Source organism: Streptomyces sp. NPDC045955 (genome assembly GCF_056430805.1).
Genome location: NZ_JBWKKY010000021.1, coordinates 55947 through 111398, shown reverse-complemented (window position 1 = coordinate 111398; position 55452 = coordinate 55947). Strand labels below are relative to the sequence as shown.

53 protein-coding genes, 1 tRNA gene and 1 pseudogene (2 of these 55 running past the window's edge) are annotated in these 55452 nt (G+C 72.0%); 24 read left to right on the top strand and 31 right to left on the bottom strand.

The annotated features are described in order from the left end of the window. The 3 genes from AC07F0_RS32735 to AC07F0_RS32725 form a co-directional block, all read right to left on the bottom strand. A protein-coding gene (locus tag AC07F0_RS32735; protein ID WP_478983594.1) for an SCO1664 family protein crosses the window boundary here: on the bottom strand, positions 1–774 show its 5' portion. 54 nt of this gene lie to the left of the window's left edge; the window shows 774 of its 828 coding nt (coding positions 1–774); the start codon lies at positions 772–774; its stop codon lies beyond the left edge, outside the window. After that, positions 738–1328, bottom strand: a complete 591-nt coding sequence (locus tag AC07F0_RS32730; RefSeq protein WP_086600096.1) for a DUF3090 domain-containing protein — start codon at positions 1326–1328, stop codon at positions 738–740. The genes AC07F0_RS32735 and AC07F0_RS32730 overlap by 37 nt, the downstream gene beginning before the upstream one ends. Before the next feature lie 78 nt (positions 1329–1406). Then, complete coding sequence (locus tag AC07F0_RS32725) at positions 1407–2093, bottom strand: histidine phosphatase family protein (protein WP_436727337.1); 687 nt, start codon at positions 2091–2093, stop codon at positions 1407–1409. Positions 2094–2154: 61 nt separating this feature from the next. On the opposite strand from AC07F0_RS32725, the gene corA reads away from it, so the two are divergent. Then, complete coding sequence (gene corA, locus AC07F0_RS32720) at positions 2155–3150, top strand: magnesium/cobalt transporter CorA (RefSeq protein ID WP_478983593.1); 996 nt, start codon at positions 2155–2157, stop codon at positions 3148–3150. Between the two features lie 32 nt (positions 3151–3182). Here the strand turns inward: corA and AC07F0_RS32715 are convergent, their stop codons facing one another. Further along, positions 3183–3971, bottom strand: a complete 789-nt coding sequence (locus tag AC07F0_RS32715; protein ID WP_478983592.1) for a ferritin-like domain-containing protein — start codon at positions 3969–3971, stop codon at positions 3183–3185. Positions 3972–4255: 284 nt separating this feature from the next. Next, positions 4256–5311 (bottom strand): LLM class F420-dependent oxidoreductase, encoded by a 1056-nt coding sequence (locus AC07F0_RS32710; protein WP_478983591.1) that lies wholly within the window; start codon positions 5309–5311, stop codon positions 4256–4258. A gap of 182 nt (positions 5312–5493) precedes the next feature. On the opposite strand from AC07F0_RS32710, the gene AC07F0_RS32705 reads away from it, so the two are divergent. Further along, the gene (locus AC07F0_RS32705) at positions 5494–6480 is read left to right on the top strand and encodes an aldo/keto reductase (protein WP_399412335.1); all 987 of its coding nucleotides are present in this window, start codon (positions 5494–5496) and stop codon (positions 6478–6480) included. Further along, positions 6477–8741, top strand: a complete 2265-nt coding sequence (locus AC07F0_RS32700) for a helix-hairpin-helix domain-containing protein (RefSeq protein ID WP_478983590.1) — start codon at positions 6477–6479, stop codon at positions 8739–8741. The genes AC07F0_RS32705 and AC07F0_RS32700 overlap by 4 nt, the downstream gene beginning before the upstream one ends. A gap of 63 nt (positions 8742–8804) precedes the next feature. Here the strand turns inward: AC07F0_RS32700 and AC07F0_RS32695 are convergent, their stop codons facing one another. Continuing rightward, a complete protein-coding gene (locus AC07F0_RS32695) occupies positions 8805–9512 on the bottom strand; it encodes a hypothetical protein (protein WP_478983589.1) in 708 nt (235 codons plus the stop codon). Between the two features lie 47 nt (positions 9513–9559). Here AC07F0_RS32695 and AC07F0_RS32690 point away from each other — a divergent pair, with 47 nt between their 5' ends. After that, positions 9560–9748 carry a DUF5703 family protein gene (locus tag AC07F0_RS32690; protein WP_010045410.1) on the top strand — a complete coding sequence of 63 codons (189 nt, stop codon included), beginning with the start codon at positions 9560–9562 and terminating at the stop codon, positions 9746–9748. A 100-nt stretch (positions 9749–9848) separates the two neighbouring features. Here the strand turns inward: AC07F0_RS32690 and AC07F0_RS32685 are convergent, their stop codons facing one another. The 3 genes from AC07F0_RS32685 to AC07F0_RS32675 form a co-directional block, all read right to left on the bottom strand. Further along, positions 9849–10712, bottom strand: coding sequence for a chaplin (locus AC07F0_RS32685; protein WP_478983588.1), 864 nt, complete (start codon positions 10710–10712; stop codon positions 9849–9851). 130 nt (positions 10713–10842) lie between these two features. Then, a complete protein-coding gene (gene chpH, locus AC07F0_RS32680; protein ID WP_356925520.1) occupies positions 10843–11076 on the bottom strand; it encodes a chaplin ChpH in 234 nt (77 codons plus the stop codon). 150 nt (positions 11077–11226) lie between these two features. Then, positions 11227–12552 (bottom strand): M20/M25/M40 family metallo-hydrolase, encoded by a 1326-nt coding sequence (locus tag AC07F0_RS32675; protein ID WP_478983587.1) that lies wholly within the window; start codon positions 12550–12552, stop codon positions 11227–11229. Positions 12553–12746: 194 nt separating this feature from the next. On the opposite strand from AC07F0_RS32675, the gene AC07F0_RS32670 reads away from it, so the two are divergent. Both AC07F0_RS32670 and AC07F0_RS32665 read left to right on the top strand, forming a co-directional pair. After that, positions 12747–12831, top strand: a tRNA-Leu gene (locus AC07F0_RS32670). Between the two features lie 63 nt (positions 12832–12894). Further along, positions 12895–13269 carry a YchJ family protein gene (locus AC07F0_RS32665; RefSeq protein ID WP_478983586.1) on the top strand — a complete coding sequence of 125 codons (375 nt, stop codon included), beginning with the start codon at positions 12895–12897 and terminating at the stop codon, positions 13267–13269. Positions 13270–13275: 6 nt separating this feature from the next. Here the strand turns inward: AC07F0_RS32665 and AC07F0_RS32660 are convergent, their stop codons facing one another. Next, positions 13276–13977, bottom strand: coding sequence for a FadR/GntR family transcriptional regulator (locus tag AC07F0_RS32660; protein ID WP_436727330.1), 702 nt, complete (start codon positions 13975–13977; stop codon positions 13276–13278). A gap of 137 nt (positions 13978–14114) precedes the next feature. Between AC07F0_RS32660 and AC07F0_RS32655 the strand changes: the two genes are divergently transcribed. The 4 genes from AC07F0_RS32655 to AC07F0_RS32640 are packed head-to-tail and all read left to right on the top strand — an operon-like array spanning position 14115 to position 17913. Next, positions 14115–14633 (top strand): gluconokinase, encoded by a 519-nt coding sequence (locus AC07F0_RS32655; protein ID WP_397620417.1) that lies wholly within the window; start codon positions 14115–14117, stop codon positions 14631–14633. Positions 14634–14685: 52 nt separating this feature from the next. Then, positions 14686–16083 carry a GntP family permease gene (locus AC07F0_RS32650; protein ID WP_478983585.1) on the top strand — a complete coding sequence of 466 codons (1398 nt, stop codon included), beginning with the start codon at positions 14686–14688 and terminating at the stop codon, positions 16081–16083. 13 nt (positions 16084–16096) lie between these two features. After that, positions 16097–16861, top strand: coding sequence for an SDR family oxidoreductase (locus AC07F0_RS32645; RefSeq protein WP_478983584.1), 765 nt, complete (start codon positions 16097–16099; stop codon positions 16859–16861). Between the two features lie 20 nt (positions 16862–16881). Continuing rightward, entirely contained in the window at positions 16882–17913 is a 1032-nt protein-coding gene (locus tag AC07F0_RS32640) for an L-idonate 5-dehydrogenase (protein ID WP_478983583.1), read from the top strand. A 149-nt stretch (positions 17914–18062) separates the two neighbouring features. On the opposite strand, the gene AC07F0_RS32635 is transcribed toward AC07F0_RS32640, so the two are convergent. From AC07F0_RS32635 to AC07F0_RS32620, 4 genes are all read right to left on the bottom strand, one after another. Continuing rightward, positions 18063–18677 (bottom strand): cytochrome b/b6 domain-containing protein, encoded by a 615-nt coding sequence (locus tag AC07F0_RS32635; protein ID WP_399412359.1) that lies wholly within the window; start codon positions 18675–18677, stop codon positions 18063–18065. Beyond that, positions 18661–19386, bottom strand: a complete 726-nt coding sequence (locus AC07F0_RS32630) for a molybdopterin-dependent oxidoreductase (RefSeq protein WP_478983607.1) — start codon at positions 19384–19386, stop codon at positions 18661–18663. The genes AC07F0_RS32635 and AC07F0_RS32630 overlap by 17 nt, the downstream gene beginning before the upstream one ends. 111 nt (positions 19387–19497) lie before the next feature. Beyond that, entirely contained in the window at positions 19498–21033 is a 1536-nt protein-coding gene (locus tag AC07F0_RS32625) for an APC family permease (protein ID WP_478983582.1), read from the bottom strand. A 36-nt stretch (positions 21034–21069) separates the two neighbouring features. Beyond that, positions 21070–22020, bottom strand: coding sequence for a hypothetical protein (locus AC07F0_RS32620; RefSeq protein WP_478983581.1), 951 nt, complete (start codon positions 22018–22020; stop codon positions 21070–21072). Positions 22021–22385: 365 nt separating this feature from the next. Between AC07F0_RS32620 and AC07F0_RS32615 the strand changes: the two genes are divergently transcribed. From AC07F0_RS32615 to AC07F0_RS32600, 4 genes are all read left to right on the top strand, one after another. After that, the gene (locus AC07F0_RS32615) at positions 22386–23291 is read left to right on the top strand and encodes a DMT family transporter (protein ID WP_478983580.1); all 906 of its coding nucleotides are present in this window, start codon (positions 22386–22388) and stop codon (positions 23289–23291) included. Positions 23292–23339: 48 nt separating this feature from the next. Next, entirely contained in the window at positions 23340–23855 is a 516-nt protein-coding gene (locus AC07F0_RS32610; protein ID WP_478983606.1) for an NUDIX hydrolase, read from the top strand. A gap of 76 nt (positions 23856–23931) precedes the next feature. After that, positions 23932–24324 carry a YidH family protein gene (locus AC07F0_RS32605; protein ID WP_306968393.1) on the top strand — a complete coding sequence of 131 codons (393 nt, stop codon included), beginning with the start codon at positions 23932–23934 and terminating at the stop codon, positions 24322–24324. Then, complete coding sequence (locus AC07F0_RS32600; RefSeq protein WP_478983579.1) at positions 24321–24656, top strand: DUF202 domain-containing protein; 336 nt, start codon at positions 24321–24323, stop codon at positions 24654–24656. The genes AC07F0_RS32605 and AC07F0_RS32600 overlap by 4 nt, the downstream gene beginning before the upstream one ends. 921 nt (positions 24657–25577) lie before the next feature. Here the strand turns inward: AC07F0_RS32600 and AC07F0_RS32595 are convergent. Then, a complete protein-coding gene (locus tag AC07F0_RS32595) occupies positions 25578–26522 on the bottom strand; it encodes an NADP-dependent oxidoreductase (protein WP_478983578.1) in 945 nt (314 codons plus the stop codon). 198 nt (positions 26523–26720) lie between these two features. Between AC07F0_RS32595 and AC07F0_RS32590 the strand changes: the two genes are divergently transcribed. Both AC07F0_RS32590 and AC07F0_RS32585 read left to right on the top strand, forming a co-directional pair. Further along, on the top strand, positions 26721–27743 hold the full coding sequence (locus AC07F0_RS32590) for a phosphotransferase family protein (protein ID WP_478983577.1): 1023 nt from the start codon (positions 26721–26723) through the stop codon (positions 27741–27743). 5 nt (positions 27744–27748) lie between these two features. Then, a complete protein-coding gene (locus AC07F0_RS32585; RefSeq protein ID WP_478983576.1) occupies positions 27749–28963 on the top strand; it encodes an acyl-CoA dehydrogenase in 1215 nt (404 codons plus the stop codon). 325 nt (positions 28964–29288) lie between these two features. Here the strand turns inward: AC07F0_RS32585 and AC07F0_RS32580 are convergent, their stop codons facing one another. From AC07F0_RS32580 to AC07F0_RS32570, 3 genes are read right to left on the bottom strand one after another with little or no spacing between them, the layout of a single operon-like run. Next, entirely contained in the window at positions 29289–29882 is a 594-nt protein-coding gene (locus AC07F0_RS32580) for a TetR/AcrR family transcriptional regulator (protein WP_478983575.1), read from the bottom strand. Positions 29883–29910: 28 nt separating this feature from the next. Beyond that, the gene (locus AC07F0_RS32575) at positions 29911–31575 is read right to left on the bottom strand and encodes a class I adenylate-forming enzyme family protein (RefSeq protein WP_478983574.1); all 1665 of its coding nucleotides are present in this window, start codon (positions 31573–31575) and stop codon (positions 29911–29913) included. Continuing rightward, a complete protein-coding gene (locus tag AC07F0_RS32570; protein WP_478983573.1) occupies positions 31572–32345 on the bottom strand; it encodes an SDR family oxidoreductase in 774 nt (257 codons plus the stop codon). Before AC07F0_RS32570 ends, AC07F0_RS32575 begins: the two co-directional genes overlap by 4 nt. A 173-nt stretch (positions 32346–32518) precedes the next feature. Between AC07F0_RS32570 and AC07F0_RS32565 the strand changes: the two genes are divergently transcribed. After that, a complete protein-coding gene (locus AC07F0_RS32565; RefSeq protein WP_478983572.1) occupies positions 32519–33754 on the top strand; it encodes an exo-beta-N-acetylmuramidase NamZ family protein in 1236 nt (411 codons plus the stop codon). A 106-nt stretch (positions 33755–33860) separates the two neighbouring features. Next, positions 33861–35177: a serine-threonine protein kinase gene (locus AC07F0_RS32560; RefSeq protein ID WP_478983571.1), complete on the top strand. Its 1317-nt coding sequence runs from the start codon at positions 33861–33863 to the stop codon at positions 35175–35177. A gap of 19 nt (positions 35178–35196) precedes the next feature. Here AC07F0_RS32560 and AC07F0_RS32555 read toward each other — a convergent pair whose 3' ends face one another. Then, a complete protein-coding gene (locus AC07F0_RS32555; protein WP_478983570.1) occupies positions 35197–37995 on the bottom strand; it encodes a penicillin acylase family protein in 2799 nt (932 codons plus the stop codon). Positions 37996–38258: 263 nt separating this feature from the next. Here AC07F0_RS32555 and AC07F0_RS32550 point away from each other — a divergent pair, with 263 nt between their 5' ends. Both AC07F0_RS32550 and AC07F0_RS32545 read left to right on the top strand, forming a co-directional pair. Next, positions 38259–38861 (top strand): hypothetical protein, encoded by a 603-nt coding sequence (locus tag AC07F0_RS32550; protein ID WP_478983569.1) that lies wholly within the window; start codon positions 38259–38261, stop codon positions 38859–38861. A 75-nt stretch (positions 38862–38936) separates the two neighbouring features. Next, positions 38937–39677, top strand: coding sequence for a 3-keto-5-aminohexanoate cleavage protein (locus AC07F0_RS32545; RefSeq protein WP_478983568.1), 741 nt, complete (start codon positions 38937–38939; stop codon positions 39675–39677). Positions 39678–39820: 143 nt separating this feature from the next. Here AC07F0_RS32545 and soxR read toward each other — a convergent pair whose 3' ends face one another. Beyond that, on the bottom strand, positions 39821–40285 hold the full coding sequence (soxR, locus tag AC07F0_RS32540; protein ID WP_478983567.1) for a redox-sensitive transcriptional activator SoxR: 465 nt from the start codon (positions 40283–40285) through the stop codon (positions 39821–39823). Between the two features lie 109 nt (positions 40286–40394). Between soxR and AC07F0_RS32535 the strand changes: the two genes are divergently transcribed. Next, a complete protein-coding gene (locus AC07F0_RS32535; protein WP_436730501.1) occupies positions 40395–40856 on the top strand; it encodes a MaoC family dehydratase in 462 nt (153 codons plus the stop codon). Here the strand turns inward: AC07F0_RS32535 and AC07F0_RS32530 are convergent. The 3 genes from AC07F0_RS32530 to AC07F0_RS32520 all read right to left on the bottom strand — a co-directional run bounded on the left by AC07F0_RS32530 (position 40847) and on the right by AC07F0_RS32520 (position 43056). Continuing rightward, positions 40847–41497: a TetR/AcrR family transcriptional regulator gene (locus AC07F0_RS32530; protein WP_478983566.1), complete on the bottom strand. Its 651-nt coding sequence runs from the start codon at positions 41495–41497 to the stop codon at positions 40847–40849. The genes AC07F0_RS32535 and AC07F0_RS32530 overlap by 10 nt on opposite strands. Positions 41498–41580: 83 nt before the next feature. Then, positions 41581–41844 carry a YiaA/YiaB family inner membrane protein gene (locus tag AC07F0_RS32525; RefSeq protein WP_478983565.1) on the bottom strand — a complete coding sequence of 88 codons (264 nt, stop codon included), beginning with the start codon at positions 41842–41844 and terminating at the stop codon, positions 41581–41583. A gap of 60 nt (positions 41845–41904) precedes the next feature. Further along, positions 41905–43056: an acyl-CoA dehydrogenase family protein gene (locus AC07F0_RS32520; protein WP_478983605.1), complete on the bottom strand. Its 1152-nt coding sequence runs from the start codon at positions 43054–43056 to the stop codon at positions 41905–41907. A gap of 77 nt (positions 43057–43133) precedes the next feature. Here AC07F0_RS32520 and AC07F0_RS32515 point away from each other — a divergent pair, with 77 nt between their 5' ends. From AC07F0_RS32515 to AC07F0_RS32505, 3 genes are all read left to right on the top strand, one after another. After that, on the top strand, positions 43134–43775 hold the full coding sequence (locus AC07F0_RS32515; protein WP_478983564.1) for a TetR/AcrR family transcriptional regulator: 642 nt from the start codon (positions 43134–43136) through the stop codon (positions 43773–43775). Positions 43776–43833: 58 nt separating this feature from the next. Continuing rightward, on the top strand, positions 43834–44544 hold the full coding sequence (locus tag AC07F0_RS32510; protein ID WP_478983563.1) for an ArsR/SmtB family transcription factor: 711 nt from the start codon (positions 43834–43836) through the stop codon (positions 44542–44544). A 100-nt stretch (positions 44545–44644) separates the two neighbouring features. Continuing rightward, positions 44645–45613 (top strand): DMT family transporter, encoded by a 969-nt coding sequence (locus tag AC07F0_RS32505; protein ID WP_478983562.1) that lies wholly within the window; start codon positions 44645–44647, stop codon positions 45611–45613. Here AC07F0_RS32505 and AC07F0_RS32500 read toward each other — a convergent pair. From AC07F0_RS32500 to AC07F0_RS32465, 8 genes and pseudogenes are all read right to left on the bottom strand, one after another. Continuing rightward, on the bottom strand, positions 45602–46987 hold the full coding sequence (locus AC07F0_RS32500; protein WP_478983561.1) for an MFS transporter: 1386 nt from the start codon (positions 46985–46987) through the stop codon (positions 45602–45604). The two genes, AC07F0_RS32505 and AC07F0_RS32500, sit on opposite strands and share 12 nt — an antisense overlap. Positions 46988–47180: 193 nt before the next feature. Beyond that, a complete protein-coding gene (locus tag AC07F0_RS32495) occupies positions 47181–48263 on the bottom strand; it encodes a Zn-dependent alcohol dehydrogenase (RefSeq protein ID WP_478983560.1) in 1083 nt (360 codons plus the stop codon). 22 nt (positions 48264–48285) lie between these two features. Beyond that, positions 48286–49674, bottom strand: coding sequence for an aldehyde dehydrogenase family protein (locus tag AC07F0_RS32490; RefSeq protein WP_478983559.1), 1389 nt, complete (start codon positions 49672–49674; stop codon positions 48286–48288). A 189-nt stretch (positions 49675–49863) separates the two neighbouring features. Then, positions 49864–51204: an ABC transporter ATP-binding protein gene (locus AC07F0_RS32485; protein WP_478983558.1), complete on the bottom strand. Its 1341-nt coding sequence runs from the start codon at positions 51202–51204 to the stop codon at positions 49864–49866. 350 nt (positions 51205–51554) lie between these two features. Further along, positions 51555–51713: pseudogene (locus tag AC07F0_RS32480) on the bottom strand (oxidoreductase, molybdopterin-binding protein); the annotation flags it as partial. Positions 51714–51746: 33 nt separating this feature from the next. After that, positions 51747–53060: an MFS transporter gene (locus AC07F0_RS32475; RefSeq protein WP_478983557.1), complete on the bottom strand. Its 1314-nt coding sequence runs from the start codon at positions 53058–53060 to the stop codon at positions 51747–51749. Positions 53061–53082: 22 nt separating this feature from the next. Further along, complete coding sequence (locus AC07F0_RS32470) at positions 53083–54501, bottom strand: CitMHS family transporter (RefSeq protein WP_478983556.1); 1419 nt, start codon at positions 54499–54501, stop codon at positions 53083–53085. Between the two features lie 135 nt (positions 54502–54636). Beyond that, positions 54637–55452 carry the end of a molybdopterin oxidoreductase family protein gene (locus AC07F0_RS32465; RefSeq protein ID WP_478983555.1) on the bottom strand. It continues 1452 nt past the right edge of the window, so only the last 816 of its 2268 coding nucleotides appear in the window; its start codon lies beyond the right edge, outside the window; it ends in the stop codon at positions 54637–54639.

The window sequence follows — 55452 nt, the reverse complement described above, 5'->3', positions numbered from 1 at the left end:
CCCCGAGGCGAGCAGCGCGGCGACCCGCGCGCGGGTGGCGTCGATCTCCGAGCCGGTGATCAGCGGCTGGAGCCGGGCCGTGAGGGGACCGCCGTCCGCCAGGTCCTTCCTGAGGCCTTCGAGGACGTCGACGGCCTCCTGTGTGAGGGGCTCCCCCGCCCACCCCCACAACAGGGTCCGCAGCTTGTTCTCGACGTTGAAGGTGACCCCGTGGTCGATCCCGTACAGCCGCCCCTCGCCGGTCGGCAGCAGGTGCCCGCCCTTGCGGTCGGCGTTGTTGAGCACGGCGTCCAGCACGGCGAGCCGCCGCAGCCGCTCGTCGTCCGCGTGCACGAGGAGCGCGGTGCGGCCCTCGCCGACCTCGGCGAAGCCGACGGCCTTCCAGCCCGGCTCCGGTTCCTCCCCGTCGACCAGCGCGAGCAGCTCCGCCTCCGGCGCCGCCTCGACCCACAGCTGGCACATGCCCTCGCCGTAGGGGCCGTCCCGCAGCACGGTGGGCGGGACCAGGCCCCAGCCGGTCGCCTCGGAGACCTCGTACGCGGCGACCTCGCGCTGGGCGAGCGTCCCGTCGGGGAAGTCCCACAGGGGCCGCTCGCCGGCGACCGGCTTGTAGATGCAGGCCGCGTCCCGGCCGTCGAGGGAGACCGTGCAGTACAGGGCCGCGTTGGACGCCTCACGGATGCGTCCGCGCACGGCGAGTTCGCCCCGGGCGAGCAGTTCGGCGGCCTGAGGAGGTGTCACGCTCCGCGGCGGTATCCGTTCTGGCGCGGACATACGTGTCCTTCCGGGTCGAGCGGGAGGCTGCACAGCGGGCACGGCGGCCGCCCGGCGTTGACGATGTCGAGGGCGCGCTTGGCGAAGGCCCTCGCCTGCGCGCCGGTGAGCCTGACCCGCAGCATCGGGGGCCCGTTCTCCTCGTCCTGGAGCAGCCGCTCCTCGGCCTCGGCGAGGTCCTCCTCGGTGTCGGCGTCGAGTTCGACGAGCGCCTGCGCCTCGACGATCATCAGCTGCTCCTCGCCGTCCCAGGCGAGCGCCATCGTGCCGACCCGGAACTCCTCCTCGATGGGGGTGTCCAGCGGGGCGGTGTCGGTGATCTCCGACGGTGCGACGGCGGGGACGGCGGCGCTGCCTCCGCTACGGCGTACGACCTCGTCGAGCAGTTCGTCCATGCGTTCGGCGAGCGCGGCGACCTGGGTCTTCTCCAGGGCCACGCTGGTCACCCGGGAGCCGGCGGAGGCCTGGAGGAAGAACGAACGGCGCCCGGGCAGTCCGACCGTGCCGGCCACGAAACGCTCCGGATGGTCGTAGAGGAACACCTGACGGGACACGTCCTGTCTCCATTGGAATCGTGGGAACCGTGTGACCACGGCACTGCTGCGACCGCTTCACCCTACTGCGGCCGACGATCACGGTGCGCCCGCACCACCCCCGACGGGGGCCTCGTCGCCCGGCGGTTCCTCGCGCGGCACCAGGGACGTGAAGTCGCCGGTGTCGCCGAGGCGGACGAGAAATGGCCGCAGCCGGGTGTAGCGGATCGCGGTGATGGAACACGGTTCAACGGAAATCCGCTGGAAGAGGTCCAGATGAAGTCCGAGTGCGTCCGCGACGAGCGACTTGATGATGTCGCCGTGCGAGCACATGAGGTAGACGGCGTCGGCGCCGTGGTCGCGCTCCACGCGCGCGTTCCACTCGCGCACGGCCTCGGCGGCGCGTGTCTGCATGGCCCGCATCGACTCCCCACCGGGGAACGCCGCGGCGGACGGGTGGGCCTGCACGACCTCCATCAGGGGCTCGTCCTTGAGCTCGTCGAGCTTGCGCCCCGACCAGTCGCCGTAGTGGCACTCGCCGATGCGCTCGTCGGTGTGCGGGCTGAGGTCCGGCCGGGCCTGGAGCAGGGGCCGGATCGTCTCCTGGCAGCGCTGGAGCGGGCTGGTGACGATCTCGGCGAGGGGCAGTTCGGCGAGCCGCCCGGGCAGCGCGGCGGCCTGCGCGGTGCCTCGTTCGTCGAGGGCGACACCGGGCGTCCAGCCGGCGAGCAGTCCCTCGGTGTTGGCGGTGGAACGTCCGTGCCGGACCAGGATCAACGTGGGCATGCGGTCCAGCGTAGGCGCACGCGCGCGTACGGTGTCGTTCGAGTGACGGGAGACTCTCTTAGTGATCGTCGACTGTGCCATCTACCGCGAGGGACACCGGTCGGAAGGGCCGGAGGACTTCTCCGACGCCCTGGGTGAGGCCCGCAGGGCGGGCGGTTTCGTGTGGATCGGGCTGCACGAGCCGACGGAGCGCGAATTCGACCAAGTGACGCAGGAGTTCGGACTGCATCCCCTGGCCGTCGAGGACGCCCTCAAGGCCCACCAGCGGCCCAAGCTGGAGGTCTATGACGACTCGCTCTTCGTGGTGCTCAAGCCCGTGGCGTACGAGCCGCAGAGCGACACCGTCTCCACCGGCGAGATCATGATCTTCCTGGGCGACGCGTTCGTCGTCACCGTCCGGCACGGCGAGGGCGCCCCGCTCAAGGCCGTACGGCGCCGGCTGGAGCAGGAGCCGGACCTCCTGGGCACCGGCCCCACCGCCGTCCTCTACGCCGTCGCCGACGCCGCCGTCGACCACTACCTGGAGGTCGCGACCGAGCTGCAGGCCGACCTGGAGGGACTGGAGGCGGAGGTCTTCTCACCGGACGACGGGGGCTCGCGGCACACCGCGTCGCGGATCTACAACTTCAAGCGGCAGGTCCTGGAGTTCCGCCGGGCGACCGGGCCGCTGGCCCTGCCGATGAGCCGGCTGGCGGGCACGGCACCCGCCGGCGCGGCCGTGCCGTTCGTGGACGACCGGGCGCGGCCGTTCTTCCGCGACGTCAGCGATCACCTCACGCGTGTGAACGAGTCCGTGGAGAACCTGGACCGGCTGGTGTCGGACATCCTGAACGCGCATCTGGCGCAGATGAGCGTCCGGCAGAACGACGACATGCGGAAGATCTCGGCGTGGGCGGCCATGGCCGCGATCCCCACGATGATCGCGGGGATCTACGGCATGAACTTCGAGCACATGCCCGAGCTGCGCTGGGAGTGGTCCTATCCGGCGCTGATCGCGGTGATGGCCGTGCTCGAGGTGCTGGTGTTCCGGCTCTTCAAGCGCCGGGGCTGGCTGTAGGGCGGGCCGGGGCCGGCTGCGGGCGGGCCGGCTCAGGCGAACTCGGGGGCCGTGGACGCGGGTCCGCCGAGGGCGTCGCGGCGCTCGGGCATCTTCAGGGACACCATCCGGCGCCAGCCGCCCAGCCGTTCGTAGGCGTACCTGGCGTGGATGCCCGCCGCGAGCACCGCCGACTTGGCCCTGGACCAGCCGAGGATGCGGCCCATGTGCGCCATGACGGCGAGGCTGACGTCCCGGTAGATCCGGATCTCGGCGAGCGCGCACGCGCGCAGGGTCCGCTGGATGGCCCGGCCGTGGCCCGCGTAGGCGAAGCGCAGCAGTTCCTCGTGGCAGTAGGCGAGGTGGTTGTCCTCGTCGCTGGAGATCTGCTTGACGGCGCGGCCGATGTCGGGGTCGTCGGCGAAGTGCCTGCGGAGCAGTCGCATCTGCTCGGAGGCGCGCTGTTCGGTGACCCTGCTGTGCGAGAGGTACGTGACGATGTCCTGGACCGTGAGCCGCTCGTCGCGGCCCAGCTGCTCGTGCGCGAGGCCGATGCCGTTCTTCTCCAGGAGCATCGTGTAGTCGGTCTCCGGCGGGACCGGGACGGGGTCGAGGCCGCGCTTCTTCATCAGAGCGTTGAAGATCCGGCCGTGCTTGTCCTCGTCGGCGCCGTGCCGGGTGATCTTGGGGGCGAGTTCCCGCTCGCTGTCGGGGACGAGCGCGGCGATACGGGCGTTCTCCCAGCCGCCCTGGGACTCGCCGCTCGCGGCGATGGAGCAGAACAGGGCGAAGGCCTTGTCGTCGGCGAGGATCTCCTGGAACACACTCTTGGCCGAAAGCATCGTGAGCACCTCTCCCGCGCACGTGCGCGTGCTGCGTGGTTCCGCAGGTTTCCGCAAAGAACGAGTCAAGTGCGGGACGGCAGACGCTGCAACAGGTGCGACGGGCGACTGGGCCGAACGGAGGACAGGCGGGGCCGGCACTGTCGCGGGGGTCTCTGCCGCCGGGCGGGGAGATCCCGCGTAACCGCGGGAGGCGCGGGGCGTTGTTCTGCGTGACGGCCGTGGCGGGGAAGACCTCCGAGCCCCCACCACGGCCGCAGACACCTCCGCCGGGTGCCGTCGTGTCAGGCGAGCCCGGCGCGCTCCAGGGCCTCGGTGCCGGCGCGGAGGGACGCGAGCCGCTCGTCGAGGGTGAAGCCGGCCGGGGCGAGGCTCAGGGTGGTGACGCCGGCCTCCGCGTAGGCCTTCATCCGGTCCGCGATCCGGTCGACGGACCCCAGCAGCGTGGTCTTGTCGATCAGCTCGTGCGGGACGGCGGCCGCGGCGCCCTGTTTGTCGCCGGACAGGTACTTGCCCTGGATCTCGGCGGCCTCCTTCTCGTAGCCCATGCGCTGGGCGAGCTGGTTGTAGAAGTTCTGCTTGGGGCTGCCCATGCCGCCGACGTACAGCGCGGTGTAGGGGCGGAAGGTGTCGGCGAGCGCGGTGACGTCCTTGTCGTCGCCGACGGCGAGCGGGACGGTCGGGCAGACGTCGAAGCCGTCGAGGGTCTTGCCGGCCTTCTCGCGCCCGGCGCGCAGGTACTTGATCGTCGTCTCCTCCAGGTGGTCGGCGGAGGGGAAGATCAGCAGGGCGCCGTCGGCGATCTCGCCGGTCTGCTCCAGGTTCTTCGGGCCGATCGCGGCGATGTACAGCGGGATGTGCTCGCGCTGCGGATGCACGGTCAGCTTGATGGGCTTGCCGGGGCCGCCGGGCAGGGGCAGCGTCCAGTGCTGCCCCTCGTAGGACAGGCGCTCGCGCGTCATGGCCTTGCGGACGATCTCGACGTACTCACGCGTGCGTGCCAGGGGCTTGTCGAACTTGACGCCGTACCAGCCTTCGGAGACCTGCGGGCCGGAGACGCCGAGGCCGAGGCGGAAGCGGCCGCCGGAGAGGGAGTCGAGGGTGGCCGCCGTCATGGCGGTCATCGCGGGCTGGCGGGCCGGGATCTGGAAGATGGCGGAGCCGACGTCGATGCGTTCGGTCTGGGCGGCGACCCAGGTCAGTACGGTGGCGGCGTCGGAGCCGTAGGCCTCGGCGGCCCAGCAGACGGCGTATCCGAGCCGGTCGGCCTCCTGGGCGACGGCCAGGTTGTCCGCGTCCATTCCGGCACCCCAGTAGCCGAGGTTGATACCGAGCTGCATGCCGAATCCCCTTACCGATCAGTAACGTGCACGTGCGCAGACCTTAGCGTGCGGCTCGGCGGGGGACCTAGGGCCAGGACCCGGCCGCGGACAGCCGGGCCGGGCAACTCGCGGACGGGTCCGGGAAATCGGCTGTCCACAGCCCACCACAGGGAAGGCTCTGGCCAGTAATCTCGGCGTTCATGGAGCAGAGGCATCTCGGCCGCACCGGCCTGCGTGTGTCCCGGATCGGGCTCGGCACCCTGACCTGGGGACGGGACACCGACGAGCACGACGCCGCGGACCTGATGAAGACGTTCTGGGAAGCGGGCGGGACCCTCGTCGACACCGCGGACGTGTACGGCGACGGAGAGGCCGAGTACCTGCTCGGCAGGCTCATGGACGGCCTGGTGGCCCGCCGGGACCTGGTCATCTCGACCAAAGCCGGCAGCGTGCCCGACCCCGACCGCCGCTTCGACACCTCCCGCGGCCATCTGCTCTCCGCGCTGGACGCCTCGCTCTCCCGGCTCGGCACCGACTACGTCGACCTGTGGCACGTGCACGCCTTCGACCCGGACACCCCGCTGGAGGAGACCCTCCAGGCCCTCGACCTCGCGGTCGCCAGCGGCCGGGCACGCTACGCCGCCGTCTCCAACTTCTGCGGCTGGCAGCTCGCCAAGGCCGCGACCTGGCAGCTGGCGGCGCCCGGCACGCGGACCCGGCTGGCGGCCACACAGCTGGAGTACTCGCTGCTCCAGCGGGGCGTCGAGCGCGAAGTGCTGCCGGCCGCGCTGGACCTGGGCATCGGGCTGCTGCCGTCCTCGCCGCTGGGGCGCGGGGTGCTGACGGGCAAGTACCGGGGCGACACGACGCCGCCGGACTCGCGCGGTGCCTCGGAGCATCTCGCGCCGTTCGTCGCGCCGTACCTGGACGACACGGCCAGGCGCATCGTGGACGCCGTGACCACCGCGGCCGACGGTCTCGCGGTGACACCGCTCCAGGTGGCGTTGGCCTGGGTCCGCGACCGGCCGGGGGTGGCCGCGCCCATCGTCGGCGCGCGCAACGCGCAGCAGCTCACGGCGGCGTTGTCAGTGGAGACCCTTAGTCTTCCTGACGAGATCTGCCGGGCGCTCGACGACGTGTCGGCGCCTGTGCACCGCTATCCCGATCACGACTGGAGCACGCTGTGAGCACGGAGCCGGAGACCACGGAGGACGCCGAGCCGGGGACACCGACCGGTAGTGCGCAGACCGAGGGAGCCGAGGGGACCGGGGCGGATGCGGCCGGTTCCGGTGACGTGTCCGGGGCCGAGGCGACCGAAGGGGACGCAGCCGATGCCGGTGACGTGTCCGAGGCCGAGGCCGAGCTGCGGGCCCAGCGCCTGGAGCGGGAGCGCATCGAGCAGCGCAAGGCCGGGAAGAAGGCGCCCATCGAGGCCGGCACCAAGCTGAGCGGCAAGGCCGCCGATCTGCTCGCGGCCGTACGAGCCGTGGAGAGCGGCGAGAAACCGGTCGCCGCGGTGTTCGCGGAGCCCGAGCCCGCCCCCCGCCGTTCCGCCCCGGAGCCGGTACGTCGGCCACAGCCGGTCGCGGCCGGGGCCGCCGCCGCGTCGACGGCCCCCGCGCCGGCCGCGGTGCAGGCCGTACGGCAGGTGCTCGGCGAGGGCGGTGCCCCCGAGGTGCTCGCACCGCAGGTGGCCGCCGCCCTCGGCGAGGGCGCGGACGAACGGCTGCGGGCCGATCCCTGGCAGCTGCTGCGGGTCGCCGGCGTGCGTCCCGAGCAGGCCGACGGGTTCGCCCGGGCCCTGCTCGGCGCCGAGTGCGGCCCGGACGACGAGCGGCGGGGCCGGGCCGTCACCGTCTGGCTCCTGGAGCAGGCCGCGCTGGCCGGGCACACCGCCCTGGAGATGCCGGCGCTCCTCGTGGCCCTGACCCAGCGGGGGGTGCCGGACCCCGACGGCGCCGTGCAGGACGCGATCGCGGAGGGCGAGGCGCTGGTCTTCCAGGACGCGCTGGAGGAGACCGGTGGCGCGTCGGCCCGGACGGAGGAGGGCGCGGAGGAGGACGAGGAGCGTCCGGTCCGCGTCCTGGTCGGCCTGGAGCGGTACGCGCTCGCGGAGGAGAGCCTGGCCGACGGTCTGGCCCGGCTGGTGAACTCGGTGCCCAAGCAGGACGGTTCGGCCGAGGACTGGGAGCGGGTCGTCGCCGCGGCCCGGGGTTCGACGGCTGAGCTGCTCCGCGCGGTCGCCGCACACGGCCTGGTCCTGCACACCGGCGGCGAGGCCTCCCTGTCCGAGCCCGCGGCACTTCTGACCGCCGCGCACACCCTCGGCCTGCGCGCCTGGGCCGCCACCCACGGCCCGATCGGCCGTGCCCGCTTCGCGGCTCTGCTGCGCCGGTCCGGCCACCCGGCGGGCCCGGCCGCGGATCAGGCGGCGGGCCTCCCCGGGCAGGCCATCCTCGAACAGGCCGAGACCACCGCCGCCGCGCCCGGTGCCCCCTCCCCCGTCGCCACCGTCGCCGGGCTGCTCTCCGGAGCCGAGGGACCTGGCCGGGACGCGGACGGGGCGCTGGATCTCGATCTGCTCGTCGTGCTCGACGCGCCGCAGCTCGATGTCGAGACGGCCGCGCTGCTGACGGAGTCGCTGCCGGACGGGGCGCGGCTGGTGCTGGCCGGGGATCCGGCGGTGCTGTGGTCCGTGGGGCCGGGACGGGTGTTCGCGGATCTCCTCGCCGCGCGGATCTGCCCGCAGATCGCCTCGCGGCAGCCGGATCCCGGGCCGCTGGGCGAGCTGCTCTCCGGTATCGGCGTCGGCGAGCTGAACCAGGTCGAGGCGCCCGGCAAGGAGGTCGTGATCGTGCCGGTGCGGGACCCGGGCGAGGCCGTGCACCGGACGGTGCAGCTCGTCGCGGACTCGGTGCCGCGGGCGATCGGCGTACCGGCCGAGCAGACGCAGGTGATCACGCCGGGGCACGGCGGCGCCGTGGGCACGCGTGCGCTCAACGCGGCGTTGAAGGAGCGGCTCAATCCGGGCCCGGGCCGCTTCGGCGGCTTCGACCCCGGCGACCGGATCGTCTACTCCCCCGTGCCGGGCCGTGCGCTGCCGGGCCGCGTGGTGAAGGCGGACGGCGAGGGACTGCATCTGGCGTGCGAGGGCGAGGACGTCGTCGTACCGAAGGAGCGGGTGGAGCAGTTCGTGCGGCACGGCTGGGCACTCACCGCGCACCAGGCGGTGGGGAGCCGGTGGCCCGCGGTGGTCGTGGTGCTGCCCGGCGATGCCGCGCAGGCCCTCAGCCGGCCGTGGGTGTACACGGCGTTCGGGCGGGCCGACCGCCATCTGTCCGTCGTGCACGGCGTGGAACAGGCGCTGGCCAGGGCCGTGGCCCAGGTTCCGGCGAAGCCCCGGACGACCCGGCTTCCGGTGCTGCTCGCCCCGCAGATCAGCGGCTGACGACGACGGCGGTGGTCACGGGGCGGCCCGTGACCACCGCCGTCGGGTGGCTGAGGTGTGCGCTCAGCGGCGGTCCGCGTCGAGCGGCTCCAGGTCCTCGTCCTCGTCCAGGCCGGTGTCGAGGTCGTCCTCCACCTCGTCCACCACCTCGTCGTCATCGTCATCGTCATCGACGTCGTCGAACACGGCGCTGACGTCGAAGCGGCAGACCACACTCTGCGGATCGACCTGCTCGAACGGCGCCTCCAGCCACTCGCCGGGATCGGCCGGTTCCTCCGCCGCCGTCACCCAGAGCGTGGAGTCGCCCTCCTCCAGCCCGAACTCCTTGTGCCGGGAGGCGATCTCGTCGGGTTCGAACTCGCCGAAGAGGAGGCCGAGCGCACCGTGGATCGTCCCGGAGGCGGCCGGGCCGTCCTCGCCCTCCGCGGCCTCGATCCGCTGGGCATGGGCGAGCAGCCGCTGTGGCTCCCCCACCGCGTAGTCGCGGCGGATCAGTACGCTCAGCGCGCTCGGTTCCTCGGGCCCCGTGTACGGGGGCAGTGCGTCCTCCGTACCGGGGATCTCGAAGGGTGTGACCTCGTCGTATCGGTCGTAGAGCAGTTCGTCGTACACCTCTGCGGCCGCGGCCAGCTGGTTGAACGCCTCGTAGACGGCCGGGTCGTCCTCCCCCGACCTGCGTTCGACCGCGGCCAGGTGGCGGTCGAGCGCGGTCTTGACCGCCTCGGCGGCGGCGCGTACCTCGGCAGCGGTGGGCTGCGCAGCATCAGACATAGTGCAGACGCTATCCGTACCAGGCCCCAGCCCGCACAATAGATGCGATGCCGGAATACGAATTTGTCGACGTGTACGTGCCGCGCGGGGTCTCCCGCAAGGAGACGGCACGTCTGCTGACCGACCATGCCGAGTACGGACACTGGGAGTTGCACCGTCTGAGCCTGCTGCGCGACGGCAGCCGCAAGGTGCGGTTGCGCCGGCGGATCATCCGTCAGGTGCGGGCCACGTGGTGAGCTGAGACGGGGCACTGGGAGAAGGCATACACGGGAGCGGGCCCCGCATCGGCGGGGCCCGCTCCGTTTCCGCAGTGTCAGGCCTTTCCGGGGCGGCCCGTCAGGCCGAGGCGCGCGCCTTGCGGTAGAGGATCGAGCCCGCGAGCAGCGCGCCCGCGCCGGCCGGCAGGGCGAGGCCGAGCGGCAGGTCGCTGCCGGTGCTGGCGAGCTGGGCGTCGCCCTTGGGCTGGGTGACGAACTGGCCGCCCGGCTCGTTGCCGTCCGACGAACCGCCCGGCTTCCCGCCGTCCGCACCGGGCGGGGTGCCGGGGTCGCCCGGGTTTCCGGGACCGTCCGGACGACCGGGGTCGCCCGGGTTTCCGGGCTTGCCGGGGTCGCCCGGGTGTCCGGGACCGTCCGGACCACCGGGGTTGCCCGGGTTCCCCGGGTTGCCCGGGTTTCCGGGGTTGCCCGGGTTTCCGGGGTTGCCCGGGTTCTCGTGGCCGCCGCCGGGCGGGTCGGTGTGGTGCCCGCCGGAGCCGCCGTTCGCGCAGTCGTTGCCCGTGCTGGAGTTGCCGGCGCCGATGACGTCGACGCTGTTGCCGCAGACGTTCACGGGCGCGTATACCGGCGCCTCGACGTGGTTGCCCGAGCCGACGCCGGGCGAGTCACTGGCATGGCCGCCGGCGTGCGAGCCGCCGTTGCCGCCCGAATCGCCGTGCCCCCCCGACGACGATCCACCGCCCTGGTTGGCGCACGAGTTGCCCACCGACGGGTTGAGGACACCGATCACGTTGACCGTGTTCCCGCACACGTTGACCGGCGCGTGCACCGGTGCCTGCACCGTGTTCCCGGACAGCACTCCGGGCGAGCCCGAACTGGAACCCTGGGCGCCCGAGTCGGCGTGGGCGGAGCCGCCCGCGGCGGCGATCACGCCGGTCGCGGCCGCCACGGTCATCAGACCCTTGCGGGTGACCTGTCGCATTCCTGAATACCTGCCTTCGACCTGTCTCGAATTCTTCTCGAATTCCTCGAAAGAAGCGTTCGGTCCCGGAACGCATGGCACGCGCTCCGGGACCGGTGGCTTTGGAACTCCCCTCAAGAAGGGGGAAGCGTCACTTGTTGACGCAGGTGTTGCCGAAGGCGGGGTTCAGCAAGCCGATCACGGAGACCGTGTTGCCGCAGACGTTCACCGGGACGTGAACGGGCGCCTGAATGACGTTGCCGGACAGGACGCCGGGGGAGTGCGCGGCGACACCCTGGGCACCCGAGTCGGCGACGGCCATGCCCGCGCCCGCGAGAACCAGACCACCGGTGGCAGCCGCAGCAGCGACGACCTTCTTGATCATTATTCCTCCTAGTTGGCAAAGCGACCCATCTTGCGATCGCATTACCTGTAACGAGGAGGGAGTAATGAGGCTACGAGCTTATGGTCGCATTCACCCTTCCCAGTCGATCTCGCACATCCAGCCGAATAGCGGTGTGTCGCAGGGGCGGTTTCAGGACGCGTCGATGAACCGGTCGAGCACCCGCGCGCCGAACTTCAGGCCCTCCACCGGCACTCGCTCGTCCACGCCGTGGAACATGCCGGCGAAGTCCAGCTCCGGCGGCAGCTTCAGCGGCGCGAAGCCGAAGCCCCGGATGCCCAGGTCGTCGAAGGACTTGGCGTCCGTCCCGCCGGAGAGCATGTAGGGGATCGCCTTGGCGGTCGGGTCCTCGGCCAGCAGCGAGGACTGCATCGCCTCCACGAGCGCCCCGTCGAAGGTGGTCTCGACGGCCTTGTCGGCGTGGACGTCCTCGCGCCGCACCTTCGGGCCGAGGATCCGGTCGAGGTCGGCGAGGAACTCCTCCTCGTGCCCGGGCAGGAACCGTCCGTCGACGTGGGCGGTCGCCTCGCCCGGGATGACGTTGACCTTGTAGCCGGCGCCCAGCTGCGTGGGGTTGGCCGTGTTGCTCAGCGTCGCGCCGATGAACTTGGCGATGCCGCCGAGCCTCACGAGGGTCGACTCCATGTCCTCCGGGTCGAGTTCGGTGCCGAGCGCGTCACCGAGCTCGTCGAGGAAGGCGCGGGTGGTCTTGGTGACCCGCACCGGGAACTTGTGCCGCCCCAGCCGGGCGACGGCCTCGGACAGCTCGGTGATCGCGTTGTCCCGGTGGATCATCGACCCGTGCCCGGCCGTGCCGGCCACGGTGAGCTTCATCCAGTGCATGCCCTTCTCGGCCGTCTGGATCAGGTACAGCCGCCGCTCCTCGCTCACCGTGAAGGAGAAGCCGCCCACCTCACTGATCGCCTCGGTGACGCCCTCGAACAGGTCCGGGTGGTTGTCGACGAGGTAGCGGGCCCCGTACGTGCCGCCCGCCTCCTCGTCCGCGAGGAACGCGAGGACGATGTCGCGCGGGGGCTTGCGCCCGCTGCGCAGCCGGTCCCGGACGACCGCGAGGGTCATCGCGTCCATGTCCTTCATGTCGACGGCACCGCGGCCCCACACGCAGCCGTCGGCGATCTCGCCGGAGAAGGGGTGGTGGGTCCAGTCGTCGGCGTTGGCCGGTACGACGTCGGTGTGCCCGTGGATGAGGAGCGCGGGCCGGGACGGGTCCTCGCCCTCGATCCGGGCCACCGTGGAGGCGCGGCCCGGGTGCGACTCGAAGATCTGCGGTTCGAGCCCCACCTCGGCGAGCTTCTCGGCGACATACTCCGCCGCCTTGCGCTCGCCCGGACCCGAGTGGTCGCCGTAGTTGCTGGTGTCGATCTGGATCAGCTCGCGGCAGAGGTCCACGACCTCGTCCTCGCCGGTGACGTTCCTGGCCGTGTCCGTCTCGCTCACGTGCTTCCTCCCGCTGTCACTGCTGGTGGGTCCTCCTCATCCTCCCTCTCCCCGGCCCGCACCCCAAGAGCGGTCCCGTCCCGTCACACGCCGTTCACGCCCGGCCGGGTGCGGGTGGTGGTGATCGGCCACCCCTGAGAGCCTGGTAATGTTTACGTCGTCGCCGCGGGGAGAACCCGCGCGACAGACACCTTGTCCGGGTGGCGGAATGGCAGACGCGCTAGCTTGAGGTGCTAGTGCCCTTTATCGGGCGTGGGGGTTCAAGTCCCCCCTCGGACACACGAAGCTGAGGGCCGTGACCGCGAGGTCACGGCCCTCAGGCGTTGTCGCGGAAGGGTGACCATGACCAGCCGTTCCTGCCCGTGCGGGCTGCCCCAGGCCTACGAGGCGTGCTGCGGCCGCTACCACTCCTCCCAGGCCGCCGCCCCGACCGCCGAGGCGCTGATGCGGTCCCGGTACTGCGCCTTCGTGAAGGGGGACGCCGGGTATCTGCTGCGGACCTGGCATCCGCGGACGCGGCCCGCGACGCTGGAGCCGGATCCGCGGATGCGGTGGACCGGGCTGGAGATCCTGGGCACGAGTGACGGGTCGGCGTTCCACGCCGCCGGGACCGTGGAGTTCCGGGCGTCGTACCGGGGCGGCTCGCTGCACGAGCGGAGCCGGTTCGAGCGGGTCGACGGGGCCTGGGTGTACGTCGACGGGGAGTTTCTGCCATAGCGGGTGCTACGGCGCCAGGATGTCGAGCTCCTGGAGGGCGCCGACCGTGATCTCGCGGGTCAGCTCCTCCGCGCGGGCCGCGTCGCCCGCGCGGACCGCCTCGGCGACCTGGACATGCAGGGTGACGGCGGCGGGGTCGGGATCCTCGAACATCACGTCGTGGTGGGTGCGGCCGGCCAGGACCTCGGCGACGACATCGCCGAGGCGGGCGAACATCTCGTTGCCGGAGGCGTCCAGGATGACGCGGTGGAAGGCCATGTCGTGGACGAGGTACTCCTCCAGCTTGTGACCCCGCGAGTTGGCGACCATGCCGAGGGCGCACTGGGTGAGTTCGGCGCACTGGTCGGCGGTGGCGTGCCGGGCGGCGAGGCCCGCGGCGACCGGTTCGATCGCCGAGCGCAGCACCGTGAGGGAGCGCAGCTGCGCAGCGCGGTCCTTGCCGGCCAGGCGCCAGCGGATGACCTGCGGGTCGTAGACGTTCCACTCCGACTTCGGACGCACGGTCACGCCCACGCGGCGGCGGGACTCGACCAGGTGCATGGACTCCAGGACGCGGACCGCCTCGCGCATCACCGAGCGTGACACGTCGAAACGCTGGGCGAGCTCGTCCGTGCGCAGGACACTGCCCGGCGGGTACTCCCCCGCCGTGATCTCGGGGCCGAGGGTGTCCAGAACATGGCCGTGCAGCCCCCGGCCCGGTGTGCTCATGCACTCAGCGTACGGGGTAGATCACGGAGACAAAAAGTCAGACTTATTCATGGCGACCTCTTGAATTCGTCGTACCTAATGGGTTTCAGTTGCGTCGACATCACGTGTCGACGGAGACAGCAGACAGTGAGGCAGCGATGAACACCCCCCACGTCGTCGTGGTCATGGGCGTCGCCGGCACCGGCAAGACCACCATCGGTCCCCTGCTCGCGGCCCGGCTCGGCGTTCCGTACGCCGAGGGCGACGACTTCCACCCGCAGGCCAACATCGCCAAAATGTCGGCCGGTACCCCGCTCACCGACGAGGACCGCCTGCCCTGGCTGGACGCCATCGGCACGTGGGCGCACGGGCGGGCCGGGCTCGGCGGGGTGGTCAGCTGCTCGGCGCTGAAGCGGTCGTACCGCGACCGGCTGCGGGCCGCCGCGCCCGGCGTGGTCTTCGTGCACCTCACGGGTGACCGCGCGCTCATCGAGGACCGGATGTCGCACCGGCAGGGGCACTTCATGCCCACGGCGCTGCTCGACTCCCAGTTCGCCACGCTCCAGCCGCTCCAGGCGGACGAGGCCGGGGTCGACGTGGACGTCTCGGGCAGCCCGGAGGAGATCACGGAGCGGGCGGCGCTCGCTCTGGAGGACCTCCCCGAGCCCGTCCAGTAGTCCCTGACGGTCCCGTCCCCCGACTCCCCTCCAACGCAAGGGAACCCACCCCGTGACCAGACTCAGCGTCGAGATGCTGGCAGCGGACGCACCCGAGCCGATCACCTCGGCCGGCCACGCTCAGCTGGGCATCGCCGTCCTGGCGGGCATCGCCGTCATCGTCCTGCTCATCACCAAGTCCAAGCTGCACGCCTTCCTGGCACTGACCATCGGGTCACTGGCGCTCGGCGCGATCGCCGGGGCGCCGCTGGACAAGGTCCTCACCAGCTTCAGCACCGGCCTCGGCACCACGGTCGCCGGCGTCGGCGTGCTGATCGCCCTCGGCGCCGTCCTCGGCAAGATGCTCGCCGACTCCGGGGGCGCCGACCAGATCGTCGACACCATCCTCGCGAAGGCCGGCGGGCGGTCGATGCCGTGGGCGATGGTGCTCATCGCCTCCGTGATCGGCCTGCCGCTGTTCTTCGAGGTGGGCATCGTGCTGCTGATCCCGGTGGTGCTGATGGTCGCCAAGCGCGGCAACTACTCGCTGATGCGGATCGGCATCCCGGCCCTCGCGGGCCTGTCCGTGATGCACGGGCTGGTGCCGCCGCACCCGGGTCCGCTGGTCGCGATCGAGGCGGTCAAGGCCGACCTCGGTGTGACGCTGGCGCTCGGTGTCCTCGTCGCCATACCCACGGTGATCATCGCCGGCCCGGTGTTCTCGCGGTACGCGGCCCGCTGGGTGGACGTGCCCGCCCCCGACCGGATGATCCCGCAGCGCGCTTCGGAGGACCTGGACAAGCGGCCCGGTTTCGGCGCCACGCTGTTCACCATCCTGCTGCCGGTGATCCTCATGCTGGCCAAGGCGCTCGTCGACATCGTCATCGACGACCCCGAGAACCTGGTCCAGCGCGTCTTCGACGTCATCGGCGCCCCGATGATCGCGCTGCTCGCCTCGGTGCTGGTCGGCATCTTCACGCTGCTGCGGCCCGCCGGGTTCTCCAAGGAGCGGATCTCGCCGCTCGTCGAGAAGAGCCTCGCGCCGATCGCGGGCATCCTGCTGATCGTCGGCGCGGGCGGCGGCTTCAAACAGACCCTGATCGACACCGGGGTGGGGCAGATGGTCCTGGACATCTCCAAGGACTGGTCGATCCCCGCGCTGCTGCTGGCCTGGCTGATCGCGGTGGCGATCCGGCTGGCGACCGGTTCGGCGACGGTGGCGACGGTCTCGGCCGCCGGGCTGGTCGCCCCGCTCGCGGCCGACATGTCGACCACGCACGCCGCCCTGCTGGTCCTCGCCATCGGCGCCGGCTCGCTGTTCTTCAGCCATGTCAACGACGCCGGGTTCTGGATGGTGAAGGAGTACTTCGGGCTGAGTGTCGGCCAGAACATCAAGACCTGGTCGGTCATGGAGACGATCATCTCGGTGGTCGCCGGCGGCATCGTCATGCTGTTGTCCCTCGTGATCTAGGAGTGCCACGGCCATGACGGCTCACCCCCTCTTCGACATCAGCGGACGTACGGCGCTGGTGACCGGCTCCAGCCGGGGCATCGGACTCGCGCTCGCCCATGGTCTGGCTCAGGCCGGCTGCACGGTCGTCCTGAACGGACGCGACAAGGACCGGCTCGCCGAGGCCGCCGCCGGACTGCCCGGCGGCCGGGTGCACACGGCGGCGTTCGACGTGACCGACGGCCCGTCGGTGGCGGTCGGCATCGCCGACGTCGAGGAGCGGGTGGGCCCGCTCGACATCCTCGTCAACAACGCGGGCATGCAACTGCGCGCCCCGCTGCTGGAGTTCACCGACTCCGACTGGCACCGGATCCTCGACACCAATCTGACCAGTGCCTTCCTGGTCGGCCGGGAGGCCGCGCGCCGGATGACGGAACGCGGTCACGGCAAGATCATCAACATCTGCTCCCTGCAGAGCGAGGTGGTACGGCCCGGGATCGCGCCGTACGCCGCCACCAAGGGCGCGCTGAAGATGCTCACCAAGGGCATGTGCGCGGACTGGGGGCCGAGCGGTGTGCAGGTCAACGGGCTCGGCCCGGGCTACATCGAGACGGAGCTGACGCGGCCGCTGGTCGACGACGAGGAGTTCAGCGCCTGGGTCCGGCGGCGCACCCCGGCCGGCCGGTGGGGTCGCACCCAGGATCTGGTGGGCGGGGTGCTGTTCCTCGCCTCCCCCGCGGCCGACTTCGTCAGCGGGCAGGTGCTGTACGTCGACGGCGGTATGACGAGCGTGCTGTGACCACCTGCCGGGAGGCTGTGATGCTGGGTTGTGTGATCCACGGTCAGGGTGACCTGCGCGTGGCGGAGTTGCCGGTTCCCGAGCCCGGGCCGGGGCAGGCGCTGGTCGCCGTGCGGTACGGCGGGGTGTGCGGGTCCGATCTGCACTACTGGCGGCACGGCGGGGTCGGCGACTTCCGGCTCCGGGAACCGATGGTGCTCGGGCACGAGGTCGTCGGGACGGTGGCCGGGTACGGTGCCGGCGCGTCGGGGCCGGCACCGGGTACCGCCGTCGCCGTGCATCCGGCGACCCCGTGCGGGGTGTGTCCGGAGTGCACGCAGGGGCGGCGGAACATCTGCCGGGACACCCGGTATCTGGGCAGCGCGGCGCGTTTTCCGCATGTGCAGGGCGGATTCGCGGCGCAGGTCGTCGTGCCCTGCGAGCAGGTGCGGGCCCTGCCGGACGGTCTGGAGCTGCGCCGGGCCGCGCTCGCCGAGCCGCTGTCCGTCGCGCTGCACGCGGTGCGGCGGGCCGAGGAGGTGGCCGGGCGGCATGTCCTGGTGACCGGTGCGGGGCCCATCGGGTGTCTCGTCGTCGCGGCGGCGAAGGCGGCGGGGGCTTCCCGGGTGACTGTCACGGATCTGCTGCCCGAGGCGCTGGAGTACGCGCGGGTCGCCGGTGCCGGGGCTCTCGTACGGGCCGATGATCCTGACGCCCCGGGGTGGCCTTGTGACGTGGACGTCGCGGTCGAGGCGTCGGGGGTGGCTGCCGGGCTCGACACGTGTCTGCGGCGAGTGCGGCGGGGTGGGGTCGTCGTGCAGTTGGGGATGCTGCCGGCGGGGCACAGTGCGTTTGCGGGGAACCTTGTGGTGAGTCGGGAGATCGAGTTGCGGGGGGCGTTTCGGTTCGACGGGGAGTTCGATCAGGCGTTGGAGCTGCTGGCGGGGGAAGGGGCGTTCGACGGGCTCGTCAGTGCGGTGGTGCCTGTGGCTGATGCCGAGTCCGCTTTTGCCCTGGCAGCGGATCGGAGTCGGTCTTGCAAGGTGCTGTTGGATTTCGCCGTGGCGCCATAGGGATGGGTGTCGTCGGGCGGGTGCGGGTGCGATGGGGCTTGTCGCGCAGTTCCCCGCGCCCCTTGGGCCTGAGCGCCGTAGAAGGTGTGGTGATCGGGCGGCTGCGGGTGCGTCGTGGTTGTTCGCGCAGTTCCGCGCCCCTGCGAGACCTACTGGCGCCATAGAGGGTGCTCCCTGTCCGCCCACTCTCTGCTCACCGAGCCCGTGCGCATGCCTCTTCTGGATTCGGGGTCCGCCAGGGCCATGCCGATGTGGCCGGCCAGGACTATGCCGATCGTGAGGGCCAGCCAGTCGTGGACGAACGTCGCGCTGGTGCGCCAGAGCAGGGGGGTGAGGTGGGTGAACCACATCATCAGGCCGGTGCCGAGCATGACGAGGGTGGCGCCGGCGATCCAGGACGCGTAGAGCTTCTGGCCCGCGTTGAACTTGCCGGCCGGACGGGACGCGGGGCTCTTGTCGCGGTGCAGGGCGGCGCGCAGCCAGGTCCGGTCGTGCGGGCCGAAGCGGTTGAGGCGGCCCAGGTCGGCGCGGAAGGCGCGAGAGGTGAGGCCCGCCAGGACCGGGACGGGCAGGGCGAGGCCGGCCCACTCGTGGATGCGGACGACCAGTTCGCGGCGGCCGACGAGTTCGGCGAGCTGGGGGACGTAGAGGCAGGCCGCCGTCAGGACGCAGACGCCCATGAGCGCGGCCGTCGTGCGGTGCACCCAGCGCTCGGTCCGGCTGAAGCGCCTGACACCGGCCGGGGCTTCAGCTCGTAGGCTCATCGTCGCGTCCGTTCGAGCGGCCCACCCAGGCGTCGACGTCGTAGCCGCGTTCCTCCCAGTAGCCCGGCCGGACCTCGTCGGTGACGGTGATGCCGGAGAGCCACTTGGCGGACTTGTAGAAGTACATGGGCGCCACGTAGAGGCGGACCGGGCCGCCGTGGGAGTGGCCGAGGTCCTTGTCCTGCATGCGCAGGGCGACCAGGACGTCCGCGCGGCGGCCCTGGTCGAGGGTGAGGCTCTCGGTGTAGGTGCCGTCGAAGCAGGTGAAGCGGATGGCCTTGGCGGTGGGGCGGACCTCGGCGGCGTCCAGGAGGCGGGACAGGCGTACGCCCTCGAAGGGGGTGTCGGGGACGCGCCAGCCGGTGACGCACTGGACGTCGCGGACCATCCGGGTCTGGGGCAGGGCCTTGAGGTCGGCCAGGGTGTAGGTGGTGGGGCGGTCGACCAGGCCGTCGATCGTGAGGCGGTAGCTGTCGGCGTTCTTGCGGGGAACGGACGAGGCGACCGAGTAGTAGCGGAAGCCGCCGCCGTTGGGGAGCAGACCGGTCAGGCCGGTGGGGTCCTTGTCGGCGGCGCCGCCGAGGAAGCCCTCCAGGCCGCGTTGCAGCTTGGGCGCGGCGACCACGCCGAGGGCGCCCAGGCCGAGGGTGCCGAGGAAGACGCGGCGGCCGACCGGGGTGCCCCGCTGTGGGGGGTGTTCGTCGTTCACGCCCTCATGTACGTCCTCGTTCACGTTCTCATTCGAACACCCGCGGCCCCGTCAGGACAGGGATCGCGGGTGCTCGTCAGAGTTCCGTAACCACTTCTTACGCGGCCGGGGTCAGGACGACGCCGCCTTCTCCAGCTGGAACGCCTCGTTGCCGAGCCCGATCCGGGCGTGCATCTCGGGGGCGCGGGCGCGCAGCACCAGGCCCAGGACCAGGCCCGCGGCCAGGGCGAGGCCGATGATGCCGGGCAGCACCCAGCTCAGCGAGGAGTCGGGGCCGGCGCCGACGAGGACCTCGAAGTCCTTCACCGTGTAGCCGGCGATCACCAGCAGGGCGAGGCCCGCCAGCGCGGAGGTGACCAGCCGCCAGGCCTGGGCGCCCGCGGCACCCCGGCGGACGAAGAAGACGACGACGGACAGGGAGGCCGCCGCCATCAGCACGATCACGCCGAGGGCGCCGATGTTGCCGAACCAGGTGAACAGCTGCAGGACGGGCGCGGTCGGGTCGCCGACCGGCCTGTCGTCGGCGATCGCGAAGGCGGCCACGACGACGACCGCCACGACGGTCTGGAGCAGCGAGCCGGTGCCGGGAGCGCCGCTGGTGCCGCTGGTGCGGCCGAAGGCGGCGGGCAGCAGGCCCTCGCGGCCCATGGCGAAGGCGTACCGGGCGACGACGTTGTGGAAGCTGAGCAGCGCGGCGAACATGCCGGTGACGAACAGGACGTGCAGGGCGTCGGTGAAGGTGCCGCCGAGGCGGGACTCGGTGAGGAAGAACAGCAGTCCGGCGCTCTGCTTCTGGGCCGTGCCGACGATCGCGGCGGGGCCGGTGGCGACGGTGAGGGCCCAGCTGCTCAGCGCGAAGAAGACGGCGACCCCGCCGACGGCGAGGAACATCACGCGCGGCACCAGGACGTGCGGGCGGCTGGTCTCCTCGGCGTACACCGGCGCCTGCTCGAAGCCGAGGAACGCGGCGATGCAGAAGCACAGCGCGGTGCCGACGCCCGCGCCGGTGAGGGTGTCGGGGTTGAAGGCGTGCAGCGAGAGGCCTTCCTTACCGGGATCGGCGAGGGCGGCGACGTCGAAGATCACGACCAGGAGCACCTCGATGACGAGCAGCACCCCGAGCACACGCGCGTTGACGTCGATCTTCAGCCAGCCCAGCAGACCGACGGCGAGCGCGGCCACGAGCGCCGGTATCCACCAGGCGATCTCCACCTCGGCGTAGGTGGCGAGGAGCCCGGAGACCTCGAAGCCGAAGATGCCGTAGATGCCGATCTGGAGCGCGTTGTAGGCGACGAGGGCGACCAGGGCGGCGCCCGCGCCGGCGGTGCCGCCGAGGCCGCGCGAGATGTACGCGTAGAAGGCGCCCGCGTTGTGGACGTGGCGGCTCATCTCGGCGTACCCGATGCTGAACAGGATCAGGACGACGCCGAGGACGACGAAGAGCAGTGGCTGGCCGACGATGCCCATCACCGCGAATGTAGTGGGCATGACACCCGCGACCACCATGAGCGGGGCGGTCGCGGCGAGGACGGAGAGCAGCAGGCCCCCGGTGCCGAGCCGGTCGGCGCGCAGGGCGCGCTCCTGCCCCTTGAACGTACTGATGCCGCCGGCGGCGGATGTGCTCGTGCTCGAACTGTCCGTGGTCATCGGGAGAGGGTCCTCACTTCTGGATTTCCGGGGGTGTCAGGCCGTGCCGAGCGCGCCGGCGCGGGCGGCGGCGAAGGCGGTGTGCGGGTCGCGGTCCGGGTACGACCAGGGCGCCGGGGTGGCGTAGCGGCCGATCCGGTGGAAGAGGGCGGCCGCCTCGGCGCCGCGGCCCTCGCAGTACTTGGCGTGGGCGAGGAAGTTCAGGTCGATCAGCCGGCGCGGATGCCCCTCCAGCTCCCACTCCAGCCACCAGTCGAAGGCGGCCTTCATCACCTGCCGGGCGCGGCGGCCCGTCCAGTGGCCCGAGGCGGCCGGGTCGGCGGGCTGGTGCCCGGCGGCGGCCAGGACGCGGTAGCGCTCGGCGTGCGCGATGACCGGCAGAATCGCGAGCGGGGAGTCTGCGGGTGCCTCTTCTGCGGCCCAGTTGGCGAAGTCGTAGACCTCGTGCAGCGGGTCCTCGCCGGCCTCCGCGCGGCGTCCGGCGAGCCGGGCGACCATCAGATGGTGGGCGTGGTGGTGGTCGGCGTACCGGGCGCGGACCTGCTCGAAGGCCCGGACCACGTCCTGGTCGGTGCCGGCCGCGCACTCCAGCAGGAGCAGGCCGAGCCAGGGGGTGGGGTCGGCGGGGGCGCGGGCGGCGGCGGTCGCGCAGGCCTCGCGGGCGCGGGCCGGCTTGCCCTTGCCGTGCAGGGCGCGCCGGACCTGGGCGAGGGCGAGCAGGACCAAGGCGTCGGCGGACTCGGGTTCGGCGAGCAGCCACTCGCGGGCCCATGCGGCGCAGTAGGACTCCCGGGCGAGGACGGTGACGCGGTGGCCGCGCCGGTCCCAGTCGTCTCCGGTGTGCACCAGCAGGGAGCGGGCGTTCTGCCAGCGGCCCTGCGCGAGCGCGGCGCGCGCGGTCACGAGGTCGGCGTCGTCGAGGGCCTCGTCGAAGGCCTGCGACGCACGTCTGCGGCCACGGCCGAGGGGAGGCGGGGGTGGGGGCACCGCGGAACTTCCTCACGCGCTCTTCTTGTGTTTCGGCTCACGGCGGTCGAGGGAGCGCGTGTGTGCGCTTCGCCATGAGCTGATCACGGACAGCCAACCCCCAGCCAACGGTTGACGTCAAGGGCCGCTAGGGCGTTACACGCGTCAACTACTGCCACTTGTGAGGATCTTGTGATCGACGAGCCCCCAGGGGGCGACGGGACGGGCATCCGATTTTTCCGTTTCGCCCTTTGTGGCGTACGTCATAGTGCTGGGTGGTCACCACCGCGCACCATGGCATGACGTACGGGCGCGCCGGACGGAGCCGGCCGGTAAAGTCGGCCCCTACGCCATCGTGACCCGACCTGATGATCGAGGTACACCGCGTGTCGGTTCTGGTACTGGTGCTCGCCGTGAGCGCCGCTTGCTGTCTGGGCTTCGGTTTCGTGCTTCAGCAGAACGCGGCCCAGCGCGCCCCCCTCAACGACTTCCTGTCCTTCCGGCTGCTGGTCGACCTGGTGAAGGTGCCGCGCTGGCTCGGCGGCATCGGGCTGATGGTGGTCGGCATGGCGCTGGGCGCGGCCGCGCTGGGGCAGGGCGAGCTGTCGCTCGTGGAGCCGCTGCTGGCGACGAACCTGCTGTTCGCCCTCGCGCTGTCCCGTCGGCAGACCCGGCAGCCGCTCGGCCGCCAGGGCTGGGCGGGCCTGCTGCTGCTGGCGGGCGGGGTGAGCGCGTTCATCGTGGCGGGCGAGCCACAGGGCGGCGCCGCGACGGCCGATCCCACCCGGCAGTGGCTGATCATCGGGGCCATGATCGGGCTCGCCCTGCTGCTCACCGCGCACGCGAAGCGCTCCCGGCTGAACTCCGGGCCGGTGCTGCTGGCCCTGGGCGCCGGGCTCCTCTACGGCGTGCAGGACGCGCTCACGCGGGTGAGCGGGGAGAAGTTCTCCGAGGGCGGCTACGCCGAGCTGCTGACCGGCTGGCAGCCGTACGCCGTCCTCGCGCTGGGCGTCACGGGGCTCGTCCTCGTGCAGAGCGCCTTCGAGACCGCGTCCCTGCGCAAGTCGCTGCCGGCCCTCACCGCGGCCCAGCCGATCGCCGGGATCATCTGCGGCGTCGGCTTCCTGGGCGACCGGCTGCGGACCGACACCGTGGCCTTGAGCTGGGAGGCGGGCGGCCTCCTGGGCGTGGTGGCCGGCATCGTGCTGCTGGGTCTGCATCCGGCCATGCCGACGGGGGCGCCGGAGCGGGCCCCGGCGGGGCAGCTTCAGCCACAGCCGCAGGCACAGTGAGGCCTCACGCCCTGCTTGGATGAGGGCATGAATGCTGTGGACGAGGGCATGGGCCCGGCTGACGAGATCCTCGACATCGTCGACGAGAACGACCGGGTCATCGGGCAGTCGCCCCGGGGCGAGGCCTACGCCCGGGGACTGCGGCACCGCTGTGTGTTCATCCAGGCCCGGGACGCCGAGGGCCGGATCTTCGTGCACCGGCGGACGCCGACCAAACTGGTCTTCCCCTCCCTCTATGACATGTTCGTCGGCGGCGTGGTCGGCGCGGGCGAGGCCTACGACACGGCGGCCCTGCGCGAGGCCGAGGAGGAACTGGGCGTGACGGGTCTGCCGCTCCCCCGGTACCTCTTCAAGTTCCTCTACGACGACGGCGCCGGGCAGAGCTGGTGGTCGGCGGTGTACGAGGTCCGCTGCGACCTTCCGGTCCAGCCGCAGGCCGAGGAGGTGGCCTGGCACGACTTCCTGCCCGAGGAGGAGGTGCGGCGGCGGCTGGGCGACTGGGAGTGGGTGCCGGACGGGCTGGCGGCGTACGAGCGGCTCGTGGCGTTTCGGTCGACGGGCTGAGGGCTGAGGAGGCCGCCGCGAGGCGGGGGCGGCACCGGCAGCGCCCGGTGACGACGCCCCCGGTAGGGTCGCGCACGTGATCGAGTTCGTACGGAACGTCCGTTTGTGGTTCGCGCCGGCGGAGGTGCGGCGGGACGGTGAGACGCCGGACTACCGGTTCTCGCTGGCGAACGAACGCACCTTCCTGGCCTGGCTGCGCACCGCCATGGCGCTGATCGGCGGCGGCTTCGCCGTGGACCAGTTCCTGCCGGACCTGCGCTGGGGCTGGCGGGTGGGGCTGGCGCTCGCGCTGCTGGCCGCGGGCGTGCTGTGCGCGCTGCGCGCGGTCAACCACTGGGTCCGCTGCGAGCGGGCCATGCGCCGGGGCGAGGACCTTCCGGTGTCCCGGTTCCCGGCGGTGCTGAGCCTCGTCGTCGCGATCGTGGCCCTCGCCATGGTCGTCGTGGTGCTGGTGGGGTGGGAGGGGTGAACGCACCGGCGGCCCGTCGGCAGGACCCCGACCGCGACCCCGGGCTGCAACCCGAGCGGACCCGGCTCGCGTGGCGGCGTACGACGCTGTCGGGCACGGCCGCCGCCGTGCTCGCCGTGAAGACCGCGCTGCACGGCGGGACGTCTGCCCCCAGGATCGTCGCCTGCGCACTGTGCTGCGTCCTGTGGCTGGGCTTCCTCACCATCGCCCACCGCCGCATCCGCACGCTCGCGGCCACGCCCAGCCCCGAGGCCTTCGCGCCGCGCCACGCCACGGCCGCGGTGCTGTGCACGCTCGCGATGGCGGTGTGCGGGGCGGGACTCGTCCTCTAGGACGGGGCGCGGGCGGCTGGCCGCCGGGGGCCGCGGGCGGCTGCCCGCCGGGGGCCGGGCGAGTGCCGGCCACTGGCCGCCGCGCCGCACCCCGGGACACCCCGGCGCCGCGCCGGACGGGGCCATACACGGCAGGCGGCTGACTGTCGGGTGCCGCACGCGAGTGCCGCGCACTGGCCGCCGGCGCCACGCCGGGCGGGGCCACGCGCCGGGCAGGGCCGGGCACCGCAGGCGACTGACCGCCGGGGGCCGCGGGCGGGTGCCGGGCACCGGCCGCCACGCCACACCCCGGGACACCCCGGCGCCACGCCGGACGGGGCCACACACGGCAGGCGGCTGACTGTCGGGTGCCGCACGCGAGTGCCACGCACCGCACACTGCCAGCGCCGGCCGGAGCCGCGCACCGGGCCAGGCCACGCACCACGGTCGGCTGACCGCCGGGCGCCGCACGCGAGTGCCGCGCACTGGCCGCCGGCGCCACGCCGGGCGGGGCCACGCGCCGGGCAGGGCCGGGCACCGCAGGCGACTGACCGCCGGGGGCCGCGGGCGGGTGCCGGGCACCGGCCACCACGCCACACCCCGGGACACCCCGGCGCCACGCCGGACGGGGCCACACACGGCAGGCGGCTGACTGTCGGGGGCCGCACGCGAGTGCCACGCACCGCACACTGCCAGCGCCGGCCGGAGCCGCGCACCGGGCCAGGCCACGCACCACGGTCGGCTGACCGCCGGGCGCCGCACGCGAGTGCCGCGCACTGGCCGCCGGCGCCACGCCGGGCGGGGCCACGCGCCGGGCAGGGCCGGGCACCGCAGGCGACTGGCCGCCGCGCGTCGGGCGGGGCCGCGCGCGTACGTCCGTGCGGCACCGAGACAGGGCCCGGCCGAGTGCGAAGGCTCGGGGAGCAAGGCGCCGGCCGGTGGCTACGGCTCCTCCGGCTCCCAGTCGATCGTCACAACGATCTTGCCGCGCGTCCGGCCCTCCTCGTTGAGCCGGTGCGCGTCCGCCGCTCGTTCCAGCGGGAACGTCTCGGAGACGTGCACGCTCACCACGCCCTGTTCCGCCAGTTCCGACAGCCGCCGGAGGTCCTCGGCGTCGGGGCGGACGAAGTAGTAGCGGCCGCCGTAGTTCACGACGTCGGTGTCGGCGATCGACACCAGACGGCCCTCGGGGGCCAGCAGGTTCGCCGAGACCTTCAGCGCGTCCGCGCCGACCGTGTCGAACACCGCGTCCACCCCCTCGGGCGCCAGCCCGCGCACGCGCTCGCCCAGGCCCTCGCCGTACGTGACCGGCTCCCCGCCGAGGCCGCGCACGAAGTCGTGGTTGGGCTCGCTCGCCGTACCGATCACCCGGGCGCCGAGGTGGACGGCGAGTTGCACGGCGATCGAGCCGACCCCGCCGGCCGCGGCGTGCACCAGCACCGTCTCGCCTCGCTTCACCTGGAGCACCTTGAGCAGCACCTGGTAGGCGGTGAGCCCGACCAGCGGCAGTCCGGCCGCCTCCTCGAAGGAGAGGTTGCGCGGCTTGCGCGCGAGGGTGCGCAGGGGCGCGGCCACGTACTCGGCGAAGGTGCCGCGCGAGAGGAAGTCCTCGCGCACGTACCCGATGACCTCGTCCCCGACGTCGAACTCCGAGACCGCCACCCCGGGCCGTACGACGACCCCCGAGACGTCCCAGCCGGGCACCACCGGGAACGCGGCTTGGAAGAGTCCGTCGAGGTAGCCCTCGCGGGCCTTCCAGTCGACGGGGTTCACGGACGCCGCCCGCACCTTCACCAGCACCGAGTCCGGGCCGACCTTGGGATCACGGATCTCCCCGAACGCCAGCACCTCGGGTCCGCCGTACCGTGAGTAGCTGATCGCCTTCATGGATCCGACCCTCCAAGCTCGCCGCGCGGCACGCAAGCCGGATGGCCTGAAGGAAGCGACCTAAACCTTCCCGGCGCCCCATGGAGGGAGTCGTCGGCCTATCGTGGCTCCGATCACGTTTCGGCCCCGCTCTGGACGACATACCGACCGGTCGGCATCATGAGTCGGGAACTGTTCACCTGCCCGTAGGAGCGACGCATGAGCCCCGACCACCCGCCCGGACTCGACCTGGACCGGCTGCGCGGCCTGCTCGACCGCGAGCGGCCCGGCCTGGTGAGCGGCGCACTGTCCGGCCGGCTGATCGAGGGCGGACGGTCGAACCTCACCTACGCCGTCTCCGACGGCACCTCCCGGTGGGTCGTACGACGGCCCCCGCTCGGCCATGTCCTGGCCACCGCGCACGACATGAAGCGCGAGCACCGGGTGATCAGCGCGCTGTACCCGACCGCCGTGCCGGTTCCGCGGCCGGTGCTGCTGTGCGAGGACGAGGAGGTGCTCGGCGCGCCGTTCTACGTCATGGAGTTCGTCGAGGGCACCCCGTACCGCACGGCCGAGCAGCTCGCCCCGCTCGGTCCGGAGCGCACCCGGGGCGCGGTGCTGAACCTGGTGGACGCGCTGGTGGAGTTGCACGCGGTGGACCCGGGCGAGGTGGGCCTCGCCGACTTCGGCCGTCCCGAGGGCTTCCTGGACCGGCAGCTGCGGCGCTGGGGCAAGCAGCTGGACGCCTCCCGCAACCGCGAGCTGGCGGGGATCGACGAGCTGCACGCGACGCTCGGCCGGCGGCTGCCCTCCTCTCCCGCCCCGGCCGTGGTGCACGGCGACTACCGGCTGGACAACGTCCTGATCGGCGAGGACGACCGCATCAAGGCGATCCTCGACTGGGAGATGTCCACCCTGGGCGACCCGCTCACCGACCTGGGCCTGCTGGCGATGTACAGCCTGCCGCTCGAGGCCCCTGACTCCCCCGTCTCCACGACGGCGGAGGCGCCCGGGCACCCGGACCCGGCCGAGCTGATCGAGCGGTACGCCACGCGCTCGGGGCGCGACGTCTCCGCGGTCTCCTGGTACACGGCGTTCGCCTGGTTCAAGCTCGCCGTGATCCTGGAGGGCATCCACTACCGCTACACCCTGGGCCAGACGGTCGGGCGCGGCTTCGACCGCATCGGCGATCTGGTCCCCGTCTTCATCGAGCACGGTCTCACCACCCTTCAGGAAGGCTGACGGACATGGACTTCGCGTTCGACGCGCGCACCGAGGAGCTGCGCGGCAGGCTGCTGGCCTTCATGGACGAGTACGTCTATCCGGCCGAGGCCGTCGCGCACGAGCAGCGGGCCCGGCTCGCCTCGCCGTGGGAGACCCCGGCCGTGGTCGAGGAGCTGAAGGCCGAGGCGCGCAGGCAGGGCCTGTGGAACCTCTTCCTGCCGGACTCCGAGTACGGCGCCGGGCTCACCAACCTCCAGTACGCGCCGCTCGCCGAGATCATGGGGCGCTCTCCGCAGCTCGCCCCGACGGTGACGAACTGCGCGGCACCGGACACGGGCAACATGGAGGTGCTCACCCAGTTCGGTGACGAGCAGCAGCGCAAGCAGTGGCTGGAGCCGCTGCTGGCGGGCGAGATCCGGTCGGCGTTCGCGATGACCGAGCCGGAGGTGGCCTCCTCGGACGCCACCAACATCACCACGCACATCGAGCGGGACGGCGACGAGTACGTGGTCACGGGCCGCAAGTGGTACATCTCCGGGGCGATGCACCCGGACTGCAAGATCTTCATCGTGATGGGCAAGACGGACCCGGAGGGTTCGGACATCCGCCGTCAGCAGTCGATGATCCTGGTCCCCCGTGACACGCCGGGTGTGACGATCGAGCGCGCGATGCAGGTCTTCGGCTACGAGGACCACTACCACGGCGGCCATGCCGAGGTGATCTTCGACCACGCGCGCGTGCCGGCGTCGAACCTCATCGGCGAGGAGGGCGGCGGCTTCGCCATCGCGCAGGCGCGGCTCGGGCCCGGCCGGATCCACCACTGCATGCGGCTGATCGGGATGGCGGAGCGGGCGATCGAGCTGATGTGCCGGCGGGCGGTGTCCCGGACTGCCTTCGGGAAGGCGCTGGCCCAGCAGGGTGTAGTGCACAACTGGATCGCGGATGCGCGGGTGACCGTGGAGCAGTTGCGGCTGCTGGTGCTGAAGACCGCGTGGCTGATGGACACGGTGGGGAACAAGGGGGCGCACACCGAGATCCAGTCGATCAAGATCGCTACGCCTCGGGCGGTGGTGGACATTCTCGACCGGGCGATTCAGTTGCACGGGGCGGGGGGTGTGAGCCAGGACTTCCCGTTGGCGGAGCTGTACGCGGGGGCGCGGACGCTGATGATCGCGGATGGGCCGGACGAGGTGCATCAGCGGTCGCTGGCGCGGCGGGAGTTGAAGCGGTACGTGTGACGCGGCGGGCGGCCGGGGGTTCTCGCCCCCGCCGCCCCTACCCGTCCCATCCCCAGGGGCTCCGCTCCTTCGACCCCGCTGGGGGCTGCGCCCCCTGCACCCCCACCGGGGCTACCGCCCCGGACCCCCCTTCGGCCTGAACGGCCTCGTCCTCAAACGCCGGACGGGCTGGAGGAAGTGAGTCAGCCCGGCGTTTCAAGCCCGGCCGGCCGATCCCTCGGACGAGCTGGGCGTGGCTCGGCCGGGGTTCGAGCCGGGCCGCCTGGTCGGCCGATTCGGGTGGTGGGTGGGCATAGGCCGGGGGGGCTGAGCCCCCTGGGTGCGGTTACGGGCGCAGGGCTCGTAGGAGCAAGTCCGCCAGGTGGTCGGCTACCTGCTGGGGGCTCATCGGGCCCTCGGGGCGGTACCACGTCGACAGGTGGTGGACCGAGCCGAAGTGGTAGTCGACGACCAAGTCCGCCGGGGTCGCCTTGGAGAAGACGCCCGACTGCTGGCCCTCCTCGACCAACGCGCGGAAGCGCTCGTGGTAGCGGCGGCGCTCGGCGCGGACCTGCTTGTTCTTCTCGGGGCTCAGATGGTGCATGGACCGCCAGAAGATCATCGCGTCGTCGAGGTTGTCGATCGTCGTCACCACGACGTCCGCGGCCGCGGCCCGCAACCGCTTCTCCACCGGCTCGTCGGCGCCCGCGACGGCGTCCAGTCTCTCCTGCTGGATGCGCAGCACGCGCGCGTACACCTCGTGCAGAAGGTCGTCCTTGGAGCCGAAGTAGTGGTACAGCGCCCCCTTGGTGACCCCGGCCGCCTCGACGATCTCCTGCACCGAGGTGCGGTCGTAGCCCTGCTCGGCGAAGAGCCGGGTGGCGGCGGCCAGGAGCCGCTGAGGTACGGGGGTGCCGTCCGAGTCCGTCGTCCTGGGCACTGCCGCCACCTGCCTTTCCGTACTGCTGTCAGTTGCCTTGCGTCCGGGAACGAAGCTCCCGACGGAGGATCTTCCCACTGGCCGTCTTCGGCAAGTCCGGCAGGATCTCCACCTGGCGCGGGTATTTGTAGGCGGCCAGTCTCTCCTTGCAGTAGACGGCGAGTGCATCCGGGTCCGTGTCGGCATCCGGACGCAGGCTGATGTACGCCTTGACGGTCTCCCCGCGATACCCGTCCGGCACGCCCACGACGGCGGCCTCGCGCACCGCCGGGTGCGTGTAGAGCACGTCCTCGACCTCGCGCGGCCACACCTTGAAGCCGGACGCGTTGATCATGTCCTTCTTGCGGTCGACGACGTACAGCCAGCCCTGCTCGTCCATGAAGCCGATGTCGCCGGTGCGCAGTTCGCCGCCGGGGAACGTCTCGGCGGTGGCGTCGGGGCGCCGCCAGTAGCCGGGCACGACCTGCGGCCCCCGGACGACGATCTCGCCCTGCTCGCCGAACGGCACCTCGTCGCCGTTGTCGTCGACGATCCGTACGACCGTGTCGGGGCCGGGCAGGCCGACCGCGAGGGTCCCGGAGACCGGGTCGACGGGCGCCTCCAGACCGGGCGGCACGGAGGCGCAGGGCGCGGTGCACTCGGTCAGTCCGTAGCCGTTGCGAATGTACGGCCCGAAGTCCGCTCGGAACTTCTCCACCAGCGCGGGCGGCAGCGGGGCGCCGCCGGAGGAGATCACCCGGAAGGAGGAGAAGTGATCGCGGGTGACGGACGGGTGCGCGGCCAGCGCCATGAACGCCGTCGACGGGCCGACGGTGTAGTGCGGGCGGTGCTCGGCGAACGCGTCGAGGACCACTCCCGCCTCGAAGCGGTAGGCCAGCACGAGCGTGCCCGCGCTGCTCAGGCAGGCACCGAACTGGCAGACCATGCCGGTGATGTGGAACAGCGGCGCCAGCGCGAAGTAGACGGGCCGCTCGGGCAGCCCCAGGCCGGTCCGCTGCCGCTCGGCGTTGTACATGATGTTGCCGTGCGTGTTGGTGGCGCCCTTGGGCGTGCCGCTGGTGCCCGAGGTGTAGCTGATCAGCGCGATGCCGGAAGGGTCGGGGTCCCGGTCCCTCGGCGCCTTGTGCCCGGCCCGCGCCACGGTCACCAGGTCGTCGGCGTCCGGGGCCTGCGGCAGCCGCTCGAAGGTCAGCACGCGCGCGTCGCCCCGCGTCTGGAAGTCCAGCTCACAGCCGGTGAGCACGATCCGCACGGGCGAGTGGGCCGCCGTCTCGCGCAGATACGACTCCCACGCCCGGTCCGAGCAGATCAGCGCGGTGACCTCGCCGTCGCGCAGGACGTGGGTCACCTCGCCCGACTTGTACATCGGGTTGACGGGCACGACGACCGCGCCCGCCTTCCAGGCGCCCAGCACGGCGAGCACGAAGTGCGGGGAGTTCTGGAGCAGGACCGCGACCCGGTCGCCGCGCTCCAGGCCGCGCGCCGCGAGATGCCCGGCGACGGAGTCGCTGAGCTCGTCGACCTCCCGGTAGGTCAGGCGGCCGTCGAAGTAGGCCAGGAAGTAGCCGTCCGGCGTCTCGGCCACGGCCCGGCGCAGGGCGTGCACGAGGGAGCCGGCGGGGCTTATCGGGCCCTTCTGGGCGTCGTTCAGCAGGTCCAGCCAGGGTTTGGTCGCGTAACGGGACTCGGTCACCGGTTCTCCTCCCACTGCTGCTGGATGCGGTTCATGCCGGTCAGCCAGCGGTCGGGGTCGCCGGCCCGGGCCTGGGAGTACGCGGCGACCTCGGGGTGCGGCAGGACGAGGAAGCGGTCCTCCTCGATGGCCTTCAGCAGGGCGTCCGCCACGGCCTCCGGCTCGATCGCGGTCGGCTGAAGCACCAGGTCGCCCGCGCTGCCGGTGGCGGCCAGCATGTCGGTGCGTACGCCCTGCGGGCAGATGGCGTGGACCTTCACGCCCCGGTGCCGGTACGTCAGCGACAGCCACTCGGCGAAGGCGAGCGCGCCGTGCTTGGTGACGGCGTAGGGCGCGGCGCCGATCATGGTGAGCAGCCCGGCGGCGGAGACGGTGGACACGAACCGGCCGCTGCCCCGCTCCAGCCAGGCGGGCAGCAGCTCATGAGCGGCCCGGACGTGCGCCATGACGTTCACGTCCCAGGAGGTCGCCCAGGCCTTTTCGTCCAGCGCCTGACCGGAATCGACGCCGTCGAAGGCGACACCGGCGTTGGCGCAGTACACGTCGACGGTCCCGTCGAGCGCGTCCCGGGCCTCGCCGACGATCGCCGAGGCGTCACCGGGCACGGCGACACCCCCGACCTCGTCCGCGACGCGCTTGGCCCGCTCGGCGTCCAGGTCATTGACGGCGACCCGGGCCCCCTCGGCGGCGAACCGCCGGGCGAGTGCGGCTCCGATACCGCCCCCGGCCCCCGTGACAACGACTCCAGCCCCTTGAAAGGCTCCCACCATCGGTCTCCTCAGACGCGGCTCAGCAATACCGCCAGACTAACCGGTCGGTATGTACCAGGGAAGGGGGTGGGGCAGCACCCTGGGGGCGCGGGGCTGTACCGATTTGCGGCTCCGCCGCGTGGGCGCGACCAGCCACCACGAAAGCGGCACACAACGGATCACGGAGGCCACCCATGCACCTGTCCAGACGAGGCCTGTTGGCCACAACCACGGCAGCTGTGTCACTGCCCGCGACAACCGCGGCAACAACCCAACGCCCCAGACGACTCCGCACCGGCTTCGAACGCCTCGCCCACGACGGCTATGCCCTGCTCGACGGCCAGAAGACCGGCATCGTCACCAACCCCACCGGCATCACCCGCGACGTCGGCCACATCGTCGACGTCATGCACGCAGACACCCGAGTGGATTTAAGGGCCGTCTTCGGCCCTGAACACGGCTTCCGCGGCACCGCCCAGGCCGGCGGCTCCGAAGGCCGCTACGACGACCCGGCGACCGGCCTGCCCGTCTACGACACGTACCTCAAGAGCGGACGGCCGCTCGCCGACATCTTCACCGCGTCCGGCGTGGACACGGTCGTGTTCGACATCCAGGACGCCGGCGCCCGCTTCTACACGTACATCTGGACCCTGTACGACTGCATGGAGGCCGCGCAGCTCGCCGGCAAGCGGTTCGTGGTCCTGGACCGGCCCAACCCGGTGACCGGCCGTGCGGCCCTCGGGCCCGTCCTGCACAAGGAGTTCGCCACGTTCGTCGGGCGGCAGCCCATCTCCCAGGCGCACGGCATGACCGTCGCCGAACTGGCGCGGCTGTTCAACGGGGAGTTCCTGACGCGGCCCGTACCGCTGGAGACCGTGCCGATGTCGGGCTGGAAGCGCTCGGACTTCTACGACGCCTCGGGGCTGCCCTGGGTGCCGCCCAGCCCGAACATGCCGACGCCGGAGACGGCCCTGGTCTTCTCGGGGACCTGCTTGTTCGAGGGCACGAACCTGTCGGAGGGGCGCGGCACGACCCGGCCGTTCGAACTGCTCGGCGCCGAGGGCATCGACCGGCGCTGGGCCGCCGCCGCGAACGGACTCGCCCTGCCCGGCGTGCGTTTCAGGGAGGCGTACTTCGCGCCCACCTTCTCGAAGTTCCAGGGCAGGACGATCGGCGGTGTGCAGGTCCATGTGCACGACCGGGACGTCTTCGATCCCGTACGGACGGGGATCGCCCTGCTCGTGACCGCCCGGAAGGTGTGGGACGGGTTCGCCTGGCGCCCCGACAACTGGATCGACAAGCTCACCGGCTCCGCGCGCGTGCGCACGATGATCGACGCGGGCGCGGACACCGACGAGGTCGTGGCGGGGTGGCAGGAGGAGCTGGCGGCGTTCCGGAGGATGCGGCGGAAGTACCTCCTCTACCGCTGAGCGCGGCAGCGCGCGCCCAATGCGCCCGTGACGTATGGCCAAGCTCCCCCGTTGGCAGGACGATGCACCACATCGCGGCGCAACCCGGGGGAACAGGGGGCCTGTCATGGCGGATCCGGCGTTGAGTGTGAGTCCCTACTGGGAGCTGACCTTCGACGCGGACGGGGACCCGGCGGGCCGCCCGCGCGACCGGCTGCTCGCCGGGGTGTCCGAACGGAAGGTGCGCGACCTGATCGTCTTCGCGCACGGCTGGAACAACGACCGCTCGGGTGCGACCCGGCTCTACGACAGCTTCCTCGCGCCGATTCCGCGGCTGGCCCCGGCCGCCCGGATCGGATACGTCGGGGTGCTGTGGCCGGCGATGCGGTTCTCCGACGAACCGATCCCGGACTTCCCGCGGGCCGTGGCGGCCGAGCTCCCCCGGCGGCCGGTGCTCGACAAGGGCACGCGGCACGCGTTGCTGGAGTCCTTCCCGGGCCGGGCGATCCTGGTCGAGCAGATCGCCCGGCTGCTGGAGCAGCAGCCGCCGGAGGAGGCCGAACTGGAGGAGTTCGGGCGGCTGGTGCGGCTGCTCGTGGAGGTGGTGGCGCCCGGGCCGCAGGCGCTGTTCGCGGCGGACACGGTGGCGGAGGGCGTGCCGCAGAGCGAGCCGGAGATGCTGGCCGGCTCCTCGGCGGCGGCCTGCGAGGAGTTCGCGCGGGCGCTGGCGGAGCTCGACGCGTCCGGAGGGCGGGCGGGGTTCGGCCTGCCCAACCCATGGGAGGGAGCGCAGGAGTTGCTGCGGCAGGCGACGTACTACGCGATGAAACGGCGTGCGGGAACCGTCGGCGAGCGCGGTCTCGGCCGGGTCGTCGGGCAGCTCGCGAAGGCGGCGCCGGACGTGCGCGTGCATCTCGTGGGGCACAGTTTCGGCGCGCGGCTGGTGTCGTTCGCGCTGCGCGGCCTCCCCGAGGGCGTGCGTACGGTGAAGTCGGTGACGCTGCTCCAAGGGGCGTTCTCGCACTACGCGTTCGCGGCCCGGCTGCCGCACGACGCGCGCGCCGGAGGGGTGCTCCAGGGGCAGCAGAACCGCGTCGACGGTCCGGTGGTGTGCTGCCACTCCCGGCACGACTCGGCCCTGGGCACGATGTATCCGCTGGCTTCCCGCATGGCGGGCGACAGCCGGTCGGTCGCCGGCCTCGACATGGGGCGGGCCCTGGGCGCCAAGTGGGGTGCGATGGGCTACGACGGGGTGCAGGCGGTGCCGGGCACGCGCGCGTACACCCTCGCCGAGGCCCTGCGGGCGAAGCTGCCCGGCTCGGGGTGCGTGAACGTGGACGCGGCGGCGGTGGTCAGACGCGGTGGCCCGCCCGCCGGCGCGCACAGCGACATCCTGCACGAGGAACTGGCCCGGCTGGTGCTGGCGGCGGGCCGTATCCGCTGACCCGCCGCCCGCGCCTGGGTCACCGGTGTGAGGTGAACTCCACGACCTGCTGGTAGGTCGGCCGGTTCTGCCAGCTGATCTTGCCGTGCTTGATGCCGCCGAGGGTGCGGTGGATGACGGAGTCGGCGCACCACTGGTCGCCCGCCGAGCACTGGTCGTCGCCGGGGTAGACCTGGGCCGCGGTCTTGCCGGCCGCCTCCTTCAGGGTGCCGACGAGGGTGTCACGGCAGGCGCCGAGGTCTCCGCCGCCGCAGTACTCGCGGGCCAGCGGCCCGCGCACCTGCTCGCCGAGCACGGCCCGGATGTCCTTGTCGACGTAGCTCCACCAGCCGTACTGGAAGGAGCTTCCGGCGTGCGACCCGGTCGGGCCGTGCGAGGCCGACGGGGACTCGTCGACGGGCAGGTTGGCGGTCATCGCCCCGAACAGCTCGCTGCCGAGGCCCGGTTCGAACTCGGCCTTCACCAGCAGCGGCCACCAGGCATCCAGGATGCGGATCGCGTCGGCGTCGGCGTACTTCTGGGATCCGGCCGAGGTCTCCGTGCGCTTGCCGCCCGCGGCGACCCACGCCTGGAGCTTGCTCACGGCGGCCGCGGCGGTGGGGTCGGTGACCGGCGAACTGTTCACGGCCTTCAGCAGCTTGGGCAGGACGTCCTCCGCCCGCAGGTCGGCCGTGGCCGCGTCGGCCATGGCCTTCACCAGCGAGGCCCTGGTCACCCCGCCCTGCTCGACCAGCTTCTTCACCCGGTCCTCCAGCAGGTTGCCGCGGTGCACGGAGCCGTTGCCCCAGGGCGCGGTCGTGTAGTCCTTGGCCTGCTTGTTGTTCCAGGAGATGTAGTAGTCCTGGTCGATGGAGTGGGGGTGGGCGGAGGGCGGGGTGTAGTCGGCCGTGTTGGTCGCCGGGTCCCAGCCGCGCCACTCGTACGCCGGCCGGGCCCACACCGGGAACTCGGCGTCCACGCCGTTCGCGCGCACCGGGTTGTCACCGCTGTTGTAGTACGCCGTGTGCTCGGAGTCGGCGTAGAACCAGTTGAAGGTGTAGTTGATGTGCTGCACCGCCTTCTGGAACGACTCGGGGCCCTTCACGTAGTCCGGGTCGTTCAGCATCTGGAAGCCGATGATGGAGTCGGCCTCGTGCATGAAGGACGAGCGCAGGGTGGTGTAGGCGACCTTCTTGCCGCCGACCGTGGCGCGGTACTCGACGGGTCCGTACTTCGTGCGCCACACGCGCATCGTGTACGAGCCGGCCGCGGTGCCGTCGGCGACCGTCGGCTTCCAGGCGTTCTTCTGCTCGATCTTCTCCATCGGCGTGCAGGTGCCGCGGTACAGGTAGTGGTGGTCGTCCTGGCACAGTTCGACGGCGAACGTGTCGATGATGTCCTGGCCGGAGGTGGTGGCGCTCCACGAGTAGTCCTGGCCGCGGCCGAGTTCGACGTACATGCTCAGGCCCGCGAAGGAGGCGCCGCGGGCGCTGATGCCCGGGCCCTGGAGCTCCTGGAGGAGCAGCAACTGGGGCGCGAAGTAGCCGGTCTGCGGGCCGAACACGGCGACCGGGTGGCCGCTGGCGGTGTGCTCGCCGCTGACCACGAGGGCGTTGGACATGCCGCGCTTGGCGGACGACAGGGCCGACTTGGCCGCCTCGCCGGACACGCCGGTGGCACTGGCCGTGGCCGCGCTGCCGGTGCGGTCGTAGACGAGCGGCTCCGGCTTCACCGACCCGGCGTCCGGCACGGCCGTGCCCTGCGGGTCGTCCGGCTTGGTCGCGTACGGGAAGCTGCCGTCGTGGACGGTGAGGACGGCCTCCGGGTCGTTGCGCTCGCGGAAGGACTCCCAGACCTTTGTCCCCTCCGCCACGCCGTACTTCTCCTGGGCGGCGAGCAGGGAGAGCGCGTTGTTGACCTCGCCGCCTCCGCCCGAGCCGAACAGCGCGCCGATGACGGATCCCAGCGCCACCATGTCGGTGATCTTGAAGCGCTCGATCTTCCCGGCGTTGGTGACTGAGTCCTTGTGCCCGGTGAGGACGTACTCACCGGGGAAGTACCGGCCGCTGTCGGAGGCGTCGATGTAGGCGTTGATGCCGTCGAGGTAGGCGCGGGCGTCGGCCAGGGCCTGCCTGCCGCGCTCGCCGTTGGTGGCGACGGCGTTGTCGATCTGTGCTTGGAGATCGGCCTCGCTGTAGGGCGCGTGCCGCCAGAACTGCTGTTCCAGGCCCTGGTTGGAGGGCGCGCCGCCCGCGAAGGAGGTCACCTGACCACGTCCGACGTGCCGGAAGACGTCCATCAGCCACAGCCGGTCCTGGGCGGCGGCGTAGCCGGCCCCGAACTCCGTGCCGTACCGGGTGGTGCCGGTGATGTGCGGCACGCCGGTCTTCTTGTCCCGGACGATCGTCACGTCACCGCGTCCGGCGGGTTTGACGGTGGAGGCGACCTGATCCGCCGGGACCCCGAACGACGCGTCGTTGAAGAAGTTGTTGATCTTGTCGTTGGTGAGCCCGGTGTAGCCCTTGGCGAGGTTGGCATAGGGCCCGAGCTGGTCCTCGGCGTGCTCGGGCTGGGTCCCGAAGGCCTGGTTCAGGAGGACCTGGGCCAGGGTGGCGTTGCCGTTCTGGCCGGGCGGGAGGATGTCCGAACACTGGTTGCCGCAGTGGTCGTTCGCCACCGCCGTGCCCTGCGCCGTCCCCGTCTCCGAGGCGGCCGCCTGTGACAGTGGCGACAAAAGACCCGCTATCAGCGCGCATACCGATGCGGTCTTCAGGAACCCGGGGATTCCGCGGGGAGTTCTCATCCTGTCGAGAACGGTGCGTGGGTTACGCCGTGGCATGTGGGGGGCTCCTCCCGACGGGGGTGGGCGGGATGTTACCGCCGGTATCCCCGGGATTGAAGATGAACAGGCGTCACTTTTTGGAGCCAGCACAACAGGCACACGGACCACGGCAGTCGACTCGGGGCCTCGTCGGACCGCTTATGGAGGCCATTTGAAATCGGATGGAGCCGATTCGCTTGTCGATACGTCTATTCGGCGACGTCCTTACGACGACGCCGAAGTGACCGGATTAGGTGCAGGTGTGACGGAGGTGCAGGACGATGGCCGGTTTCCGGAGTCTGGCGAGACAGGTCCGCGATCCGCGGTGCGATCTGGCACTGCGGCGCTATTCGCTGCGCAAGTGCCTTGAGAGGTTCGCCCCTTACGGGCACAGGGCGACCTGGGACCATCTGTGTTCCCGGGCCGGGTTCGGTCCCGAGGACCGGTCCCCCGATCCGGTGCGGCTCGTGGCCGCACTGGACGAACTGGAGGAGGCGCGGGCGGTCTGGCTGGCCTACGAGGTCGAGTTCGCCGAGCGCCGCAAGAAGGAGAAGCACGACGGACTGCGCCGGCCGGGCAGTGTGGACGACTGGCACCGGCTGACCTGGGGTGGTTTCGGCGTGGCGTGGTGCGACGATCCGGCGGTCCATCCCCGTGAACCGCTGGCCGAGGTGCTGCGCCGGCTGATCGCCGCGCTGGAGCGCGAACCGGGCTCGACGTGCCCGGTGTGCGGCGGGGAGCAACTCGCCTGGAAGTACGACCTGGACCACGAGCCCTCGGCGGGTCCGGTCTGCACGGACTGCGGAATTCTCGTACCGCGTCCGGTGCTCACGCCCGAAGCCCTGGCGGACGCCAGGCGGGCGAGGCTGTTGGTGTCGGCTTGACGAATGCGGGTGCGCGGGGGGTGCGCCGGGGATGCCGCACCCCCACTGTCAGTGGGTCCTGACACCATCGTCGACATGGTGCAGGTATGTCTGAACGGTCCGCGGACCGCCGCCGACGGTACGGCGGTGCCGCTGACGCCCGAGTCCATGGCCGATTCCGCCGTCGGCGCCGTCGCGGCCGGGGCCACGGACATCCATGTCCATCCCAAGACGCCGTGCGGGCGGGACACGTTGTCGCCGAGGGTGCTCGCGCGGACGCTGTCGGCGATTCGCTCGCGGGTGCGGGTGCCGGTGGGTGTGACCACGGGGGCGTGGGCCGAGCCGGATCCTGCCGCCCGGCTGGAGCGGATACGGAGCTGGACCGTTCTGCCCGACCACGCGTCGGTCAACTGGCATGAGCCCGGCGCGGAGGAGGTTGCCGGCCTGCTCTTGGATCGCGGGGTGGGTGTGGAGGCCGGCATCTGGTCCGGGACGGACGGTGCGGAGCGGTTCGTGCGGTCGCCGCTGGGGCCGAAGGTGCTGCGGGTCCTGGCCGAGGTGACGGACACGGCCCCTTCCAGTGCGGTGGCCTCTGCGCGGGGATTGTTGTCCGACCTTGGTACCGCCCATGGGCGTCCTGTGCTGCTGCACGGGGAGGACGGGGGTGCGTGGCCCGTGCTGCGGCTTGCGGGCGAGCTGGGCTTGGCGACGCGGGTCGGGGTGGAGGATGTGCTGGTCCTGCCGGATGGGAGGCGGGCCGGGTCCAACGCGGAGCTGGTTACGGCGGGGTGGGTGGAGTACGAGGCGGGTCGGCGGGGTGCTCGGCGTGGTCACTGAGGCCCGGTGGTTCCGCAGCCCGGCGGAACGGTTGCCGCTGCGCTGGGGGCACCTCCCAGGCCCTTGAGGCACTGGGGGAGGCACGACTGCCCGCGGCCAAGCAGGCCCCCGGCGCGACCCCGGCCCGCAGCCGGCCGCAGGCGCTACGCCCGCCCCCTGTCCACCAGCAGGCGTGAGCCCGCACGGCGTTCACCGAAGGCGTCGCCCGGGTTGGACAGGACGCATGTGTCGAGGGAGAGGCAGCCGCAGCCGATGCAGTCGGTGAGGTGGTCGCGGAGGCGGTTCAGCTGCTTGATGCGTTCGTCCAGTTCCGAGCGCCAGGTCTCGGACAGACGCGCCCAGTCCTCCCGGGTCGGCGTCCGCTCCTCGGGAAGCTGCGCCAGCGCCTCGCGGATCGTCGCCAGCGGAATGCCGACCCGTTGCGCGGCCCGGATGAAGGCCACCCTGCGCAGCGCGTCCCGCGCGTAGCGGCGCTGGTTGCCGGCGGTCCGGCGACTGCTGATCAGGCCTTTGGACTCGTAGAAGTGCAGGGCGGAAACGGCGGCCCCGCTGCGCGCCGCCAGCTGGCCGACCGTGAGCTCGTGGATCTTCTCTGAAATCTGGGGCACCCCTCGAACCCTACCCAGTCCGTTGACACGGCCCCCCGGAGCCGACCATGCTAAGCAGTCGCTTAGAGATTCAAGCGCACGCAGACTTCCTGACGCGAGAGGCCGGGACATGGCACAGCCGAGGATCTTCACGTCCGTCGACGACCTGAAGGCGGCGGTGGGCGAGCAACTGGGGTACACCGACTGGCTCGACATCGACCAGAAGCGGATCGATCTCTTCGCGGAGGCCACCGGCGATCACCAGTGGATCCACGTCGACCCGGAGAAGGCCGCCGCGGGCCCCTTCGGCACCACCATCGCCCACGGCTATCTCACCCTGTCGCTGCTCCCCCTCTTCGGACCGCAGCTGATCTCCGTCGAGGGCGTGAAGATGGGCGTCAACTACGGGACGAACAAGGTCCGTTTCCCCTCTCCCGTCCCCGTCGGCTCCCGGCTCCGCGCCACCGCGGCCATCAGCGCCGTCGACGACGTCCCCGGCGGCGTCCAGGTGACCGTCGCCTTCACCGTGGAACGCGAGGGCGGCGACAAGCCCGTCTGCGTCGCCGAGTCCGTCGCCCGCTACTACTTCTGACCTCGGCGGGCCGCCGCTCCGCCATCCCCCACCATCCGCAGGACGAGGTCGGCGTACAACGCGCCGACCTCGTCCGGCGTCCAGGGCCCGTTGACATTGAACCAACGGGCCACGTCGATGCAGAGCGAGAGAACAGCCAGGGTCGTGCCCTGCACGTCCAGCACGTCGAACTCACCGGCCGCGACGCCGTCCTCGATGATCCCCCGCACCTGGGCGTCACACTGCCGCCGCAGCGCGAGGATCTCGTCACGGGCGTCCGGGCCGAGCGAGTCCAGCTCGTACTGGACGACCCGGGCGGTGGTGCGTCCGCCGGCGTGCCAGCGGACGAAGGAGCTGACCGCACCCGCCAGGCGCTCACGGGCGGTGCCCTCCCGCCGTGACGCCGTCCGCAGGATCTCCAGGGCCTTCTCGTGCCCGATCCTGCTGATGCGGTGCAGCAGCTCTTCCTTGGTCTTGTAGTGGATGTAGAGCGCGGCCGGGCTCATCCCGGCGCGACCCGCGATGTCCCGGGTCGTCGTGGCGTGGTACCCGCGCTCGGCGAAGGCCTCCACCGCGGCGATCAGCAGCCGTCGCGCCGCGTCGGGCGTGACCTCGCCCCACGGCTGCGCCTCGCCGCCGGCCGTCTCCTCCGCCGTACTCATCACTCGCCCCTCTCCACCGACAGGGACAACACCATACCGCCGAAGGTGAGCGAGCGCTTAGTGAGACCGCCCGGTGCGCCCGCTCAGTGCTTCTCGTAGGGGCTGTACGTGGGCGCCGCCCCCGCCGTCCCGGCCGGTCCCTCCTGCCGGTCCCGGATCACCTTGGCGAGGGTGAAGGAGGAGGTGACCAGGTACAGGACGGCGATGGCGAGGAAGCCCCGCACCCAGGCGTCGGCGCTCAGCTGGTAGATGCCGATCGCGGTGGCCGCCATGGCGACGGCGAAGGAGGCGACGGCCTGACCGTAGAAGGCGGCCGTGTTCTGCTTGCTGCCCGGTATGTCACTCATGGAGGAAGCTTCCGGCGGACGTGGCCCGCGCCACATCCGCTGAAGTACTCAGGGGGGTACTCAGAACGCCGAGACCCCCGTCAGCGCACGCCCGATGACCAGCTTCTGGATCTGGCTCGTGCCCTCGTAGAGGGTCATCACGCGGGCGTCCCGCAGCAGCTTGCCCGCGGGGTACTCGTCGATGTAGCCGTAGCCGCCGAACACCTGGAGCGCGTTGTTGGCGGCGCGGACGGCCGCCTCCGAGGCGAACAGCTTGGCCTTGGACGACTCGACGGCGAACGGCCGGCCGCGGTCGATCAGGTCGGCGACCCGCCAGGTCAGCAGCCGCGCGGCGTCGACGTCCACGGCGATGTCGCTGATCAGTTCCTGGACCAGCTGGTGACGGGCGATGGTCTTGCCGAACTGCTCGCGCTCGCCCGCGTACCGCACGGCCGCGTCCAGCGCGGCCTGGGCTATGCCGACACAGCCCGCGGCGACCGACATCCGGCCCTTGGCGAGGGCGGACATGGCGACCGAGAAGCCCTTGCCCTCCTCCCCCAGCAGCGCCGCGGCGGGCACCCGCACGTCCTCCAGCACGAGCTCGGCCGTTGCCTGGCCGCGCAGCCCCAGCTTCCCGTGGATCGTGCGGCGCGTCAGGCCGGGCGTGCCGGTGGGGACCAGGAAGGCGGAGACACCCTTGTGGCCGGGGGCGTCGGTGGAGCGGGCGAAGAGCAGGACGACGTCGGCCCAGGTGCCGTTGGTGATGAACATCTTGGTGCCGTTGATGACGTAGTCGTCGCCGTCCCGCACCGCCCGCGTCGCGAGGTTGCCCGCGTCCGAGCCCGTGCCCGGCTCGGTCAGGCCGAAGCAGCCGACCGACTCACCGGACGTGAGCCGCGGCAGCCAGTGCCGCTTCTGCTCCTCGCTCCCCCAGGCGGCGACGGTCTTCGCGACGAGCCCCAGCGAGACGGAGACGATCCCGCGCACGGACGAGTCGCCCCGGCCGAGTTCCTCCGTGACCAGGCAGTACGCGAGGTGGTCGCCGCCGGAGCCGCCGTACTCCTCGTCGATCGTCAGGCCCAGGAAGCCGACCTCGCCGAGCTTCTCGACGATCGCGCGGTCGACTTCCTCGGCGCGGTCCCAGGCGACGGCGTTCGGGGCGATCTCGCGCTCGACGAAGTCCCGGGCGAGCTGCCGTACGGCGGTCTGCTCCTCGCTGAGCTCCAGGTTCACCACAAGCCACTCCACTTGAAAACCGTACATTTAAATTAGCACTGCTAGTTTCCCTCGGCAGCCCTACTATGTGCGCCATGGCCCGACCGCGCAAGCCCCTGCTCAGCACCGACCGGATCGTCGAGACGGCCCGCGCGCTCGTGGACGCGGAGGGCCTCGCGGCCGTCTCCACCCGCCGGCTCGCCGCGGAACTCGGGGTCAGCGGGCCCTCGCTCTACAACCACTTCCGCACCAAGGACGAGATCCTGGAGGCGGTGGCCGACTCGGTGAGCGGCCAGGTGGACCTGACGATGTTCCAGGACGGCCGGGACTGGCGGACCGCGTTGCAGGACTGGGCCGTCTCCTACAGGGCCGCACTGCGCGACCACCCGAACATCGTCCCGGTGCTGGCCCGCGGCCCCGGCCGCCGCCCGGCCGGGCTGCGCCTGGCGGACGCCGTCTACGGCGCGATGGTCGAGGCGGGCTGGCCGCCGGCGCAGGCCACGTCCATCGGCGCCCTGATGCGTTACTTCGTCATGGGCTCCGCGCTCGGTTCCTTCGCCGGGGGCTTCGTGGACGACGCGAGCGCCTACGACCCCGCGGACTACCCGCATCTCCAGCAGGCCCATCTCCTCGCCGAGCAGCAGGAGAAGATCGACGAGCGGGCCTTCGAGACCGGGCTGACGGCCCTGCTGGACGGGCTGGCCCGGCAGTACGAGCAGGTGCGGCGGGCCCCGTAGCACGAGGCGGCGGGACCCTTCGGCGGCGGCCGAAGTGTCCGTGTTCCATGCTGGGGACATGACGACGAGGGACCCGCAGGCCACGGCTCTGGCCCGGCTCGCCGCGCTGTTCGCGGACGAGACCCGGGCCGCGTGCCTGCTGGCGCTGCTCGACGGGCGGGCCTGGACCGCGGGCGAACTGGCGCGGCACGCGCGTGTCGCCGCGTCGACGCTGAGCGAGCACCTCGGCAGGCTCGTCGCGGGCGGGCTGCTCGCCGAGGAGCGGCAGGGCCGGCACCGGTACGTCCGGCTGGCCGACGCGCGGGTCGCGCAGCTGGTGGAGGACCTGGCGGCACAGGTCGTACCGGACAGGCCGGTACGGCCGCGCAATCTGCGCGAGTCCAGCGCCGGTTCGGCGATGGCCCGGGGCCGCACCTGCTACGACCATCTCGCCGGGCGGCTCGGCATCGCGGTCACGGACGCGCTGACGGCACGCGGGCTGCTGCAACAGGAGACCGGGTTCGCGCTCACCGACGCCGGGCTGGCGTGGTTCGAGTCGGCCGGCATCGGCCTCGACCGGCGTGGCCGGCGCCCCTTGGCCCGTGCCTGTCTCGACTGGACCGAACGCAGGCCCCATCTCGCGGGCGTCGCGGGCGCTGCCCTGTGCCGGCACGCCCTGGAGACGGGGTGGTGCGTGCGTATCGGCTCCGAGCGGGCCGTGAAGGTGACGGCGGCCGGTGAACGGGCCCTGTCCGAGCTGCTGGGCGTGGAGGCCGCGGCGCTGCACTGACCCCGGTCCTCACCGGACAAGCCCACCATCCGACGGGCCGCTGAAGCCCTGTCCGAAATTCGCGAGCGTCCCTCCCCTTTCCCCTCCTAGCCTCGGGATCATGATGAACCACACCCCTCCCCGCCCCGCTCGCCGGGCCGAGCTGCTGGCCGCCGGCGCGGCCGCGGTGACCGTCGTGCTGTGGGCTTCCGCCTTCGTCTCGATCCGCAGCGCCGGGGAGGCGTACTCGCCGGGCGCGCTGGCGCTCGGGCGGTTGCTGGCCGGGTCGCTGACGCTGGGGGTGATCTGTCTGCTGCGGCGGGAGGGGTGGCCGCCGCGCTCGGCCTGGCGCGGGATCGCCATATCGGGCCTGCTGTGGTTCGGCGTCTACATGGTCGTCCTCAACTGGGGTGAGCAGCAGGTCGACGCGGGTACGGCCGCGCTGGTCGTGAACACCGGGCCGATCCTCATCGCGCTGCTGGGCGCCCGGCTGCTCGGCGATCCGATGCCGCCGCGGCTGCTGGCGGGGATGGCGGTGTCGTTCACCGGTGCGGTGACCGTGGGACTGTCGATGTCCGGTGAGGGCGGTTCCTCGGTGCTCGGGGTGGTGCTGTGCCTGCTGGCGGCGGTCACGTACGCCGCCGGTGTCGTCGCGCAGAAGCCGGCGCTGGGCACGGCGAGTCCGTTGCAGGTGACGACGTTCGGCTGCCTGATCGGCGCGGTGGTCTGTCTGCCGTTCGCCGGGCAGCTCGTCCAGGAGGCCGCCGAGGCGCCGGCCTCCGCGACGCTCAACATGGTGTACCTGGGCGTCTTCCCGACCGCCCTGGCCTTCACGACGTGGGCGTACGCGCTGTCCCGGACGACCGCGAGCCGGATGGGCGCCACGACGTACGCGGCGCCCGCGCTGGTCGTCCTGATGTCCTGGCTGTTCCTCGGCGAGGTGCCGGGACTGCTCACGCTCGCCGGTGGTGTGCTGTGCCTGGCGGGTGTCGCGGTGTCCCGGTCGCGGTCACGGGCGGCGGCTCGGGCCGGGGATCCGGGAGCGGTTCCGGAGCCCCGGCCCGAGCGGACCGGGGGCTCAGCCCGCTGACTCGGCTTCCGCCTTGGCCTCGGGCGCGGTCTCGGGTTCCGCCGCACGCGCCCGGCCCGCGAGGACCTTGATCGAGAGCAGCGCTATCACCGAGAGGCCGATGATGTAGCCGGACACCGCCATCGAGGTGCCCGTCGCCTCCAGCAGCAGCACCATGACGAAGGGGGCGAGGCCGCCGCCCGCGACGGCCGCGATCTGGTAGCCGAGGGAGGCGCCGGTGTAGCGCATCTCGGGCGTGAACAGCTCCGCGAACAGCGCGGCCTGGGGGCCGTACATGATGCTCAGGAAGCAGCTGGCGACGAACGTGCCGACCGCGAGCCACAGCAGCGAGCCGGTGTCGATCAGCAGGAAGAGCGGCACGGCCCACAGCGCGATGCCGGCCGCCCCGAAGGCGTAGATCCGGATGCGGCCGACGCGGTCGGAGAGCGCGGCGGCGGCCGGGATCAGCACGAGCTGGGTGAGGCTGACGCAGAGCGAGACCATGAGCACCGGGCCCTTCTTCATGTCCAGCTCGCGGGTCGTGTAGTCGAGGACGCCGGTGATGAGGATGTAGAAGGTCGCGGTGTTCACGGCGAAGGAGCCGCCGGCGAGGAGCACCGTGCCGAGGTGGCCCCGCAGGATCGTGCGCAGCGGCGAGCTCTGCTCGGTCTTCTCCCGCTCCGCGAGGGCGCGTTCGGCCTCCCGGAACGCCGGGGTCTCCTCGACGCGGGTGTGGATGTACCAGGCGAGGGCGAGGACGAGCAGGCCGACCAGGAACGGCACGCGCCAGCCCCAGGCCGCGAACGCCGAGTCGGTGGTGAGCGCGCCGGCGAGCAGGAAGACCGTGTTGGCGGTCACCACGCCGATGGGGACGCCGAGCTGGACGACACTGCCGTAGACGCCGCGCTTGCCCTCCGGGGCGTACTCGGTGGCCAGGAGCATCGCGCCGCCCCACTGGGCGCCGACGGCGACGCCCTGCGCGACGCGGAGCAGGACGAGCAGGATCGGGGCGGCGACGCCGATCGTGTCGTACGTCGGCAGCAGGCCGATGCCGGTGGTGGCCACGCCCATCAGCGTGAGCGCGAGGACCAGCATCGGCTTGCGGCCGCGCTTGTCGCCGAGGTGGCCGGCGACGATGCCGCCGAGGGGGCGGGCGAGGAAGCCGACGGCGAACGTGGCGAAGGAGGCCAGCACGCCGGCGCTGGGGCTGCCGGCGGGGAAGTAGAGGTCGCCGAGGACGAGGGCGGCGGCGATGCCGAAGACGAAGTAGTCGTACCACTCGACGGCCGAGGCGAGGGCCGCTGCGGTGGCGACGCGGCGGCGGTTGCCCGCGGCGGGCGCGGTGGAGGTGTGCGGCTCGGCGGAAGGCGGCTGAGCGGAAGGGGCCGTGTCCATGCGGTGCACGCTCCGGTGGGTGCGGGGACGGAACGGGGGGTGACTCGATGGTCCGGGGAACGTACTGACCGGACGGTATGGACGTCAACGGGTCGGACACCAGGACTTTTGCCTGTACGTGGCACTCAGTGTGCGGCCGGGCATGCCTCGGACCCCGGCCTCGCGCGGAGGCCGGGGTGCGGGTGGGACCGGACTAGAAGACGACCAGCGCGCGGCCGCCCTTGCCGGCCAGCATGTTCTCGAAGGCCGCCGGGATGCCGTCCAGGGAGATGCGTTCGGTCACCAGGGCGGTCAGGTCCAGACGGCCCGCCCGGACGTGATCGGCAAGGACCGGGAGGTCCTGCGCGGGGTCGGAGTTGCCGTAGACGCAGCCGGAGAGGGTGCGGCCCCAGTGGAAGATCTCCAGGGCGTTGAAGGTGACCTTCTGGTCCTTGCCGCCGATGCCGACGACCGTGGTGCGGCCGCCGCGCCGGGTGGAGTCCCAGGCCGTGCGGATGGTGACCGCGCGGCCGGCGCACTCGACGGCCACGTCGACGCCCTGCTTGCCGGTGAGGCCGCGGATCTCCCTGGCCGTGGTGTCGGAGGCGACGAGGTAGTCGGTGGCTCCGGCGGTCCTCGCCAGTTCCTCCTTCGCCGGGGACACGTCCACGGCGATGATCTTGGAGGCCCCCGCGATCCGGGCCGACTGCAGGGCCGCGAGCCCCACTCCCCCGACGCCGAACACCGCGACCGTCTCGCCCTGCCGGACGCGGGCCGAGTGGTGGACGGCGCCGTAGCCGGTGAGGACGGCGCAGCCGAGGAGGGCCGCGTCGGTGAGCGGGACGCCGTCCGGGGCGGGCAGTACGCAGGACGCGGAGACGACCGTCTCCTCGGCGAACGCGGCGACGTTCAGGCCGGGGTGGAGGTCGGTGCCCTCGGTGGTGCGGGCGTAGACGTCGGCGGCGCCGCTCAGGGCGTCGGCGCACAGCCAGACCTCGCCGAGCGAGCAGGCGTGGCAGCTGCCGCAGGACGGGGCCCAGTTGAGGACGACCCCGTCACCGGGCGCGACGTGACCGACGCCGTCGCCGACGGCGACGACCGTGCCGGCGCCCTCGTGGCCGAGGACGGCGGGGACGGGCACGCGCATGGTGCCGTTGGACAGGGACAGGTCGGAGTGGCAGACCCCGGCGGCGGCGAGCCGGACGCGGACCTGGCCGGGCCCGGGGTCGGGCAGGTCGATGCCGGTGATCTCCAGCGGGGAGCCGACGGCGGGCAGGACGGCGGCGCGGACAGCCATGACGGAAGGGACTCCCCTGGTTCTAGAACTGGAGGGACTTGGTCTGGAGGTACTCGGCCAGGCCGTGCACGCCGAGCTCGCGGCCCACGCCGGACTGCTTGTAGCCGCCGAAGGGGGCGAGGGGGTTGAAGCGGCCGCCGTTGATGTCGACCTGGCCGGTCTCCATCCGGCGCGCGAAGGCCACCGCCTCGGCCTCGTCACCGGCCCAGACGGCGCCGGCCAGGCCGTAGACCGTGCCGTTGGCGATCCGCAGGGCGTCCTCCTCGTCCTCGTAACGGAGGATCGACAGGACCGGGCCGAAGATCTCCTCCTGCGCGATGGTCATGTCCGGGGTGACGTCGGCGAAGACGGTCGGGCTGACGAAGTACCCCTTCTCGCGCGGGACTTCGGGGCCGCCGGCGACCAGACGGGCGCCCTCCGCGACGCCCTTCTCGATGTAGCCGCGCACGCGGGCCTGCTGCTTGGCGTTGACGACGGGGCCGATGCGCTCGCCGTACTTGGCGGCGGCCGTCGCGGCGAGCCCGACCGCCTCGTCGTACTGGTCGCGGTGGACCAGCATCCGCGTCCACGCGCTGCACGTCTGCCCGGAGTTGGACATGACGTTGGCGACACCGACATGGACCGCCTTGGCGAGGTCGGCGGTCGGGAGGATGACGTTGGCCGACTTGCCGCCGAGTTCGAGGGCGACCTTCTTGACCTGCCCGGCGGCGATCGCGGCGATGCGCCGGCCGACGGCGGTGGAGCCGGTGAAGGAGACCAGGTCGACGCCGGGGTGCTCGGCGAGGGCCTGGCCTGCGACCGGGCCGAGGCCGGTGACCAGGTTGAAGACGCCCGCCGGGAGGCCGGCCTCGTGCACCGCGTCCGCGAACAGGCGGGCGACCAGCGGGGTGTCCTCGGCGGGCTTCACGACGATCGTGCAGCCCGCCGCGAGGGCCGGCGCGACTTTGGCGACGATCTGGTGCAGCGGGTAGTTCCAGGGCGTGATCGCGGCCACGACACCGACCGGCTCGTGGTGCACGACCGAGTTGCCGGTCTTCTCCTCGAAGGCATACGTCGCCGCGAGCTCGGCGTAGGAGCCCGCGACCGCGATCGGCACGGCCGCGTGGACGGCCTGGGAGAACTTCAGGGGCGAGCCGAGTTCGGCGGTGACGGTCTCGGCGATCTCGTCCGCGCGGGCCGTGAGCACGTCCCGCAGGGCGGCCAGGCGCGCCGCGCGCTCGGCGGGCGGGGTCGCGGCCCAGTCCGGGAGGGCGGCGCGCGCGGCCCGCACAGCGGCGTCGACGTCCTCGGCGGTGCCGGCCGGGACCGTGCCGATGACCTGCTCGTCGGCCGGGTTCACGACCTCGATCACGTCCTGGCCGGCGGCGGGGCGCCAGGCGCCCTGGATGTACATGCCGTCGTATGCCTTCATCGTGCTTCCTCCGGGGCGGGGCGTCGTCGTCCGGTACATAAACTAGCGACGATAGTTTTCTGGCGCCAGACGTGACGGGGTGCCGGGTGCCTGGTCCCAGGTCAAGGTCCGGGGTCCCAGGTCCGGGTCCGAGGTCCGGGGTACGGGTCATCACAGCACGGCCGGGGCCCCGCCCGGGTGTGCGGCTCCTCACTCCCCCAGGTCGGGCAGGCGCGCCGGGTGCGGGCAGATGCGGTCGCCGTGCCGGTCGAAGACGAAGAGGTGGGCGAGGTCGACCAGGAGCGGCACCTGCATGCCGTGGCGGAGGGCGAGGTCGGGGGTGGTGCGGACGATGAGGTCGCCGGGCAGGCGGGGCTCGGCGGACGGCGGCCGTACTCCGGCGTCCCCGGGGTCGTCCAGGGTCACGACGGGTCCGGCCCGTCCGGCTCCGGTCCGCTCCCGCAGGCGGGTGAGGACCGAGGCCTCGCGGCGGCGGCGCCGGGCGGGGCGGCCGGGGCGGGGGCGCGGGGCCTCCAGTTCGGGCACGACGGCGGGGCTGGAGCCGGTGTTGAAGTGGACGAGGATCTCGTGCCCCTGGAACTCCACGTGCTCGACCAGGCCGGTGATCGGCACCTCGCCGGGGCGGGCCGCGGAGTGCTTGGCGATCCGGACGGCCTCCGAGCGCAGGCCCACGATGACCTCGCGGCCCTGCTCGACGCGCAGCAGCTGATGGTCCAGGGAGAGCGGCTCGGGCAGGCGCAGGAACTGCTTGCCCAGGCTGATGGTCATCGCGCCGTCCAGCGGGGCGCGCACCAGGCCGCGCAGCAGGTTGATGCGCGGGGTGCCGATGAAGGCGGCGACGAAGACGTTGCTGGGCAGCGCGTAGACGGCCCGCGGGCTGTCGACCTGCTGGAGCACGCCGCCGCGCAGGACCGCGACCCGGTCGCCGAGCGACATGGCCTCGGCCTGGTCGTGGGTGACGTAGATCGTGGTGACGCCCAGCTCCTTGGTCAGCTGGGAGATCTCGGCGCGCAGATGGGTGCGGAGCTTGGCGTCGAGGTTGGACAGCGGCTCGTCCATCAGGAAGGCGGAGGGGTGGCGGGCGATGGCCCGGCCCATGGCGACCCGCTGGCGTTCACCGCCGGAGAGCTGGCCGGGCAGTCGGTCGAGGAGGTCCTCGATGCCCAGCATCCGGGCGGTGGCGTCCACGCGCGGCCCGGGGTCCGTGCCCGGGGCCTCGATCCGCAGCGGGAAGCCGATGTTGGCGCGGCTGGTCATGTTCGGGTAGAGGGCGAAGTTCTGGAAGACCATCGCCATGTCCCGCCCGGACGGCGGCAGGTCGTTGGCGTACTGGCCGTCGAGCAGCAGCTCGCCCTCGTCGATCTCCTCCAGGCCGGCGATCATCCGGAGCACGGTCGACTTGCCGCAGCCGGACGGGCCGAGCAGCACGAGGAACTCGCCCGGCGTGATGTCCAGCGACAGCCGGTCCACCACGCGGGCGCCTCGCGTGTAGGCCTTGCTCACGTCGTGCAGGGAGATGGCGCGTGTCATGGGTGCCCCCGAGGGGTCATCAGGGCGCTGGTGCTCCGCGGTCGGAAGCCCCGTGCGGCTCGTACGGGGCTGTGGGTCACGGAAGTTAACGGAATGTACGCGGCCGGGGGAAGACACCTGCCGGAATCCGGGCGTTCCGTCCAGCTGGTGAGAAGGCGGACGGGGGTCGGTGGACGCCGGTGAGGTGGGCCAAGACCATGACGTTCCCGGAGCAGCCCTTCCTGCCCAGCTGCCGCCGCGGGTGATCAGACGCAGCTCGGGGCGGCCCCGGGCGCCGTACACCTCCTGGCTCGGGAAGTGCGCCTTCTCGGCCGACCAGCTTGGGATCGTCCTCCGGGGGCCCGGTACCGATACGGGTCGACGCTGACCATGAAGTCGAGCGATTCGAGCGCCCTGTCGAGCCGGTCGCCGTCGGGTGCGGAGAGCACGGGGTTGGCGGCGACGGCGAGGAGCGCGCGCACCGGCTCGCCCTCCTCGGTGGCGGTGTCGATCTCCTCCGCGAGGGCGCTGCTGCCGCTGTCGCGACCGCGCCCTACGACGCGTCAGGTATCGCTCTTCCGGCGGAGCCGCACCCTCGACCGGCGGGCCTCACCCGGAACTCCTCCCGCCTCGCCCGGATCCCCCAGATCCCCCGACTCCCCCGGCTCCCCCGGCTCCCCCGGCTCCCCCGGTTCTTCCGACTCCCGCGACTCCCCCCGCGACCGCATCGCGACCCCCGAGGACAGCAGCAACAGCACCCCGAGCATCACGAACGGCGCCGCCACCCCCGCGACCCCGGCGATCAGCCCGGCCGCGGCGGGCGCGGCGACCTGGCCGAGCCGGTTGCCGGTGAGGCGCAGCGCCAGGGCCGTGGAACGGGCCTCGTCGGGGGCGGCCTGGACCACCGTCGTCATGGACAGCGGCTGCCCCACCCCGAGGCAGAAGCCGAGCAGCACCAGCAGCAGGCCGAGCGCCCACACCGGCATCGGCAGGGCGATGCCCGCGCACAGCAGGGCCGCCAGCAGACAGGTCACCATGAGCAGCAGGGTGCGGCCGAGCAGCCGCAGCAGGGGCGTCAGCACCAGGCGGCACGCGATGGTGGCCGCCGCGCGCAGGCTGAGCAGGACGCCGATCACGGACGGCGCGATCCCCCGGTGCTCGCCGACCACCGGAAGGTACGCGGTGAGGATGTCGGTCGCGGACAGCACCGCGAGGCTGATGAGGATGCCGGCCGGCACGCCCCGGGTGCGCAGGATGCGCCGGACCGGGACACGGTCGTCCTTCTCCGCGCGGGACGTGGCAGCCGTACGGCGGTGCTCGATGCGCCACAGCGAGGTGAACGCGACCGCCCCGATCGCGCCCGCCACGATCAGGGCGAGCGCGCTCGTGCCCGTCATGTCGTCACCGCCGATCACCGCGCCCGCGGCGATGGGCCCGACCAGCTGGCCGAGCGCGGCGCCGATGGTGAAGTGGCCGAAGTTACGGTCCTGTTCGTGCGGCGCGGACTGGCGGGCGACGAGGGACTGGGAGCCGATGACGAAGCAGAGGTGACCGAGGCCCATCACGCCGCTCCACAGGGCCATCGCCCACAGGGAGTTCGCGAGGCCGCTGAGCGCGCAGCCGCCGGATATGAGGACCACGCCGATGGGCAGCAGGGGCGCGCAGCGGCCGTGGTCGGTGCGGCGGCCCAGGGGCACTGCGGCGAACAGCGGCAGCAGCGCGTACACACCCGCGATCACACCGACCGCACGCTCGTCCGCGCCCAGCGCGAGGGCCCGGTAGGAGACGGCGGGCCGGGCCATCGACACCGCCCCCTGCGCGAAGCTGAAGGCGATGACGAGGCGGAGCAGCCAGCCGCGGTTCCCACCGGGCCTCACGATGACGTCCTCCATGCGGTGGTCAGATGATCCCGAAGAGCATGCCCGCCCCGAGGATGACCAGACAGGTGAGGGCGGCCCACTTCACGACGAACTTCGTGTGGTCGCCGAACTCCACCTTGGCCATGCCGACCAGGACGTACACGGCCGGGACGAGCGGGCTGGACATGTGCAGCGGCTGGCCGACGAGGGAGGCGCGGGCCATCTCCAGCGGGGAGACACCGTGCGCGGCGCCGGCCTCGGCGAGGACGGGCAGGACACCGAAGTAGAAGCCGTCGTTCGACATGAAGTACGTCAGCGGAAGGCTGAGGATGCCGGTGACCAGCGCCATGTGCGGGCCCATGCTGCCGGGGATGACGTCCACCATCCACTTGGCCATGTGGTCGACCATGCCGGTGCCCTGCAGGACGCCGGTGAAGACGGCGGCGGCGAAGACCATGCCGGAGACGTTCAGGACGTTCTCGGCGTGGGCGGCGATGCGGGCCTTCTGGTCCGGGATGTGCGGGAAGTTGACGGTGAGCACGAGCGCGGCGCCGAGCAGGAACAGCACCGGGATCGGCAGCAGCTCCATGATCATGGCGGTGAGCAGGCCGACCGTGAGCAGCGCGTTGAACCAGTACAGCTTGGGGCGCAGCGTGGCGCGGTGGGGGTCGAGGCCCTGGAAGTCGTCGCTCTGCTCGTCGGCGTCCGTGCCGGAGCCGGCACCGCCCGCGACGCTCTTGCGCATGTCGACCTTGCCGTCGCCGGAGCCGCCGGCGCCCACGAGGACCGTCTCGCTCTCCTTCTCCTCGACCTTCTCCTCCACCAGCACCTCGTCCAGCGTCAGCACGCCCAGCCGCCGGCGCTCGCGCACACCCAGGACGTAGGAGAGGACGAAGACGAAGAGCAGGCCCACCAGGAGCGCCGGGATCATCGGGACGAAGATGTCGCTGGCGTCGAGCTTGAGCGCGGTCGCGGCGCGGGCGGTCGGGCCGCCCCAGGGGAGGGTGTTCATCACGCCGTTGGCCATGGCGGCGACACCGGTCATCACGACCAGGCTCATCTTCAGGCGCTTGTACAGCGGGTACATCGCCGAGACGGTGATCATGAAGGTGGTGGAGCCGTCGCCGTCCAGCGACACGATCGCGGCGAGCACTGCGGTGCCGACGACGATCCGCATCGGGTCGGCTTTGCAGAACTTGAGGATGCCGCGGACGACCGGGTCGAAGAGACCGACATCGATCATCACACCGAAGTAGACGATCGCGAACATGAGCATCGCCGCAGTGGGGGCGAGGTCGGTCACGCCGTCGAGGACGTAGTCGCCGAGCTTGGCGCCCTTGCCGACGAACACGCAGAACAGCGCGGGAATCAGCACGAGCGCCGCGATCGGCGACATCTTCTTCATCATGATCAGGACCAGGAAGGTCGCGATCATGGCGAAGCCGAGGATGGTCAGCATGAGTGGATACCTAACGTTCGCCCTTGAACATCCCACCAGGGCCGGCGGTGTCCGAGACGTTAGGTGCGTTCAAGCAGCGTTAACAAGACGTTGACGTGCGAGCAATAAGCGCAAAACTGCTGGTCACAGCTTTGCTCAGGTCAGAGCGGTGAGCTTTTCGGTCACGGATGCGCATCCGGGGGCCGTCGCGGGGGCGACGTCGACGGGCACTGCGTTGAGGACCGCGTTGCCGGACAGCGGGTCGAGCAGACGGCCGTCCAGGAGCTGGTTGACGTTGACGCCGGGGTCGGTCGCGGCGTGGCTGAGCCGGATGCCGGGGCGGTTGTGACCCCAGCCGTGCGGCAGGCTCACCACGCCCCGGCGCACGTCGTCGGTGACCTCGGCCGGTGCGGTCACCTCTCCCCCGGCGCCCTTCACACGCACCGGTGCCCCGTCGCGCACGCCCAGCCGTTCGGCGTCCTCGGGGTGGATGTGCAGGGTGCAGCGGTTGGAGCCGCCGGTGAGGGCCGGCACGTTGTGCATCCAGCTGTTGTTCGAGCGGAGGTGGCGGCGGCCGACCAGGACGAGTCCGTCGGGTCGTTCGGCCAGGGCGCGCTTGAGGCGGGGCAGGTCGTCCGCGATCGGCCGCGGCAGCAGTTCCACCTTGCCGCTCCTGGTCTTCAGCGGCTGCGGCAGGCGGGGGCGCAGCGGGCCGAGGTCGATGCCGTGCGGGTGCGCGAGCAGCTTCTCCAGGGTCAGTCCCTCCGGTCGTACGCCGAAGCCGTCGCCGTAGGGGCCGAGGCGCAGCATCATGTCCAGGCGTCGCTCGGGGCCGGTGTCGCCGGCGAGCTGAGTGGCGAGTGCGCGGGGGTCACGGCCGTGGACGGGCGAGTGCGGTTCCTCGACGGCCTTGCCGAGGGTCTGGTCGATGACCATCTGGTCGACGGCGGCGGGATCGGCCCCGTGCATGCC

Coding starts and splice junctions, on each gene's coding strand:
- AC07F0_RS32645 (WP_478983584.1), top strand. CDS start 16,097: ATGACGGCTCACCCCCTCTTCGACATCAGCGGACGTACGGCGCTGGTG.
- AC07F0_RS32640 (WP_478983583.1), top strand. CDS start 16,882: ATGCTGGGTTGTGTGATCCACGGTCAGGGTGACCTGCGCGTGGCGGAG.
- AC07F0_RS32490 (WP_478983559.1), bottom strand. CDS start 49,674: ATGAAGGCATACGACGGCATGTACATCCAGGGCGCCTGGCGCCCCGCC.
- AC07F0_RS32665 (WP_478983586.1), top strand. CDS start 12,895: ATGACCAGCCGTTCCTGCCCGTGCGGGCTGCCCCAGGCCTACGAGGCG.
- AC07F0_RS32505 (WP_478983562.1), top strand. CDS start 44,645: ATGATGAACCACACCCCTCCCCGCCCCGCTCGCCGGGCCGAGCTGCTG.
- AC07F0_RS32515 (WP_478983564.1), top strand. CDS start 43,134: ATGGCCCGACCGCGCAAGCCCCTGCTCAGCACCGACCGGATCGTCGAG.
- AC07F0_RS32500 (WP_478983561.1), bottom strand. CDS start 46,987: ATGGACACGGCCCCTTCCGCTCAGCCGCCTTCCGCCGAGCCGCACACC.
- AC07F0_RS32555 (WP_478983570.1), bottom strand. CDS start 37,995: ATGCCACGGCGTAACCCACGCACCGTTCTCGACAGGATGAGAACTCCC.
- AC07F0_RS32695 (WP_478983589.1), bottom strand. CDS start 9,512: ATGTCTGATGCTGCGCAGCCCACCGCTGCCGAGGTACGCGCCGCCGCC.
- AC07F0_RS32530 (WP_478983566.1), bottom strand. CDS start 41,497: ATGAGTACGGCGGAGGAGACGGCCGGCGGCGAGGCGCAGCCGTGGGGC.
- AC07F0_RS32725 (WP_436727337.1), bottom strand. CDS start 2,093: ATGCCCACGTTGATCCTGGTCCGGCACGGACGTTCCACCGCCAACACC.
- AC07F0_RS32595 (WP_478983578.1), bottom strand. CDS start 26,522: ATGAAGGCGATCAGCTACTCACGGTACGGCGGACCCGAGGTGCTGGCG.
- AC07F0_RS32550 (WP_478983569.1), top strand. CDS start 38,259: ATGGCCGGTTTCCGGAGTCTGGCGAGACAGGTCCGCGATCCGCGGTGC.
- AC07F0_RS32510 (WP_478983563.1), top strand. CDS start 43,834: ATGACGACGAGGGACCCGCAGGCCACGGCTCTGGCCCGGCTCGCCGCG.
- AC07F0_RS32660 (WP_436727330.1), bottom strand. CDS start 13,977: ATGAGCACACCGGGCCGGGGGCTGCACGGCCATGTTCTGGACACCCTC.
- AC07F0_RS32710 (WP_478983591.1), bottom strand. CDS start 5,311: ATGCAGCTCGGTATCAACCTCGGCTACTGGGGTGCCGGAATGGACGCG.
- AC07F0_RS32635 (WP_399412359.1), bottom strand. CDS start 18,677: ATGAGCCTACGAGCTGAAGCCCCGGCCGGTGTCAGGCGCTTCAGCCGG.
- AC07F0_RS32685 (WP_478983588.1), bottom strand. CDS start 10,712: ATGCGACAGGTCACCCGCAAGGGTCTGATGACCGTGGCGGCCGCGACC.
- AC07F0_RS32705 (WP_399412335.1), top strand. CDS start 5,494: ATGGAGCAGAGGCATCTCGGCCGCACCGGCCTGCGTGTGTCCCGGATC.
- AC07F0_RS32585 (WP_478983576.1), top strand. CDS start 27,749: ATGGACTTCGCGTTCGACGCGCGCACCGAGGAGCTGCGCGGCAGGCTG.
- AC07F0_RS32610 (WP_478983606.1), top strand. CDS start 23,340: ATGGGCCCGGCTGACGAGATCCTCGACATCGTCGACGAGAACGACCGG.
- AC07F0_RS32590 (WP_478983577.1), top strand. CDS start 26,721: ATGAGCCCCGACCACCCGCCCGGACTCGACCTGGACCGGCTGCGCGGC.
- AC07F0_RS32715 (WP_478983592.1), bottom strand. CDS start 3,971: ATGCTTTCGGCCAAGAGTGTGTTCCAGGAGATCCTCGCCGACGACAAG.
- AC07F0_RS32470 (WP_478983556.1), bottom strand. CDS start 54,501: ATGCTGACCATCCTCGGCTTCGCCATGATCGCGACCTTCCTGGTCCTG.
- AC07F0_RS32525 (WP_478983565.1), bottom strand. CDS start 41,844: ATGAGTGACATACCGGGCAGCAAGCAGAACACGGCCGCCTTCTACGGT.
- AC07F0_RS32560 (WP_478983571.1), top strand. CDS start 33,861: ATGGCGGATCCGGCGTTGAGTGTGAGTCCCTACTGGGAGCTGACCTTC.
- AC07F0_RS32625 (WP_478983582.1), bottom strand. CDS start 21,033: ATGACCACGGACAGTTCGAGCACGAGCACATCCGCCGCCGGCGGCATC.
- AC07F0_RS32535 (WP_436730501.1), top strand. CDS start 40,395: ATGGCACAGCCGAGGATCTTCACGTCCGTCGACGACCTGAAGGCGGCG.
- AC07F0_RS32545 (WP_478983568.1), top strand. CDS start 38,937: ATGGTGCAGGTATGTCTGAACGGTCCGCGGACCGCCGCCGACGGTACG.
- chpH (WP_356925520.1), bottom strand. CDS start 11,076: ATGATCAAGAAGGTCGTCGCTGCTGCGGCTGCCACCGGTGGTCTGGTT.
- AC07F0_RS32570 (WP_478983573.1), bottom strand. CDS start 32,345: ATGGTGGGAGCCTTTCAAGGGGCTGGAGTCGTTGTCACGGGGGCCGGG.
- AC07F0_RS32690 (WP_010045410.1), top strand. CDS start 9,560: ATGCCGGAATACGAATTTGTCGACGTGTACGTGCCGCGCGGGGTCTCC.
- AC07F0_RS32495 (WP_478983560.1), bottom strand. CDS start 48,263: ATGGCTGTCCGCGCCGCCGTCCTGCCCGCCGTCGGCTCCCCGCTGGAG.
- AC07F0_RS32485 (WP_478983558.1), bottom strand. CDS start 51,204: ATGACACGCGCCATCTCCCTGCACGACGTGAGCAAGGCCTACACGCGA.
- AC07F0_RS32655 (WP_397620417.1), top strand. CDS start 14,115: ATGAACACCCCCCACGTCGTCGTGGTCATGGGCGTCGCCGGCACCGGC.
- AC07F0_RS32565 (WP_478983572.1), top strand. CDS start 32,519: ATGCACCTGTCCAGACGAGGCCTGTTGGCCACAACCACGGCAGCTGTG.